General features: G+C 46.7%; 44 protein-coding genes and 1 rRNA gene. 23 read left to right on the top strand and 22 right to left on the bottom strand.

Annotated elements, in window-relative coordinates; all coding sequences use genetic code 11:
- Nucleotides 1-254: 254 nt before the first annotated feature.
- Entirely contained in the window at nt 255-2,135 is a 1,881-nt protein-coding gene (locus QUA02_RS25810) for a DUF1565 domain-containing protein (protein WP_333031967.1), read from the bottom strand.
- Between the two features lie 218 nt (nt 2,136-2,353).
- Between QUA02_RS25810 and QUA02_RS25805 the strand changes: the two genes are divergently transcribed.
- Together QUA02_RS25805 and thiS are read left to right on the top strand one after the other, a co-directional pair.
- Complete coding sequence (locus tag QUA02_RS25805) at nt 2,354-3,436, top strand: thiamine phosphate synthase (RefSeq protein ID WP_333031966.1); 1,083 nt, start codon at nt 2,354-2,356, stop codon at nt 3,434-3,436.
- Between the two features lie 133 nt (nt 3,437-3,569).
- Complete coding sequence (gene thiS, locus QUA02_RS25800) at nt 3,570-3,782, top strand: sulfur carrier protein ThiS (RefSeq protein ID WP_332980304.1); 213 nt, start codon at nt 3,570-3,572, stop codon at nt 3,780-3,782.
- 301 nt (nt 3,783-4,083) lie between these two features.
- On the opposite strand, the gene rpmA is transcribed toward thiS, so the two are convergent.
- Complete coding sequence (gene rpmA / locus QUA02_RS25795; protein ID WP_333031965.1) at nt 4,084-4,371, bottom strand: 50S ribosomal protein L27; 288 nt, start codon at nt 4,369-4,371, stop codon at nt 4,084-4,086.
- Between the two features lie 27 nt (nt 4,372-4,398).
- On the bottom strand, nt 4,399-4,791 hold the full coding sequence (gene rplU, locus QUA02_RS25790) for a 50S ribosomal protein L21 (RefSeq protein ID WP_333031963.1): 393 nt from the start codon (nt 4,789-4,791) through the stop codon (nt 4,399-4,401).
- 297 nt (nt 4,792-5,088) lie between these two features.
- Here rplU and QUA02_RS25785 point away from each other — a divergent pair, with 297 nt between their 5' ends.
- The 3 genes from QUA02_RS25785 (at nt 5,089) to QUA02_RS25775 (ending at nt 9,069) form a co-directional block, all read left to right on the top strand.
- Complete coding sequence (locus QUA02_RS25785; RefSeq protein ID WP_333031961.1) at nt 5,089-8,124, top strand: pentapeptide repeat-containing protein; 3,036 nt, start codon at nt 5,089-5,091, stop codon at nt 8,122-8,124.
- A 74-nt stretch (nt 8,125-8,198) separates the two neighbouring features.
- Nucleotides 8,199-8,390, top strand: coding sequence for a glutathione S-transferase family protein (locus QUA02_RS25780; RefSeq protein ID WP_333031959.1), 192 nt, complete (start codon nt 8,199-8,201; stop codon nt 8,388-8,390).
- 49 nt (nt 8,391-8,439) lie between these two features.
- Nucleotides 8,440-9,069 (top strand): pyridoxamine 5'-phosphate oxidase family protein, encoded by a 630-nt coding sequence (locus QUA02_RS25775; protein WP_333031957.1) that lies wholly within the window; start codon nt 8,440-8,442, stop codon nt 9,067-9,069.
- A 175-nt stretch (nt 9,070-9,244) separates the two neighbouring features.
- Here the strand turns inward: QUA02_RS25775 and QUA02_RS25770 are convergent, their stop codons facing one another.
- From QUA02_RS25770 to glpK, 4 genes are all read right to left on the bottom strand, one after another.
- Nucleotides 9,245-9,460 carry a hypothetical protein gene (locus QUA02_RS25770; RefSeq protein ID WP_333031954.1) on the bottom strand — a complete coding sequence of 72 codons (216 nt, stop codon included), beginning with the start codon at nt 9,458-9,460 and terminating at the stop codon, nt 9,245-9,247.
- 325 nt (nt 9,461-9,785) lie between these two features.
- Nucleotides 9,786-10,286, bottom strand: a complete 501-nt coding sequence (locus tag QUA02_RS25765) for a DUF3122 domain-containing protein (protein ID WP_333031951.1) — start codon at nt 10,284-10,286, stop codon at nt 9,786-9,788.
- Between the two features lie 389 nt (nt 10,287-10,675).
- Complete coding sequence (locus QUA02_RS25760) at nt 10,676-11,047, bottom strand: c-type cytochrome (RefSeq protein ID WP_333031949.1); 372 nt, start codon at nt 11,045-11,047, stop codon at nt 10,676-10,678.
- 72 nt (nt 11,048-11,119) lie between these two features.
- Nucleotides 11,120-12,607 (bottom strand): glycerol kinase GlpK, encoded by a 1,488-nt coding sequence (gene glpK, locus QUA02_RS25755; RefSeq protein WP_333031947.1) that lies wholly within the window; start codon nt 12,605-12,607, stop codon nt 11,120-11,122.
- A gap of 100 nt (nt 12,608-12,707) precedes the next feature.
- Here glpK and QUA02_RS25750 point away from each other — a divergent pair, with 100 nt between their 5' ends.
- Nucleotides 12,708-13,292 (top strand): endonuclease dU, encoded by a 585-nt coding sequence (locus QUA02_RS25750; protein WP_333031946.1) that lies wholly within the window; start codon nt 12,708-12,710, stop codon nt 13,290-13,292.
- Between the two features lie 132 nt (nt 13,293-13,424).
- Here QUA02_RS25750 and QUA02_RS25745 read toward each other — a convergent pair whose 3' ends face one another.
- Nucleotides 13,425-14,627 carry a hypothetical protein gene (locus QUA02_RS25745; protein WP_333031944.1) on the bottom strand — a complete coding sequence of 401 codons (1,203 nt, stop codon included), beginning with the start codon at nt 14,625-14,627 and terminating at the stop codon, nt 13,425-13,427.
- Between the two features lie 29 nt (nt 14,628-14,656).
- Between QUA02_RS25745 and QUA02_RS25740 the strand changes: the two genes are divergently transcribed.
- The 3 genes from QUA02_RS25740 (at nt 14,657) to apcB (ending at nt 16,614) form a co-directional block, all read left to right on the top strand.
- A complete protein-coding gene (locus QUA02_RS25740) occupies nt 14,657-15,037 on the top strand; it encodes a hypothetical protein (protein ID WP_333031943.1) in 381 nt (126 codons plus the stop codon).
- Between the two features lie 429 nt (nt 15,038-15,466).
- Nucleotides 15,467-15,952 (top strand): allophycocyanin subunit alpha, encoded by a 486-nt coding sequence (gene apcA / locus QUA02_RS25735; RefSeq protein ID WP_333031942.1) that lies wholly within the window; start codon nt 15,467-15,469, stop codon nt 15,950-15,952.
- 176 nt (nt 15,953-16,128) lie between these two features.
- Nucleotides 16,129-16,614 carry an allophycocyanin subunit beta gene (gene apcB / locus QUA02_RS25730; protein ID WP_096829559.1) on the top strand — a complete coding sequence of 162 codons (486 nt, stop codon included), beginning with the start codon at nt 16,129-16,131 and terminating at the stop codon, nt 16,612-16,614.
- Nucleotides 16,615-16,617: 3 nt separating this feature from the next.
- Here the strand turns inward: apcB and QUA02_RS25725 are convergent, their stop codons facing one another.
- Nucleotides 16,618-16,839: a hypothetical protein gene (locus QUA02_RS25725; protein ID WP_333031941.1), complete on the bottom strand. Its 222-nt coding sequence runs from the start codon at nt 16,837-16,839 to the stop codon at nt 16,618-16,620.
- A 37-nt stretch (nt 16,840-16,876) separates the two neighbouring features.
- Here QUA02_RS25725 and QUA02_RS25720 point away from each other — a divergent pair, with 37 nt between their 5' ends.
- Nucleotides 16,877-17,080: a phycobilisome linker polypeptide gene (locus tag QUA02_RS25720; RefSeq protein ID WP_006634929.1), complete on the top strand. Its 204-nt coding sequence runs from the start codon at nt 16,877-16,879 to the stop codon at nt 17,078-17,080.
- A 173-nt stretch (nt 17,081-17,253) separates the two neighbouring features.
- Here the strand turns inward: QUA02_RS25720 and QUA02_RS25715 are convergent, their stop codons facing one another.
- Complete coding sequence (locus QUA02_RS25715) at nt 17,254-17,676, bottom strand: EamA family transporter (protein ID WP_333031940.1); 423 nt, start codon at nt 17,674-17,676, stop codon at nt 17,254-17,256.
- 36 nt (nt 17,677-17,712) lie between these two features.
- Here QUA02_RS25715 and QUA02_RS25710 point away from each other — a divergent pair, with 36 nt between their 5' ends.
- The 3 genes from QUA02_RS25710 to QUA02_RS25700 all read left to right on the top strand — a co-directional run bounded on the left by QUA02_RS25710 (nt 17,713) and on the right by QUA02_RS25700 (nt 22,370).
- Nucleotides 17,713-18,933, top strand: coding sequence for an FtsW/RodA/SpoVE family cell cycle protein (locus QUA02_RS25710; protein ID WP_333031937.1), 1,221 nt, complete (start codon nt 17,713-17,715; stop codon nt 18,931-18,933).
- 445 nt (nt 18,934-19,378) lie between these two features.
- Complete coding sequence (locus QUA02_RS33715) at nt 19,379-19,687, top strand: hypothetical protein (RefSeq protein ID WP_445305208.1); 309 nt, start codon at nt 19,379-19,381, stop codon at nt 19,685-19,687.
- A complete protein-coding gene (locus tag QUA02_RS25700; protein WP_333031935.1) occupies nt 19,632-22,370 on the top strand; it encodes a CHAT domain-containing protein in 2,739 nt (912 codons plus the stop codon). Before QUA02_RS33715 ends, QUA02_RS25700 begins: the two co-directional genes overlap by 56 nt.
- 18 nt (nt 22,371-22,388) lie before the next feature.
- On the opposite strand, the gene QUA02_RS25695 is transcribed toward QUA02_RS25700, so the two are convergent.
- The gene (locus QUA02_RS25695; RefSeq protein WP_333031932.1) at nt 22,389-23,042 is read right to left on the bottom strand and encodes a Crp/Fnr family transcriptional regulator; all 654 of its coding nucleotides are present in this window, start codon (nt 23,040-23,042) and stop codon (nt 22,389-22,391) included.
- 701 nt (nt 23,043-23,743) lie between these two features.
- On the opposite strand from QUA02_RS25695, the gene hslO reads away from it, so the two are divergent.
- Together hslO and QUA02_RS25685 are read left to right on the top strand one after the other, a co-directional pair.
- Nucleotides 23,744-24,643 carry an Hsp33 family molecular chaperone HslO gene (hslO, locus tag QUA02_RS25690; RefSeq protein WP_333031931.1) on the top strand — a complete coding sequence of 300 codons (900 nt, stop codon included), beginning with the start codon at nt 23,744-23,746 and terminating at the stop codon, nt 24,641-24,643.
- Nucleotides 24,644-24,893: 250 nt separating this feature from the next.
- Nucleotides 24,894-26,957: a hypothetical protein gene (locus QUA02_RS25685; RefSeq protein ID WP_333031929.1), complete on the top strand. Its 2,064-nt coding sequence runs from the start codon at nt 24,894-24,896 to the stop codon at nt 26,955-26,957.
- A 122-nt stretch (nt 26,958-27,079) separates the two neighbouring features.
- On the opposite strand, the gene QUA02_RS25680 is transcribed toward QUA02_RS25685, so the two are convergent.
- The 4 genes from QUA02_RS25680 to QUA02_RS25665 form a co-directional block, all read right to left on the bottom strand.
- Nucleotides 27,080-27,835, bottom strand: a complete 756-nt coding sequence (locus tag QUA02_RS25680; RefSeq protein WP_333031926.1) for a tRNA(His) guanylyltransferase Thg1 family protein — start codon at nt 27,833-27,835, stop codon at nt 27,080-27,082.
- Nucleotides 27,816-28,301, bottom strand: a complete 486-nt coding sequence (locus QUA02_RS25675) for an AAA family ATPase (protein WP_333031925.1) — start codon at nt 28,299-28,301, stop codon at nt 27,816-27,818. Before QUA02_RS25675 ends, QUA02_RS25680 begins: the two co-directional genes overlap by 20 nt.
- Nucleotides 28,302-28,307: 6 nt before the next feature.
- A complete protein-coding gene (locus tag QUA02_RS25670; RefSeq protein WP_333031924.1) occupies nt 28,308-28,781 on the bottom strand; it encodes a TspO/MBR family protein in 474 nt (157 codons plus the stop codon).
- 233 nt (nt 28,782-29,014) lie between these two features.
- Entirely contained in the window at nt 29,015-29,596 is a 582-nt protein-coding gene (locus QUA02_RS25665) for a hypothetical protein (RefSeq protein WP_333031921.1), read from the bottom strand.
- Nucleotides 29,597-29,668: 72 nt separating this feature from the next.
- Between QUA02_RS25665 and QUA02_RS25660 the strand changes: the two genes are divergently transcribed.
- Together QUA02_RS25660 and QUA02_RS25655 are read left to right on the top strand one after the other, a co-directional pair.
- Entirely contained in the window at nt 29,669-29,821 is a 153-nt protein-coding gene (locus QUA02_RS25660) for a hypothetical protein (RefSeq protein ID WP_333031918.1), read from the top strand.
- Between the two features lie 102 nt (nt 29,822-29,923).
- Entirely contained in the window at nt 29,924-30,280 is a 357-nt protein-coding gene (locus QUA02_RS25655; RefSeq protein WP_333031917.1) for an FmdB family zinc ribbon protein, read from the top strand.
- A 163-nt stretch (nt 30,281-30,443) separates the two neighbouring features.
- On the opposite strand, the gene QUA02_RS25650 is transcribed toward QUA02_RS25655, so the two are convergent.
- Nucleotides 30,444-31,295, bottom strand: coding sequence for a DUF1232 domain-containing protein (locus QUA02_RS25650; RefSeq protein ID WP_333031914.1), 852 nt, complete (start codon nt 31,293-31,295; stop codon nt 30,444-30,446).
- Between the two features lie 112 nt (nt 31,296-31,407).
- On the opposite strand from QUA02_RS25650, the gene QUA02_RS25645 reads away from it, so the two are divergent.
- A complete protein-coding gene (locus QUA02_RS25645) occupies nt 31,408-32,232 on the top strand; it encodes an NAD-dependent epimerase/dehydratase family protein (protein WP_333031912.1) in 825 nt (274 codons plus the stop codon).
- A 101-nt stretch (nt 32,233-32,333) separates the two neighbouring features.
- Here the strand turns inward: QUA02_RS25645 and QUA02_RS25640 are convergent, their stop codons facing one another.
- From QUA02_RS25640 to sufB, 5 genes are all read right to left on the bottom strand, one after another.
- A complete protein-coding gene (locus QUA02_RS25640) occupies nt 32,334-32,762 on the bottom strand; it encodes an Imm1 family immunity protein (RefSeq protein WP_333031910.1) in 429 nt (142 codons plus the stop codon).
- 134 nt (nt 32,763-32,896) lie between these two features.
- Nucleotides 32,897-34,159 (bottom strand): SufS family cysteine desulfurase, encoded by a 1,263-nt coding sequence (locus QUA02_RS25635; RefSeq protein ID WP_333031908.1) that lies wholly within the window; start codon nt 34,157-34,159, stop codon nt 32,897-32,899.
- A 233-nt stretch (nt 34,160-34,392) separates the two neighbouring features.
- Nucleotides 34,393-35,778: a Fe-S cluster assembly protein SufD gene (gene sufD, locus QUA02_RS25630; RefSeq protein ID WP_333031907.1), complete on the bottom strand. Its 1,386-nt coding sequence runs from the start codon at nt 35,776-35,778 to the stop codon at nt 34,393-34,395.
- Entirely contained in the window at nt 35,775-36,566 is a 792-nt protein-coding gene (gene sufC / locus QUA02_RS25625; RefSeq protein ID WP_333031905.1) for a Fe-S cluster assembly ATPase SufC, read from the bottom strand. The genes sufD and sufC overlap by 4 nt, the downstream gene beginning before the upstream one ends.
- A 324-nt stretch (nt 36,567-36,890) precedes the next feature.
- Nucleotides 36,891-38,333, bottom strand: coding sequence for a Fe-S cluster assembly protein SufB (sufB, locus tag QUA02_RS25620; protein WP_333031904.1), 1,443 nt, complete (start codon nt 38,331-38,333; stop codon nt 36,891-36,893).
- Between the two features lie 188 nt (nt 38,334-38,521).
- Between sufB and sufR the strand changes: the two genes are divergently transcribed.
- The 5 genes from sufR to QUA02_RS25595 all read left to right on the top strand — a co-directional run bounded on the left by sufR (nt 38,522) and on the right by QUA02_RS25595 (nt 40,658).
- Entirely contained in the window at nt 38,522-39,220 is a 699-nt protein-coding gene (gene sufR / locus QUA02_RS25615; RefSeq protein WP_333031901.1) for an iron-sulfur cluster biosynthesis transcriptional regulator SufR, read from the top strand.
- A 116-nt stretch (nt 39,221-39,336) separates the two neighbouring features.
- Nucleotides 39,337-39,744 (top strand): NDH complex assembly factor CRR9, encoded by a 408-nt coding sequence (locus tag QUA02_RS25610; RefSeq protein WP_333031898.1) that lies wholly within the window; start codon nt 39,337-39,339, stop codon nt 39,742-39,744.
- Nucleotides 39,745-39,940: 196 nt separating this feature from the next.
- Nucleotides 39,941-40,057, top strand: a 5S ribosomal RNA gene (gene rrf / locus QUA02_RS25605).
- A gap of 116 nt (nt 40,058-40,173) precedes the next feature.
- Nucleotides 40,174-40,428, top strand: a complete 255-nt coding sequence (locus tag QUA02_RS25600; protein WP_333031894.1) for a DUF4258 domain-containing protein — start codon at nt 40,174-40,176, stop codon at nt 40,426-40,428.
- Between the two features lie 11 nt (nt 40,429-40,439).
- Nucleotides 40,440-40,658 (top strand): DUF2283 domain-containing protein, encoded by a 219-nt coding sequence (locus tag QUA02_RS25595; protein ID WP_333031893.1) that lies wholly within the window; start codon nt 40,440-40,442, stop codon nt 40,656-40,658.
- Nucleotides 40,659-40,752: 94 nt separating this feature from the next.
- On the opposite strand, the gene QUA02_RS25590 is transcribed toward QUA02_RS25595, so the two are convergent.
- On the bottom strand, nt 40,753-41,139 hold the full coding sequence (locus QUA02_RS25590; protein WP_333031891.1) for a hypothetical protein: 387 nt from the start codon (nt 41,137-41,139) through the stop codon (nt 40,753-40,755).
- Between the last annotated feature and the right edge of the window lie 175 nt (nt 41,140-41,314).

Genomic DNA, 41,314 nt, shown 5'->3' with positions numbered 1-41,314 from the left:
TACAATTGATCGCGGTAGGGAAACGGCACTGCCGTGTCCTCCGTTTATATCATTCCGATGAAGAGCGGAATTGATATTATTGGTTATTGGTTATTGATTATTGGTTATTGGTTATTTGCGCTCGGTTATTGGTTAACAGTGCGAGCTTCTAGCTCGCACTTCACACTCATTATCGGTGATTAGCCGGAAAGGATATTCCCAATGCCCAATGCCCAATGCCCAATTCCCAATTCCCAATGCCCAATTTCCAATAACTATTTAATGTCCTCAATTCGAGCATTCAAACCGTTAGCGCTGAGCATTTGTACCAATTCCTCAGCTTTTTCGCGCTCCCGAAAAGCACCGGCTTGCATCACCGATCGCCCGCTGGCAAAAGTGCGAAAAGCACCGGGAACGAGAGATTTCATTTTTTGTCGATCGCCCGAACTGTTGGCATCCACCACAACTCGATAGCGCAAACCCAAAGCGGACGCTCGATCGAATGACGGCGCATTCTCTCGGGAATCGGGCAAAGAATTCCCCCCTAAACCAGCAGGTACATAGCCGCCCCTTCCTAGAGGAATGTTGCGGCCCGGAACCGGCAATCTACCCTCGGAAGAAACCGAAGTCGAACTATCAAAATTGGGAGGAATAATTGGTTGCTGTACCGAACTTTCCGTTCCCGATCGAGAATCGGGATCGGGAACGGGAATTGCGATCGCCCCCGGGACTGCGGGTGAAGGTTCGGCATTCCTCGGAGAAAGCTCTTGCCGCAACTGAGGGCTTCGCGGTGCGGGTCGATTTTGCACCGGTCGCCTAGAAATCGGCGCAGGTGGCGAAATTGGCGCTCTTTCAACTCTGGGACTTAGCGGCCCGGGAGTGTAAGCAGGGAGAGAAGTTTCTGGGCCGCCGGTGGTGGATGGTCGATCGACAGTTAGCTGCAAAGCACTTCCCCCAATTGGCGCAGGCGGGCTAAAAGTTCCCGCCACATCAACCGATCCTGTCGTCCGGTTGCTCAGCAATTGATTGCCGTAAGCTGGGATTACTTGACCTTTCGCCGCATTGTTCACATCGTACTGACCGTTGTTGCGAATGACGTTACCCCCCGGTTCGGCCGAAGTTCCCAAATCCGGCAGAGCTCTGGCGATCGCCACAATTCCGTCCCGCTGGTTGCTCTCGATATAATTGTTACGCAGCACCGGTCTAGCATCAGCTTGCACCACCACGCCATCCTTATTGCGAGTAATTTTGTTGCCGATCAGCAGAGGCGAAGCGTTCTGCGCTACATTCACCCCAAATCCCGTGTTTTCAAACACGTTATCTCGAACTTCCGGCTGGGAACTTCCAAAAATCGTGATGCCGTTAGCTCCATTTTTCGAGAAAAAATTCCCGCCAATTGTCGGCCTTCCAGTACCCACTACCGAAATGCCGTCGTGAGTGCTCCCCGAAAAAGTATTGTTGACAACGATCGGAGAACTCGATTCGATCCACAAAGCGTAACCGCGATAGTTGGTATTCGTCACCGTCACCCCGCTGAGTCCCGCCCCGTCTGCGGCTAAAATCGCGATATTTTGACCCGCCGAAGTCGGACTGATAAAATATCCTCCGCCTTTGATGACAATATTCTGACCGCGAGTGTTGGGATTTCCCTGAACTGTCACGCTGGGCCTGAGCATTAATGGAAATTGTTCGCCGGTTTGCTCGCTGTAAGTACCGGGCGCTAGCAAAATCGCTGTCTTGGGCGGAGCCACGCTTAAGGCGTAGGTAAGGGTTTTGAACGGAGATCGATCGCTCCCGTTGCCCCCCGTGTCGCTACCCCCGATCGAACTGACGTAGAGTATGTTAATGTCGCTCTGCAGGGTCTGAGAAAGTAGCTGCACTCCCGGTACTCCGGCAGCGATAACTGACGGTTGAGGGCTGCAAAAGGCGGTCATCGCAAAGACGAGCAGAAGGCAAGAACTCAGACAAGATTTTTGCGATCGATTTTCTTTGCACCAGGTCTGTTGTGAGTAAATCAGCATAAAAAAACGCAACTTATCTGTAAGCCGAGTTTCGCCTCCGGTGTTTCGTGTCGGGTTTTCGCGATCGAAGTTTAAATACGCCCGCCTGTTTGGGTTGTTCTCCCTTAATCTTTGGTGTTGTTCTGCTAACCTCACGGCTCTCCTCCCAAGTGTGGTATGCAGCTTAACGATTTCACTCTCATCAAGTTTGATCTATTATGCTTCGTTTTTCTCAAATTCAATAAAACTTAAAAATTTGTCTAATTTAAATCGGTTGAGGTAAAAATTAGGCCGATCGCTTTGCTACGATCTTCACGGCGTGGGAGAATATAGCGGGTTGATTGGTAAGATTAATTATAATTAGGGTGGTTCTGATGACCGACAAACAAAACAGAACTTTACCGGCACAGCCAGCCCTCTGCCGGATCTTAGATGCAAATTTAGATCGATCGCGCGAAGGGTTGAGAATTATTGAAGAATGGTGCAGGTTTGGTCTCAACAGCGCCGATTTGGCTGGCGAGTGCAAGCAACTGCGTCAAGAATTGGCTGCTTGGCACGTCGCAGAATTGCGAAGTGCTAGGGATACGCCGGCCGATCCGGGGACGGAGTTGACTCACCCGCAGGAAGAGCAGCGTTCGAGCATCCAGCAGCTACTGGAGGCGAATTTCTGTCGGGTGGAAGAAGCTCTGCGGGTACTCGAAGAGTATGGCAAAATTTACGATCGGAATATGGGCGCGGCTTTTAAGCAGATGCGCTATCGGGTTTATACTCTCGAAAGCAATTTGCTGGCTTACCGGCGCTACCAGCAGTTACTTCGATCGCAGTTATACCTTGTAACTTCGCCCAGAGACAACTTGATGGGAGTTGTGGAAGCTGCTTTGCAAGGCGGACTGACTTTGGTACAGTACCGCGACAAAACCTCAGACGACGGCGCAAAGCTGGCTAACGCGCGCAAGCTTTGCGAACTTTGTCACCGCTACGATGCTTTGCTGATTGTGAACGATCGCGTGGATTTGGCGATCGCAGCCGATGCCGACGGCGTACACTTAGGACAGGGAGATTGGCCTGTGGCGGAAGCGCGCAAGTTGCTCGGCCCGGGACGCATTATCGGTTGTTCGACTACGAATGGCGAGGAAATGCAGCGAGCCGTTGATGCGGGAGCAGATTATATTGGAGTTGGGCCGGTTTACTCCACTCCGACTAAACCTGATAAGCAGGCGGCGGGTTTGGACTATGTGCGATATGCTGCTGATAAGTCGCCGATTCCGTGGTTTGCGATCGGCGGAATTGATATCAACAACGTCGATGAAATATTGAATGCTGGAGCTCAAAGAGTTGCGATAGTACGCGCAATTATGGAAGCAGAACAACCTACTTTAGCCACGCAGTTTTTCATCTCGCAGTTGATTCGGATGCAGAATCTGAAAGCTCAGAAAGCTTTGCAGGGGAAAACCTAGTAACCGAGGACACCGCACCGTGCCGTTTCCCTACCCGGATATAATTGTAGGGAAACGGCACTGCCGTGTCCTGACTGTGGGTAATATTAATACCGATGCCGCCGGATTTGATATAACTAATAACTAATAACTAATGATAAATCAAATTGCGCTGCAAGTTAACGGAGAAACCCGCAATTGTGCGATCGACACACCGTTACCAGAATTACTAAAACAATTGGGATTAAACCCGCGCTTGGTGGCTGTGGAGTACAACGGGGAAATTCTGCACAAACAATTTTGGGAAACCACACACATCAAAGAGGGCGACATCTTAGAAGTTGTCACAATTGTCGGAGGAGGCTAGCCACAAATTGGTGACAAATTAAACCTTAAATTGTCACCAATTGCAGAACCTAGGAATGTCGCTTGCAGTCAAGTCTCGATCCCCCTAAATCCCCCTTAATAAGGGGGACTTTGAGAAGAATCTTGTCCCCTAAATCCCGTTAATTAACAGGGACTTTGAGAAGAATCTTGTCCCCCTAAATCCCGTTAATTAAGAGGGACTTTGAGAAAAATCTTGTCCCCCCCTTATTAAGCGGGGCTAGGGGGGATCGAGACTTTGAGACAAACAAAAGAGACTTAAGGAACGCCACAAAATATCGCAATTAAACTGCTACAGGCTCAGCCACAGGTGCTGCTACAACAGGATAAATGCTGACTTTCTTGCGAGTTTTGCCTTTTCTTTCAAAAGTCACCACACCGTCAATCATGGCAAACAAAGTATCATCTCTGCCGATACCAACATTGTTACCGGGGTGAACTTTAGTGCCGCGTTGGCGGATCAAAATGTTGCCAGCTTTGACAACTTGACCGCCGTACTTTTTGACACCCAGACGCTGGGAATTAGAGTCGCGTCCGTTACGTGTACTGCCTGTACCTTTCTTGTGGGCCATAATATCCTCAACTGTATTTACTATGTTTTATTCTGAATCAGTTTCGGCGGTTTGGGGAGTTTCCACAACTGCTTCAGTTAAGTCTCTGGCGGCTAAGACTGTACCGTTGACGCTAATGGAGTCAATCATAAAGCGAGTTGTTTCTTGACGGTGCCCTTTTTTCTTCCGAGTTTTCTTTTTCGGCTTCATCTTGTAGACGAGGACTTTGCGGCCCCGGAAATGCCGCAGAACCGTTCCTTCTACACTGGCATTTTCTAGTAGAGGCTGGCCGATATGAACCTCGCCTTCGTGCTGGATCAGAAATACTTTGTCTATGGTGACTTTGGATTCCGCTTCGACGTGAAGCAGTTCGATGTCGTAGAAGCGGCCTGGTTCTACCCGAAATTGTTTGCCGCCGGTTTCAATGATTGCGTAAGTCATGGGATGGTGGTTGAAATTGCCGTACAGGTAGCTGATGAGTCATTGGTCATTGGTCGTTGTGGACTTTTGACGGCTGACTGCTCTCCAGCTTTTGGAATGTCTTAACCTGATCCGAGCCGGATTTAGACAGACAATCTACTATTATTGCGGATTGTTGTAGTTTTGTCAAGGTAAAAGGTATTTAATCTTTTCTAATTGTTAGTTTGAGAACAGATTTGTGGCGACGAACTACGGAATGCTTACAGAGTTAAATGTAGATTTTCTCAGATTCTCTCTTGTGAAACAGGGCAGGTAAAAATGGCAAATCGCATCTGGAAATTCTTAAATACTGATATCAAAGAACTGTGTTCCGCCGAAGCAGCGGAGGGAATCGGAGAAGCTGGGAAAACAGCCGCCGAATTGGCAAAAATGTTCAAAGAACAAGGGCTGGACAATAGCAACTTGCTGCTAGAGGTTTTGAACTCTCCCTTAGCTCAAGTTGTGGGAACTGGATTGCCATTTGTCGGGATGGCGGCGAAACTGCTGGTGTTTTTTATGGAAAAAACTCAACAGCAGCCGACTTTAGCTGAGTGCATTTTCCTCGTCAGTCAAGCGGCTTATCTGGAAAGTTTTAAGGAGTTTCTTGAACAAGACGATAGTCTGTTAAATCGCATCGGGCAAACTCCGGTTTCCGATAAAGTCAAGCAGTTGCTTAAAAAACTGGCAGATTTAGAATTTAACGATAAAGCAGCCAAAGACACTGTTATTTGCTTCCGGGATTCGATGTTAGCCACGGAATTCAACCTAGTGCTGTCAGAGCGGCTGCAACAAGCCGGACTCAATGCCGATGAAGCTCAAATTTTGACAAAGAGAGTTGCTGCTAATACTCACCGCTATTTAATCGAAGCTTGGGCAGTTTCCGGCGAAGCAATGAAACATCTTGGACAGCCTTCTATCAGCGAATGGCGGGAGGAACAGGAGAAATATCACAGCATTGACACCTACCTGCAAAAACAAATTGCCTCTCTACCGCTACAACCCGTATTTGCAGAAAATTTCTCATTCAAGGATATCTACGTGCCTCTGAAGGCAAAGCCCATTGATAAAAATGGCAAGCTCATAAATGATGCAGAAGCTTTTGATTTAGAAACTTGGGCAAAGCAATTGCTTGAGGATGAAAATAAACAAAATCGGGTAATGTTTGTCGAAGCTGGGCCCGGACGCGGTAAGAGCGTTTCTTGTCGGATGTTTGCTGACTGGGTGCGGCAACATTTGCATCCAGTTTGGACGCCCGTGTTAATTCGACTGCGAGATATTCCCACATTGCAAAAGAGCTTTCGAGAAACGCTGAAAAATGCAGTTAATGCGAGTTTTGCTAGCGACGACGGCTGGTTGATGGATCGAAACACGCGATATTTGTTTTTCTTGGATGGCTTTGACGAGTTGCTGATGGAAGGGAGAAAAAGCGGCGGTTTAGAGCAATTTCTCAAGCAAGTAGGGCAATTTCAGCAGGATTGCAATAAGAATTCGGAAATGGGGCATCGGGTTTTGATTACTGGCAGAACTTTAGCTTTGCAAGGGATTGAAAGGCAAATGCCCGATAACTTGGATCGAGTCGAAATTCAGGTGATGGATGACGGGATACAGCAACAGTGGTTGAGCAAATGGGAAGCCCTATTCGGGGTGGAAAACACCTCTTCTTTTCAGCAGTTTTTGCAAGATGAATGCTGTCCAGAAAATGTAAAATTAGAACTGTCGCGAGAGCCACTATTGCTTTATCTGTTAGCGGCGATGCACCGGGACAAAATCTTGAAAGTTGAGGATTTTCAAAGAACTAACAGCACTCAAGCAAAAATTTTGATTTACAACCAAACTGTGAATTGGGTACTCACAAAACAGCGGTCTGAAAAGCTCAATCGCGATTTAACAGAATTGGAAACAGAGGATTTGCGGCGCATCCTTACAGAAGCAGGGTTGTGCGTGGTGCAGTCGGGAGGGGAATGCGCTCCTGTAGCGATGATTGAGGAACGATTGAGAGAAAACAACTCGGTTAAAGCATTACTTGAAGAAGCACAAAAACGGATTGGTGATAATCCTCTGAGAAATGCTTTGGCGGTTTTTTATCTTCAGCAAGGCAGTAAAGAAGGTTCTGTGGAGTTTGTACACAAGAGTTTTGGTGAATTTTTGTGTGCGGAACGATTGAAACAAAGTCTGGAAGAGTGGACGGAACCGGGAAAGAAAGGTAGAGGATTTAATACTCAAGACTCTCAGATGGACTGGGAAATTTATGATTTGTTGGGTTATGGACCGCTGACGGAAGAAATTGTGGAATATTTGATGGGGTTGTTAACAACTCCGGCGGCTCCTGGCGAGGAAAATCTGTTTCGCCCTGTGGAGTTATTCCAGCGCCTGGAATATTTTTATCAGCGGTGGTGCGATGGGGAATTTATTGATATGCTGCCGGAAAGTTTGCCTCAGAAGAAGATGCGCCTACTGCCAGATCAATTGAAAACTCAAAAATTGGGGCAGCGACAAATAGATGTTTATGCTGGTTTGAATGTGATGATTTTGCTGTTGGAGTTGCACCGTTACGGTCAGGAGAGAGATGAATTTAAAGACAAAATGGTGTTTTATCCTTGTGGGAAACCTAATGCTGAAGGTAAACTTGACGATGCAAGTCGGTTGTTGCGTCTTATCGGTTATAGCTGTTGTGTTGGGTATTTTGACTTTCTCCACGCAGTTGGGAGATTCCTCAGTGGCGCAAACCTCAGCGGCGCAAACCTTGGCGGCGCAGAACTCTGTGGTGCAGAGCTCGGCGGCGCAAAGCTTAGTGGCGCAAACCTCAACGGCGCAGAACTCAGCGACGCACACCTCTGGGACGCAGACCTCAGTGGCGCACACCTCAGCCGCGCATACCTCAGCCGCGCATACCTCAACGACGCAGACCTCAGCGGCGCAGACCTCAGCGGCGCAGAACTCAGTGGCGCAGACCTCGACGGCGCAGAACTCAGTGGCGCAGACCTCAGCGGCGCAGACCTCAGCCACGCAGACCTCAGCTACGCAAACCTCAGCGGCGCAAACCTCAGCTACGCAAACCTCAGCCACGCAGACCTCGGGGACGCAGACCTCAGCGGCGCAAACCTCAGTGGCGCAGACCTCAGCGGCGCAGGCCTCATCGGCGCAAACCTCAGCCACGCAAGCCTCAGCGGCGCATACCTCGGCGGCGCATACCTCGGCGATCGCACTTTTGGCGATGTCAAATGGGATGAAAACACAAACTGGGAGAATGTTCGAGGTTTGGATACAGCCGTTGATGTTCCAGAAGCGTTAAGGCAACAGCTAGGAATGCAGTAAAAACATTTTTCCAGGCTGGGCGTATCATTTTTATGAACAGGCTTTCCGGCCTGTTCCACAAAGAGTGAATTTTCTTGTGGGGTGGGTGCCAGAGTCCGCGCACTTGGCTAGAGTTTGAGCATCCCACGATCGCAGATGCGGCCATCGATCCCTATATCGCTTTAGCGAGAGATGGCAAGATTGAACTCGATGCTTATCCCAATGTTTTGAATTGGATCGATCGGGTGAAGCAACTCTCTGGTTATATTCCCATGTTGGGAATCTAGGCATTTTGAAGATCGCCGAGTTAAATAAGTAGACAAGGAGTTAGATTTTATGCCTCGTCAATTTGGTAAGATCGCTTTTACTCCCGCAGTGAAAGCCATGCAAGAAAAAATGGGTTCCCGCGAGAACTATGAACGCTTTGTGGCTAAAGGTGCAGATAATAATTCCATCAATCCCGATCTAGAGCAATTTATTTCCAGTATGGAAGGATTTTATCTAGGCACTGTGAGTTCTAATGGCTATCCCTACATTCAGTTTCGCGGCGGGAAAGCGGGATTTTTAAAGATTCTCGATCCGAGAACTTTGGGATTTGCGGATTTTCGTGGCAATGTGCAATATATCTCTGTGGGAAATCTTGCTGAAAATGATAAAGCATTTTTGTTCCTAATGGATTACCGTCATCGCCGGCGCCTCAAGATTCTCGGTCGCGCCCGCGTTGTGGAAGACGATCCAGTAATACTTGCCCGAGTTCGGGATACAGACTATGATGCAACTGTGGAAAGAGCGATCGTATTTGAAATTGATGGCTGGGATTGGAACTGTCCGCAGCATATTCCGATTCGCTATTCTGAAACGGAAGTAGAAGCAATGCAGACCAGAATTAGAGAGTTGGAGAAACTTTTAGCAGCTAAAAACCCTAATAACGTAAATACTCCCGATCCACCGGCGCCCATCAATTAACAAGCAAGAACAGCATTGAATAAGTAGCCGATACTGATCCTCTCCCAAAGTGCGATCGACCCTGTGGTTTACTGTGTGGTTTGTAGTCAGGACGAAGAGTCCTCATCAATAAGGAGTAAAGTCCTGACTGCCAACGATCGCCCTTAATTTATCCAAAAGGGCGATCGAACTGGATTCATGCAGCCACAGAACATTTGCGCGATCGCAACAATTCCAAAGCTTGCTGTTTCACCCGACCTTCCATCACCTCTTTTTGCAAATTAATAAAAGCCTCAAAATCTTCTAAACCGTACTTAGTCATCTGCAACTGCTGTCGCAACTGTTCTTCGGCCTCAACCGTTAAGTAACCTGTTGCCAAAGCTTTTCGGACAATTTTACTGATTAAAGTCATAGTAGCTTCACCCTGAATACACGTACGTTAAAACACTGAAGTTTTGTCAACCGACTAACTCAGCTTTTAGTTTGTTTCATAATTACCCTTCAAATAGGTTAAATCTACCTTAAGGTCTATGTAAATAAAGTTATTTTTGATACATCGATGAAACTGTAGCGATTTTAAATGTAGAGTGCGATTAAATTGATCTATTTAGTTTTTGTTAGGTCACATTATTCTTCAATTACGTTAAATCTATCTTAAGGCATAATTTAAACATAGCGATTTGTGACATTGGAAATTGTATGGATTTTAAATGTAGAGTGCGCTTAAATTGGTATATTTAGTTTCCGTCTAACAACAGCCGCCATTCTCTGACAGCAAAAGGAGGAACCTGCAATTCTGTTTCTTGTTGATTTTTCACGGGGAAATTCAACCGCAAAGGTCTATTACTTTCCAATTTGGTAATTATTGATTTGAAGTCGTATTCTCCGACATTAATTGGCAAATTCGACTCGATCCAAATATCATTAGCCTTGCCAATTTCCCGACTTCCCGCCGCAACTTTCAGCGGAATAGGATGCTGCAATTCTGTTCCGGGAAATCCTACTAATCTCAGATTTAAAGACTTTACTACTCCCGACTTTACCCGCTTGTACAAAACAACTTGCCACGCTTTATCCTCTGTATCACGCAGGCTTTGTACGGATCGGAACATTACTGTCTCAGCAGTTTCTGGATATTTGTGAATCGAAGCCAAAGCGGGCGGGTTAACCGCTAAGATTAGATACAAGCACAAGCTAATGACAGTTAAAGTTCTACGCCAACAATAATGTTTTTTCAACTTGCAATACCTCCGATAATTTACACTTTTTTACAATAAAAAATGACAGGTTTTGTATTGAGATTATTAAGGGATGAACAATAGAAAAGAAAAAGCAGGCAGGTTTTGTATAAAGATTATTTATGGATGACAAAGTTAACCGCGAAAGGGAGCATCCCAATTTGGTAAAAAGCCGTTTTTTAGGAGTGCGAGCGTCTCGCTCGCGATCTAGCCGCGAGCGAGACGCTCGCACGCTATATCATCGAAATATATTATTCTGATGCAACCGTCCATGATATGAAAGCAAAAATGGGATGCTCCCCCGCGAAACCTGGCTACATTATACCTCGGCTTGGTTGGTTTCCTGAAGTTAAGCGCTAAACCTGCTCTGACAATCTACATAGTCTGGTTTATTTCCAATCGGTTTCGGCTTGGGATAGCACGTAAGCTGAAACATCGATAATTTGTTGTTCCGACAAACGATCTTTGTAGGCGGGCATAATACCTTTGCCGTTGGTTACTAAGTTAGAAATGTTGGCGATAGAATCCATGCCGTATTTTTTTAAGGCTTTTTGTTTCAAGTTTTTGCCGCGCCTGATAATGTTGCTACCGTTGATGTGACAACCTGCACAGTTGGCGCTGAAGACTTCGGCTGTGGTTGTGGGATTTGTAGGTGTATCTGCCAGGGCAATTTGGGAATTAGTGGCGATTTCTACAAAAGCCAGTGTCAGTATTAATAGAAAGGCGGTGAAGATTTTTTTTAAGTGAATTAGCGAAACCATTTATTTGCAGCTTGAAAATAGTGCTGATTTGATGATATCATTAAATAGGGATTTTTGGATGAACTAAGCGATTCATTCTTCCCAATCGAATGTGCGGGAAACTGCTTTTTTCCAAAAGCGATATTTTTGGTCGCGAAGTGCGATCGGCATTTTCGGTTCCCAAGTACAATCCACCGCCCAATTGTCCCGCAATTCGGCTAGCTGGCTCCAAAAACCCACCGCCAAACCGGCCGCATAAGCCGCACCGAGTGCAGTAGTTTCTGCTACCACAGGCCGCACCACAGGCACTCCCAAAACATCGCTCTGAAACTGCATCAACGTGTGATTTACCACCATTCCTCCGTCTACTTTCAAAGACAAAAGCTGCACAGCAGAATCCTGATTCATCGCATCCAATACTTCTCGGGTTTGCCATGCTGTCGCTTCCAATGCGGCGCGGGCAATGTGTGCCTTAGTCACGTAGCGAGTTAAACCTGCAATTACTCCCCGCGCGCTGTCTTTCCAATAGGGTGCGTAGAGTCCAGAAAATGCCGGGACAACGTAAACTCCTGCGCTATCTTCGACTGTATTTGCTAAGGTTTCTACTTCCGCAGATGTGTTGATGATGCCCAAATTGTCCCGCAGCCACTGCACTAAAGCTCCGGCGATCGCAATACTGCCTTCCAAAGCATACACAGCGGGCGATTCTCCCATCTTGTAGGCGACTGTTGTTAGCAATCCTTGCTTTGAAGGGACGATCGCCTCACCCGTATTCATCAGCATAAAACAGCCCGTACCGTAAGTATTTTTCGCCTCCCCGGGACTGAAACAAGTTTGCCCGACGAGGGCGGCTTGCTGATCGCCCAAAGCAGCAGCAATCGGAACACCTGCAAGCAATCCTTTTGCAGTTCCAAAAACGTGACTCGAAGGGCGAATTTCTGGCAGCATCTGGCGGGGAATTGCCATTATTTCCAAAGTTTCGGCATCCCAATCAAGGGTTTGCAAATCCATCAGCATCGTGCGACTGGCGTTGGTAACATCGGTAATGTGCGCGCCGCCAGTCAGGTGCCAAATTAGGAAAGTATCGACATTGCCAAAAATCGCATCCCCTCGAATTGCAGCTTCCCGCAATCCTGAAATATTGTCCAACATCCACTTAATTTTCGGCCCGCTGAAATAAGTTGCCAGCGGCAAACCGCATCGTTTTTGAAATCGATCTTTGCCCTCAACTTCAGCTAATTTTTCGCAAATTTGGTGAGTGCGGGTATCTTGCCAAACAATCGCATTGCCGTAAGGTTTGCCAGTGTTTTTGTTCCAAACAATTGCAGTTTCTCGCTGGTTGGCAATACCGAGTGCAGCAATATTTTTCGGGTCGATATTGCCGATTTCGAGTGCATTTTCAATGACACTTTGGGTGCACTGCCAAATTTCATCGCAATCGTGTTCAACCCATCCCGGTTGCGGATAGATTTGCTGGTGTTCTTGTTGGTTGCTGCAAATTATCTGTCCCCGGCGATCGAATACGATAAATCGGGTGCTGGTTGTTCCTTGGTCGATCGCTGCTACGTATTTTTTTGCCAATTGTCTAAAATATTTTTAGTAATGAGGTCTTTAACGTATATGATACTATATCGAGAAGTCAAATTAATGTCAAAAACTTTAGCTTAGGAAACTCCACAAGTTGAAACTGGCAGATTTGCTGAGGCTCGATCGCACAATTAAGGTTATTGGCTTTGACGACGCTCCTTTTTCTCGGACAAGCGGCAGTCTGGTGTCGATCGCAGGAGTAGTCTGCGGGGGGACTCGATTTGAAGGAATGGTGTGGGGACAAGTCCTCCCAGACGGATTAGATGCCACGGATGCTATTTCTGGGCTACTCCTCGGAGGCAAATTTCTGCCGCAATTGCATCTCGTTTTGCTAGACGGAATTGCTTTCGGCGGCTTCAATATTATTGACCTTCCCGAGTTAGCATCGCGGCTGCAAATTCCGTGCGTTTCTGTCATGCGCCGCCAACCAAATTTAGCTGCTGTTGAAAAAGCCCTCGGCCATTTACCCGACTTGGAATACCGTTTAGAGTTGTTGCGCCGCGCTGGTAAAATTTACGCTTTTGAACCTTTCTTTTTTCAAGTGTGCGGCGAACAACCCGAAGTAATTGCGCTGGTGCTCCCGCGTTTGACAGACACTGGTAAGGTTCCTGAAGCTTTGCGTTTGGCTCATTTGATTGGTGCGGCTGTAATGACTGGTGTTAGCGGCAGTTCTGCTTGAATAAGAGTGAATAGAACGGGCAAGATGCCCGTCCCACAAAGAGGAATTTTTTTGGTGGGTTGGCATCCTTCCAGCCCATGAAAAGCTTATTGTAAATGATTTTATTCGATGAGTTTGTACCTACCTACTTACTTACACAATTTCGCCGTCTAATTCACCGAATTCGATTTTAGTTCCCAATGCCAAAGTTAAGGTACTTTCAGGTTCTACCATTTTTAGATCGCCTTGAATGTCTGTGGCCCACCAAGCGCGATCGCACAAATTGGTCAATCCTAACGAAAGCTCGTTTCTCGATCGAGAAGTGACTATAGCTACAAGACCGTTAGATGCTGCGGCTGTTAAACTCGGTATGTCAGAGGTGAATAGTTGAGTTCCCGCACTCAGAGGAATAATTCGACTTCCTAATTTCAAGGAAAATTGGCTGCTGGTAAAAGAATTTATTGCGGGCTGAGCTGATATAATACTAGGCGGAACATTGGCCGGTGTTGGGGCTGGCAAGTCAGAGTTTCCTACTGTAATTGTACAGTTGCCGATTCTCTTTTGGTCGCCCGATCGCAAATAACTCACCGCCCCACTATCAAAATTTTCGCAAACAATTTGCCCCGCCTCCAATTGAAAGCGCATAGCCAGGGGCGAAACATTCGGAATACAGATAATAGACAAGTTATCATCGCTACCAAAAGTCACCGGTTCCGCACCAATAGTAAGAGTGCGATTGACTCCACTATCGTAACTAATTACTAGCCAAGCTTTGTTAAACAAAGTTTCAGCCACAACTAGCATAATTCCAATCCAAAAACCGATCGCAGCACAGCCAGCTAAACGGCCCGCCGTACCGGATAAAGTATAAGCAAACAGAATAAATAAACAGCCGCCCAAAACGCCTCCAACGCCGCCGCCTCCCGCGCCGCGAAGCGCTCCTAAATTGGGAATCGGTTTGGAAAGTCCAAGTCCTAGCAAACTGCCAGCTATTCCCCAGCAAATCACTCGCAATATTTCGTTTTCGCCGTCGCCAATCCCGCTAAAAATACCTTCAGCGATCGCCCCAGAAATTGCCCCCGCGATTAAACCAAACAATCCCCCATTTTTTAAAGCCTGTTTAATTTGGGGCTTGCCTTTGATATAGTAATAATAGCCGAACACGATCGCAGTAGCAATGCCGCCGCCTACCAATCCAAACCAGCGAGCTGTAGACAATACACTGTCAAAAACAGATTCCGAACCAGTGAGCCCCTGCATGAAAGGTTCGGTGATGAGATTGCCGGCGAAACCCCCGACAGCACCGCTAATCCCAAACTGCAAAGCTTTTTTAAGGGCTGATAGATTTCTTTTCACGGCGCACCTGGTTAAAAGTCAAAGTCAAATTGAGCTACAAGCTCGAAAGTCACGATTTCCGACGATCTGATATCTTGCACTATTATCAAGAACAGGCCAGACGGCCTGTTCCACAAACACAAAAAGTGAGTTTTCTTGTGGGGTGGGCAGGAGAACCCGCCCGTCCAAGACTTATTGAGAATGCTGCAAGATGTGCGATCGTCTCACATCTCCCCCCTGTCTCCCGCCTGTCTCCCCCCATCTTCGGCTTGTCCCCCTCTCAGGGAAAAGTCTTTGAGCTTCGCGCCGTCGCCCGCCACAAATCCCTCTCAGGGTTCGATCGCCTGCAACCCTTGCTGCGAGATAATTATAGCGATTTTTTTATCTGTGAAATTTTAACAGAGAAGACCCAAGCGAGGGCCCAAATATGAAAAGGAATATTACAAACTATTACAGTAACACTCAGAATGTGAACATAATGCCTCAAAATACTTGCGAGAGGTAGTTGTGTCAGAGGAGCAATAATATCCTTACTAACTGCCCGACAGTCACTCGATCGCCACTAAGTGGCCTGCTGCAATCTCGATCGTAGATTAAAGATCGCATCAGTCATTTGTGGTATTGTAAGCGACAGGCTTAGTGCGAGCACTCACAACCGCACCGGCGTGAAGAACCAGCGCCGTCAAGCACCGAAGGCAGTCACCCGCCAACAACTTCAACCGTTGCTGGCTGTGGAAAGTCCAGCCTTCCCCGTCAAAGCTCTTGCTTGAGCATGAAAGGTAAGGGATGCAAGCGCCCGCCGTCGCTAGCTCAGCGCAGAGCAGTTCGCAATTGCAAAATATCCAGCGGGTACACACAAGATGAGTATCGTCACCAAATCAATCGTCAACGCAGACGCCGAAGCTCGCTACTTGAGCCCAGGTGAATTAGATCGGATCAAGAGCTTCGTCACCTCTGGTGAACGCCGCGTCCGCATCGCCCAAATTTTGAGCGAATCCCGCGAACGCATCGTCAAGCAAGCAGGCGACCAACTTTTCCAAAAGCGCCCTGATGTTGTTTCTCCCGGCGGCAACGCTTACGGCGAAGAAATGACCGCAACTTGCTTGCGCGACTTAGATTACTACCTGCGTTTGATCACCTACGGAATCGTAGCTGGCGACATTACTCCGATCGAAGAAATCGGTATTGTCGGCGTCCGCGAAATGTACAGATCTCTCGGCACCCCGATTGAAGGCGTCGCCGAAGGCGTTCGCGCTATGAAAAATGCAGCCAGTTCGCTGCTGTCTGGAGAAGACGCTTCCGAAGCTGCCTCTTACTTCGACTACGTTATCGGTGCGATGCAGTAAGGAATTTCGATTTTAGATTATAGATTTTAGATTGAATAATTGGGGGTTGCTGGTAACAAGCTAAAAGCTTTTGCAGATAACCGACCACTTGAAAATCTCAAATCCCAAATCCCAAGTCCCAAATTCTAGCTCCAAAATTGGACTGACTCAGCCACTTTCAAGGAAACAAGACAACCATGCAAGACGCAATTACCGCCGTTATCAATTCCTCTGACGTTCAAGGTAAGTACCTCGACATCAGCGCTCTAGACAAGCTCAAGAACTACTTTGCTTCTGGCGAACTGCGCGTCCGCGCCGCTACAGCCATCAGCGCCAATGCAGCCACAATCGTCAAAGAAGCAGTTGCTAAGTCTCTGCTGTACTCTGACGTAACTCGTCCCGGTGGCAATATGTACACCACCCGTCGCTATGCAGCTTGCATCCGCGACTTGGACTACTACCTCCGCTACGCCACCTACGCCATGCTAGCTGGCGACCCTTCCATCCTCGACGAGCGCGTGCTCAACGGTTTGAAAGAAACCTACAACTCCTTGGGCGTGCCCATCGGTTCTACCGTACAAGCAATCCAAGCAATGAAAGAAGTCACCGCCGGTTTGGTCGGTTCTGACGCTGGTAAAGAAATGGGCGTCTATTTCGACTACATCTCCTCTGGCTTGAGCTAAGACTCAGGAAGAAGGAAGAAGGAAAAAGGAAGAAAGAAGGAAGAAAGAAAAATATTTATTTCTTGCCTCTTTTAACTTTGGACTTGTTACCTTTGGCTTTGAAAAGAGGTCAGGGAAGTTGAGAGTGATTGCTAGACCGTCAAAGGCTTGTCGAGAAAGCCCGACGAGTTTTAACGAGCTAGTTTTGACTCCTAACTCCCTGCCTTCAATCTTTAAAAAATCCATCTAATAATCTGTAAACCTACTCAGGAGTTAGTTTCCCATGAGAATGTTTAAGGTGACTGCTTGCGTCCCCAGCCAAACACGCATCCGCACTCAGCGCGAATTGCAAAATACCTATTTTACTAAGCTGGTTCCCTACGATAACTGGTTCCGGGAACAGCAAAGAATTATGAAAATGGGCGGCAGAATTATTAAAGTGCAACTGGCTACCGGTAAGCCCGGAGCTAATACTGGTCTACTTTAAGATCCGAAGCTGGATTAGTAGAGGGGTAAGAGGTCGAGCGCGACCTCTTTTTTGTTGTTATAGCACAAGGAAGAAGGCTTTAGTTATCCTTATATACTTCCAGTGATATCAATTCCGGCTGCGCCGGAATGAGAGAGAGGACACGGCAGTGCCGTTTCCCTACGCCCATAATTTCAATAAGCCGAAAGTATCACTGCAATTATCGCTAACAAAACAGCAAGCATTTGCGGTAACGTAATAGCCTCTTTCAGGAATAAAGCCGATAACACTATAGTAATCAGCGGGTAAATAGACGTAACACTGACTACATTAGCAACTTCACCTTTACCAAGGGCAATAAAAAATACTAATGACGCCACAGTGCCGCAAATGCCAACTAATACGGCAAACAAAATTCCCCTCACATCTCCCTCAAAACTAAAACTCTTAGTTTGGATAAGGATAAATAAAGTCATTAAAATAGCGCCAATTGCTTCATAAACAAAAGCAGTTTTGTAGTCAATATATTTAGTCGCTAAATTGCCAAAAAATCCCCACAAACCATATAATAGCGAACAGATTAATGCGTAAATTAACCAATCTGGTATTTTAGCCATGTTTGTTAGAGTTTATTGAGATCATTTTAAAATCCTATGGCTGCTGACATTCGACGCTTCATTCCATTTTTTGACCCCAGCGCGTCTCAATGGGCTGCTGAGGCCCGCTGGCTGAGGTGGCTGACTTTTCTGTGGCTGTTTGTCGGGCTGACAGCATTGTTTTCGGCTTCCTATCCGATCGCAAATTCAGAATTTGGAGACGGCCTTTATTATTTTAAACGGCAGCTAATCGCAGTGGCGATCGGGCTGGCCGGTTTTAACTTGATGGTATACTCCCCCCTGCGCTACCTGCTGAAAACATCTCAGTTGGGCGTTTTATTGCTGCTGGGAGTGCTGTGGTTGACCTTAGTTCCGGGAGTGGGAACCACCATTAACGGCGCGACTCGCTGGATATCTCTGGGCCCGGTTCCGATTATTCAACCTTCTGAGTTGATCAAGCCGTTTTTGGTTCTCCAAAGCGCCCGCATTTTCGGCAACTGGCCCCGGTTGACCAATAAAGTTCGGCTGACTTGGCTGGGCATTTTCGGGGCGATGCTGTTGGGAATTTTATTGCAGCCCAATTTGAGCACCACGGCTTTGTGCGGCATGACTTTGTGGTTGGTGGCTTTGGCGGCGGGCTTGCCTTACTTGCAGTTGGGCGCAACGGCGATCGGCGGAATGCTGTTGGCGGTTTTAAGTATTAGTTTTCGGGAATATCAGCGCCGCCGGATTATGTCTTTTCTGAATCCTTGGGCCGATCCGATGCAGGATGGCTATCAGTTGATTCAAAGTCTGCTGGCTGTGGGTTCTGGGGGCATTTGGGGTGTTGGTTTGGGGATGTCGCAGCAAAAGTTATTTTATTTGCCGATTCAGTACAGCGATTTTATTTTTGCTGTGTTTGCTGAGGAGTTTGGTTTGGTGGGAGGTTTCTCACTGTTGCTGATGTTGGCGGCTTACGGTACGGTGGCTTTGAGGGTGGCGATGAAGGCCAGGAATATTGAGTCTCAGTTGGTGGCTATTGGGGTGATGGTGGTGATGGTGGGACAGTCGCTGCTGAATATTGGGGTGGCGACGGGGGTTTTGCCGACTACGGGTTTGCCGCTGCCGTTTTTTAGTTACGGCGGTTCTTCGATGGTGGCGAGTTTGCTGTTGTCGGGGTTGCTGATTCGGGTGGCGAGGGAGAGTTCTGAGGCTGAGGTGGTTTCTTTGGATGGCCTCCGACAGATGCCCGGAAAGCAGAAGTTACGATCGAACAACGGCAATACACAAGTTGAGTAATTTGTCAATAGTAAACAAACCCGATTTTTGGAAAAAACCGGGTTTGTTTATTTCCTCCCGAACTACTGGCAGAATACCAATTTATAGCAACCGCTATCTTCGCGAAGAACACGGATGTTGAGAAAAGAAGAAATAGGCGATATTAAGGCGGTTCGGGAGCTATATCGTGAGAGAGAAGGTCGATCGACTATTTCCCTCGCCCGTCACCTTTATTTGGCGGTTCTTCTTGTTGTTCTTGAGGTTTAGCTGTGATGTTAGCTAATTCTTTTTTGTCGGGTTTTGGTGTTTCTGGAGTTGAGTTAGCCATTGAATTTTTTCCTAAATAGATGCACCGCTTAATGATATCTTTTCTGGCTACAAATGTATTGCTGTAGATAGGGGGAGGAAAATCAAGACAGACAATTCGATTTGGGCTTTAATATTAGACAGCATTATGTAGATGCAAATGGCTGTAGCTTGCTATACTGCTGGAGGGTTGCAGCCAAACAAATCGGAGGCGGACGCAAAAACACCTTTGTTAAGAATTAAATGCCGAGATGGCGATCTCGAACGATTAACCCTTGCTGCTGCAATTTTCCCAGCATTCGCGTTACTGTTACCAAAAAGAATTGGTTTAAAGCCCCAAGCCCGATCGGGAGAAATTAAAAGAAGACTATTTATTAGTCCAATCCTCTTCCTTCCAGTTAGAGGTCGCTATCTTGCAGTCAACAGTCAACAGTCAACAGTCAACAGTCAACAGTCAACAGTCAACTGAACCGCGTCGTGCAAATCGCATTAGCAATATCTTGATGTGTCAAGCGGATGCTCAAAACAGAGGCCTCTCAAAAGTTATGAAACTGCAAAAAATTGGATTGTCGGGACTCATCTCAATCTTAGCGGTGCTGACTGTAGGCGAGTTTCGGTTTATCCCTAATTCTCAATTTAAAATCATCAATTCTCAGGCCTTGGCTCAAACCCAAGCTGAGCGGAAAGCGGAAGCAGATCGACTTTTAAAGGAAGGGATTCAGCAGTATGATATTAGTCAATTTCAAGCTGCATTGCAGTCTTGGCAACAGGCACTAATAATTTATCTAGAAATTAAAGACCGCCCAGGCGAAGGGTGGGCTCTGGGAAGTCTGGGAATTGCTTACGATTCCCTCGGCGACTACGCCAAAGCGATCGATTACGCTCAGCAGTCGTTGGCGATCGCCCGAGAAATTAAAGACCGCCAAAGCGAGGGGTGGGCTCTGGGAAGTCTGGGAATTGCTTACGATTCCCTCGGCGACTACGCCAAAGCGATCGAGTACGCTCAGCAGTCGTTGGCGATCGCCCGAGAAATTAAAGACCGCCAAAGCGAGGGGACAGCTCTGGGAAATCTGGGAAATGCTTACCGTAACCTCGGCGACTACGCCAAAGCCATCGAGTACGCTCAGCAGCAGTTGGCGATCGCCCGAGAAATTAAAGACCGCTACAGCGAGGGGACAGCTCTGGGAAATCTGGGAAATGCTTACCGCAACCTCGGCGACTACGCCAAAGCCATCGAGTACGCTCAGCAGTGGTTGGCGATCGCCCGAGAAATTAAAGACCGCCGAAGCGAGGGGGGGGCTCTGGGAAATCTGGGACTTGCTTACTTTTCCCTCGGCGACTACGCCAAAGTCATCGAGTACGCTCACCAGCAGTTGGCGATCGCCCGAGAAATTAAAGATCGCCAAAGCGAGGGGGCTGCTCTGGGAATTCTGGGAATTGCTTACGATTCCCTCGGCGACTACGCCAAAGCCATCGAGTACCAACAGCAGTCGTTGGCGATCGCGCGAGAAATTAAAGACCGCGAAAGCGAGGGGAAAGCTCTCGGAAGTCTTGGAATTGCTTACCTTTCCCTCGGCGACTACGCCAAAGCGATCGACTACGCTCAGCAGTGGTTGGCGATCGCCCGAGAAATTAAAGACCGCCAAAGCGAGGGGACGGCTCTCAACAATCTAGGATTCGCTCTCTCCAAATCTGGCAATCTCCCAGCAGCAGAGAAAACCCTACTTGATAGTATTAAAGTTTCGGAATCTCTCCGTGCTGGATTAGGCGATGTCAATAAAGTGTCAATCTTTGAAACTCAAACTAACCCCTACCTCACTTTACAAGAAGTCTTCATTGCTCAGAAAAAAACTAATGACGCTTTAGAAATTGCCGAACGGGGTAGGGCCCGAGCTTTTGTGGAGTTATTGGCATCTCGCCAAGCCCCATCTGCATCTGTCCCAACTACTATCAACCCCCCCAATATCCAGCAAATTCAACAAATCGCTAAAGAGCAAAACGCTACCCTCGTCGAGTATTCCATTATTAGGAATGAAGCCCTCTATATTTGGGTCATCAAGCCGACTGGTGAAATTACCTTTCGCTCCGTTGACCTCAAATCTCTCGACATCAATCTACCCGAAGCCAGCGAAGAGACAAGAGTATCTGCTGCTACCGGGAGGAGAGGATTAAACGAGCAAGATACCGCCTTAGCTGAGATGATTCGCGGCACTCGCGATGCTCTCGGTGTATTGGGGGACACTGCCAATACACAAACAGCTAATTCCCCTACTTCTACCACTGCTAATTCTCGGATAATCTACCCCAAATTACAGCAAAGTTATCAACTACTCATTCAACCCATTGCCGATCTTTTACCTACTGACCCGAATGCTCCTGTCATCTTCATTCCCCATCAATCCCTGTTTTTAGTTCCCTTTGTCGCCTTACAATATCCGACAGGTCAATATTTGATTGAAAAACATACCATCCTCACTGCTCCCGCCATTCAAATTTTGCAGTTCACCCGCCAATCACGGCAAAAAAACCGACAACTTTCTCTCCAAAATAACCTCGTCGTCGGCAATCCAATTATGCCCAAAATAGGCACCCCGCCGCGCCAATTAGATCCCTTACCGGGCAGCGAACGGGAAGCAATTACAATTGCCCAACTTCTGAATACTAAACCGATTACAGGCTCTCAAGCGACTAAAGCATCGATTACTCAACAGATGCTAAAAGCCCGGATTATTCATCTGGCAACTCACGGATTACTCAATGAAGTGAAGAGCCGAGATTTACCGGGAGCGATCGCCCTAGCTCCATCAGGAAATGATGACGGATTGCTGACTTCGAGCGAAATTTTGGATTTAAAATTAAATGCTGAATTAGTGGTATTAAGTGCTTGCAATACTGGCAGAGGAAAAGTGACAGGCGATGGCGTGGTTGGATTATCTCGTGCTTTAATTAGTGCTGGTGTTTCCAGTATTATCGTTTCTCTGTGGTTTGTGCCCGACGATCCGACAGCGCAATTAATGGCAGAATTCTATCGCCAATTACAGAAAAACCCGAATAAAGCTCAAGCTTTGCGGCAAGCGATGCTGATGACAATGAATATGCACCCAAATCCTCAAGATTGGGGGGCGTTTACGCTGATTGGCGAAGCAGAATAAGATTTTTTTCGGCGCTTGCTACACTGCTTGAGGGTTGCAGCCAAACAAATCAGACGATGTGGCAAAAACATCTTTGTTAAGTATTAAATGCCGATCGGCATCTCGACTAACTAACCCTTGCTGCTGCAATTTTCCCAGCATTCGAGTTACTGTTACCCGAGTCGTGCAAATCGCATTAGCAATATCTTGATGTGTCAAGCGGATGTTCAAACGAGTCCCCTCAACCACAGGCTGGCCGAAGTCTTGTTGCAATAATAACAGTAGCTGATACAAACGGTCATCTACTCGCCGCTGTCCGGCGATCGCTAAAATTGATTCCATTTGCCGCAGTCGCCGTACCATTTGAGGCAGCAACTCGTGAGCCAATTGAGGAGAAGCTTCGATTTCCACCATAGAATACCACATCAAATAAACATCTGATGTCGCCGTAGCTCGGTAAGTCTGCAAGCTTGTCAACCACAAACCGAAGCACATTGAAGGCCCCACCCAACCCAAAAGTCCTTCTTCCCCGGTTGGATAAAGCGTGCTCAGTTGTGCTAGACCTTGACAGACTCGCCAAAGGCCTTGCGACATCAAAGGAATGGTTTCGCCCTTGGCATAAAAATGCAAGTTCCGAGTCGCTCCCGTGTTATGCTGGATTTCCGCTAAAAGTGCTTTGGATGTTGGTGGCATATCCGTTATTTCCAGCTAAAAAACACTGGTCTGAGACCTACGGCTCTCACTCTAGCTTACAAAGGTAAAGGTTTGGTAATCGTCAGGTTAGCGGCAAGATAAGCTTTAGTTATTAGTTGTTCGTCATTAGTTTAGGACTTACGTGCGGGTAGCCAGAAACCGGGTTTTTTAGCTTAAATACACGGCTTAAAACCCTCAATTTCGGTTAAAAAACCCGGTTTATTTGTGGGCGAATGCGTCCGGGATTATAGTTGTCAGTCATTGATTGTGAGTTGTTATAATACCAATTCTCCAAAGTTTTGCAACAATGAGTGTGGGTTTGTTTGCTGAAATATTGTGTAAGGTGCGTCGCTCAAAGATTGTGGATATTATTTAAGATTTTTGATGGCGACGCACCCTACAGATACTGTTGTATGAGTTTTGATAATTAATATAACATGACAGAGGGTACGCTGGCTTTGGAAAAATAAATGCACTCGTTATTCTGGGTTTTGCAAAAAAATATTTATGTTCAAAAATCAAGCAGATTATTTGTTAATAAATAGTCGGTTAATGAAGGTTTTATAGAAAAAATAGGGGAGTTGTGAAGTTCGATCGCACTCCCAGGCCTGCGGAGTCAACTGCGGCTATCTGCTGCCACAATTTTCAAGAACTTCTAAAATAGTTCAAGAAGGTATCAAAAGAAAAAAGCAAGGTTTTTCATGGCCGATCAATTAATTCGCGCTACAGCCGCAGAGGGCGGAATTCGCGCTGTAGGCGTCATTACCACCCGCCTCACCGAAGAAGCAAGACGGCGGCACAAGCTCTCCTACGTGGCTACAGCCGCCCTCGGCCGCACGATGTCGGCGGGGCTGTTACTCGCCTCCAGCATGAAACGCCCCGAATCGAGAGTCAACATTCGCATCAAAGGAGATGGGCCGCTGGGCGGACTTCTAATTGATGCGGGACTGGATGGAACGGTTCGAGGTTATGCGGACAATCCCGGAGTGGAACTGCCGCCCAATGCGATCGGCAAACTCGATGTCGGCGGGGCAATAGGCAACGGTTATTTGTACGTGGTGCGGGATGTTGGATACGGCTTCCCTTACTCAAGTACGGTAGAATTGGTTTCCGGCGAAATTGGCGACGATCTGACTCACTATTTGGCAACCTCGGAGCAGACGCCTTCGGCTTTGGTTTTGGGGGTATTTGTGGGGGCTGGGGGGGTGCAAGCGTCTGGGGGCGTGCTGTTGCAGGTTCTGCCGAAGGCGGCAACGGACGAAAAATTGGTGCAAACTCTAGAATCTAGAGTTGCTGCACTGTCGGGCTTTACGCCGCTGCTGCGATCGGGCAAAACGCTGCACGAGATTCTGGAAGAGTTACTGGGAGATATGGGGCTGGAAATTTTCTCGGAAACTCAGATGGTGCGCTTTCACTGCGGCTGTTCGTTCGATCGAGTTTTGGGAGCTTTGAAAATGTTGGGCGAAGCGGAACTCCAAGACATGATTGAAAAAGATGGCGGGGCTGAGGCTACGTGCCATTTCTGCAACGAGGTTTACAAAGCTAACAGCGCTCAGCTTACGGAACTGATCGGCGATTTGCGATCGAACTCCGGTTCTTGAGACGATAACGTGTAATTGGCTCTATTGAGTGCGAGTTAGGGATCGGGGCCTTGACCAATTGCCAATTACGCATTATCAATTACCTAATTGCGAAATTTTGATTTGGGCGGCGCAGGCGATCGGCTCTTGCAGTCTTGGGCCGGCGGGAGTATGTAAAAGTGATGAATACATTTTATAGAGCAGTTGATAGCAGCGTTCTCCGTTTTGAAATAACTAACACAGGCTGGTTGCTGTTTGTGGTAAGCACGATATGAGTCAAGATCGCAAAATACCAGGCCCTTGGTCTGCATCAGAATCATTGGAGTCAACAAAGGATACTTCATCGCTGGTGCCACTTCCAGCAAGGAAAAACCGGGCTGAGCGACTTAAAGAGCTCCGAGAGCTTGTTACTTCGGGAAAACTGCCGGGAGGGCATCTGGAACTACCGCCGAATTTGTCTGGGGAAAACTCGCAGCCGCTGGGGAGACACAATCAGTTGTGGCGGAACTGGTCGAATAAGTGGCAGTTTTGGCTGGCGGTGAGTTTGATGCTGTCGGTGGGTATGGGGTTTGTGGCAATTGCGTCTTTGCTCAACCTGACCTCGCAGTCGAATTGCTCAAAGATTTTTTGGCCGACGGCTTCTGCTAACGATCGCTTTTTTTGCGCTCAAGAAGCAGCTAGCAAGCGGACGGTGGATGATTTGCTTTTGGCGATCGAATTAGTGAATGCTTTGCCACAGGATCACCCGATGCGGCCCAGAATTAACGGTCAAATCGATCGGTGGTCGGAGGATATTCTCAGGTTGGGAAATGCTAGCTTCCAAGAAGGGAATCTGGAGGAGGCGATTGCGATAGCGAACAAGGTTCCTCAAAACGTTCCCGCTTACCCGACGGTGGAAAAGCAGATTGAAAAGTGGCAGTCGATATGGAGCGATTCAGAGAAAATTTACCGCACGGCCGAAGACCACTTGCGTCAGGAAGAGTGGGCGCTGGCTTTCCGCGAAGCTACTCTGCTGTTGGATTCGGGAAATACTTTCTGGGAATCTGCTAAGTACGAGGAATTGACGAAGGCAATTCAGGCGACTCGGGCTGAGGGCAATAATTTGGTAAAAGCCAGGAATAAAGCCTCGGAGGGAGGGTTCGACAATCTGTTGACGGGGATTAAGCTGGCTCAGGGAATTGGTCAAAACAGTTATTTGTATCAAGCTGCCAATAAGCTGATCGCGGAATTTAGCAAGAAAATGATGGATATCGCCCAAAAACGCTTGCAAGCAGGCGATTGGCAGCAGGCGACCGCGATGGCTAACAAGATTCCAGAGTCGGCAAATTTAAAGGAACAAGTTCAGGATTTTAACGAGTTGGCTAATGCTACTTCTCAGGCTTTGACTGGCTCTGTTGATGGTTTGTCTAAGGCGATCGAGTCCGCTCAAAAGTTGAATTCGGGCCGCCCTTTGTACAAACAAGCTCAAGATTTAGTCGGCCGCTGGCAGCAAGAAATCGCTGATGTGAAAGTTTTGGATTTGGCAAGCAGGCTGGCGGCGCCGGGAGGGGTAAATGATTTGAGGGCTGCGATCGCACAATTGCAAACAGTCCCGCAATCAAATCCTCGCTCTGAGCAAGCTCTCCGTCAAATTAGCCGCTTGAGCCGTCAAATCGAACTGCTCGAAGACAGTCCGTATTTGCAAAGAGCGAACGATTTGGCGAGTACGGGCGATCCGAATTCTCTGGAGGCCGCCGTTGCTCAAGCTTCTCGGATCGCTAGAGGTAGGGCGCTTTACGGGGAAGCTCAGGGCAAAATTCAAGCTTGGATCGAGAGGAGACAGCGGCTTGTTGACCAGCCGTTTTTGGACAGAGCTCAGCAGCTAGCGGCGGGCGGCAATTTGGCGGGGGCAATTGAGATGGCCCGCCGGATTCGATCGGGACGGGTGCTTTACGAGCAAGCTCGATCGAACATTCGGACTTGGGAGGCTCAATTTCAGGGCGAGCAAGGTTTGCAGAGCGCCCGTCAGGCCGCCCGAGCGGGGACTGCTGACGCTTTGCAAACGGCAATTTCCCTGGCAAGTCAGGTGCCGCAGTCGAGTTCGCTCCGGTGGCAGGCGAGTGAGGCGATTGATGAGTGGAGCCAGCGGATTTTGGCGCTTGGTGTGGAACAGTCGTCGTCGGATCTGGCTGGGGCGATCGCGACTTTGAAGAAAATTCCCTCGGGCACTCGGGCTTTTGAGCAAGCTCGATCGCAAATCGAAGTTTGGGAGGAGTCGCTGAATCCTCCTGATGCTGAATCTCCCCCTCCCGAACCCCCGGAAACCGAGCCTCCGAGCAGCTCTCCGAGTCGCTAGGTTAACTCGCTTGCCAGACGTTGGGCGGGGGGGTTTAAACCCCCGTCTCACAGCTTGCATTCGGTTAAAACCGACTAAGAATTCATCAATTGCCACCGGATTTGAAAAGATATCCTTAATGGTTAATCGCCAACATTTAAAAATTGGTAAATAAATTCTTTGTATTCCTCTTTCACGGGCAGCTCTTCATCGACTTTGAGTCGCCGCCGCACTGCCACAACTTCTTTGCCTTCGATCGGGTTATAACCTGGTTTATCGTATTTTTCCCAATACAATCCCGTTCCCCGGCGCTGCCAAGCCGGCAGTTCGTTAAAGTTAATTCCGTTTTGAAACAGCAATTCGTTTTTGAAAGCCACCGATTGTTTGTCTAATATAACTGCTGCATTTTCACCCGTTTCGCCATTTTTTCGCAGCATCCAATAACTCCAGCCATTCAAAGCGCAGCGCGCTGCATCTGCTTGGCGCCATAGAAAATAATCTACTACTTGCGATTTGTTGGCTGCGGAACAAATGCGGCTGTCAAAATTGACTGCTGTTTGGGCGGCGCGAGTGAAAGTTGCACTGGCAATACTGGCAGAAATAGAGACAATTTTTTCTAAGCTGCGGTCAAATAAATCCCAATCTGGAGGAAACAAAACTGAGATTTCGTCACTTTCGGTATAAGCGTAAAGGCCGTCTAGTTCTGACAGGAGTGCTTTGGCAGTTTCCACCATTAATTCGTGGAATTTTAAGTCGAAAGGCTTATCAAAACTTGAGGAAGTAAATTTGGAAAAACTGCGACCGTCGGCGCGAATTACTGTGTGAGTTCCCGGCAATAAACGCAGGCTGTGAAAATATTCAAGATCGCGCATTTTTTTTTCAAATGTCTGATTGTCCATGAATAACTTCCTCTGCGGGCCAGGTTTTTACTTCAAAGGTAAATTTTTCTGCTATGCGGGCGGAAAACAGCCGTTCAAACCCTTCGGCGTAACTGGGCAATACCATTTTTTTTAGAGTAGCATAAATTGCTATGTCTGGAATTTTAGATTTGCCCGATCGCTTTTGATTTCGAGCTAAACAGTCGCTGACTGTTGATTCAAAGTAGTAACCGATGATTTGGGCATTATAGGTGCGACCGATATCAATCAGCGGTCTGCGATCGAGAACTTCGGGATTGGTGTTGTCAACCGCGACTGAATCACCTGCTTGCAGTGCATTTTCAATTAATTGAATTTGTCGGCGCGATTTATTTCTATTGTTTCGCATTAAATCTTTGCTGACTAAAACGTGCGTGGCAGCTAAATAGTCGCGGAAAAATGTGCTTTTTCCCGATGCTTGCAATCCCATTAAAATGACTAATTCCATGAGAGGCTAAACATCCGCCGCGTTCAAGTGCATCATTGCCCAAGTGGTGTAAGTGCCGATCGGACTCCAAAGTATGTAAGGCAGCAATAACAGGGCGGCAGACTCCGAAACTTGCAAGACGCTTAAAGCTAGCAGCACGCTTAAAATAGCGCCCGTTCCGCCGATAATTGTCCCGACTTTCAGGCTACGCAATTTGCACATAACGGGCGTGTAAGAAATAGTCACTATTTCTAAAAGCAGGTACAAACCCATTCTCAGCCAAGTTTCCTGAGTACCGGGTTCTTTTTCCCAAACAATCACTGCTGACCAAGCTGCACAAATAAAAATTACTGTCCAAATTACGGGAATTGCTTTTTCAATTACTAGCCATCTCGGACGCTGCAAGCGGTTGAACCATTGGATGTCGCTGGGCGCGATTATGTTAGCGGCTAAAGCTACTACAAAGGCGACTCCTCCAATTACCATCCAGGATTTAATCATTTCTCTACCTTTGGCTAGATTTACGGTTTAGATTAAATATACATTTTAGGTAATTCCGACGGAAAATACATCTGCATCCAGTCTTAAATTTATAATTCACAGGTAACTTAGACTTATTGAAAACTGTAAATTTATTGCCTTCACAGTCCTGGACGCAGAACTTAATTATGTAGGGTGCGCACTGCGCACCTTACCGCTATAAGTAGCGCTTAATCTTTCAACGAAATTGGCGGCTAGCCGAGTCGGTGATGCTGTTCTAATTCTAAACTAGAGTCATCATCTTTTTTGGGAACCAGAAGCGTATTTTCGCTGCTCGGTTGCAACACGGCTTTAATCACTTGGAGAAAACGGTTAGGCTTTTTAGTTTGACCGTTGAGACTGCGGCGGTCTTGCACTTTTTGAGAAAGGTGCCGCATTACAGATAAATCGAGTTCATCGATGAAATGGTCTGCGATACGTTCTCCCATTAAATCAATAGCTTCAGCATACTGATCGGTCAGCGTTTCTATGGCATCGTATGCTTCGTCAGCAACTTGACTTGCTACTGTTTTATTTTGGTCGCCTGATGTCTGGGAATGGCTGCGGCGCCGATCTAAAAGACTTTGGTACTCAGCAATGCTCATTCCCAAATTGTAAAGATGGTGGTGAGCGTGATCCATCAAATCTACTTCACTGGGATAGAAGAAACCGCGAGTGCTGTTGATGCCGTGCAGTTTGGCCCAACGCCGCAGATTTGTCTCATCTTGCAGTTGGTATCGCTCCAACATTTGAGCTGTGTTCAGCTCTACTTCTGGCGTAACTTTGAAATCGCTCATCGGTAAATCCTCGCTGGTGAGTAAATAAATAAAATTGAAACTTAGAATCTGTGATTTGGGTGCAGTCTGAAAATGACGATCGATCCTTTGATGGCATTCACGGAAGTCTTGCGGGCATTTGCTAGCCGTCGATCGTGCGATCGTGCGATCGAGTCCGAGGATTTCAGGGTAGCGTACTTTTGGGCTTTGTCTCGATCGCATCCGGGAGCGAGTGCATTGGGTTAATAATATAGCTGATTTAGTGTTTCAACAACCGTTAAAAATAGTAAAGTTTGATTTTTTGCCTTGAATTGTTAGTAATGTTGAGCTATAATAGTCTAAACAACAGTGCAATTAGTAATTTTAGTAGTTGCCAACGAGATTCTTAGTATGCCTGTATACGATTATTTTTGTCCCAAAAACAACCAGCAGTTAGAAGTTTCGCACAGCATGAACCTGGAAGTTTCGACTTGGGGCCAACTGTGCGAGTTGGCTAAGTGCGAACCCGGGGACACTCCCGCAGATGCTCCGGTACGCCGGCTGCTGAGCGCTCCGAGGTTGATGAAGCCGACATCCGACACCGATTATAAAAATTCGGGTTTCAGCAAGTACGTGAAGCGGGATGAAGGGGTTTATGAAAATGTTACGGCTAAGGACGGTGAAAGCCGTATTGTCAATCGAGATGGCAAGCCCCTTAAAGACTGAAGATCCACAATAATCAAGTTTTCAGTTGGGTGAATTACAGATATTGGGTAGGGACATGGCACTGCCGTGTCGTGCCTTTTATCCGATTGAAAAGTGCTATATTATTCAGATCGTATTATGCCGATGCAGAGGGAAACAATACCAGCGACCGGACATAATATTATTAGCCAAACCAATCTTTCATTTTTTGTTTGGCTTGTTCTTTAGTATCAGCATTAATGTATACTGAAACAGTAGCTATTGCCGCCAGCAATACTCCCAAATCGTCTGTAAATCCGATGCCGACTAATATATCGGGAATGGCATCGACAGGAGATATAAAATAGGTTAAAGCTCCAACTACAACTCCTTTTGCCCAAGCAGGCACGTTTGGGTTCTGAGCCGTATAGTAGAGAATCAAAGCTTTTTCAACTACTTCTCTTCCTGCGGTTAAAGCAAAGTTTTTAAGTTTAGTCCAAAAACTTTCATCTGAATAGTTAATTTGGGGGTTGCTGAGGTTTGTTGTGGTTCCTTTTCGGTCGATCGCATCGAGAGGAATGCCCTTAGTTTTAAGCTGGGAAACAGCAGAATTGAAGGATGCTGATGCCTGATTTTTATTAGGGGCTGCCTCCCGTATTTGTTTCATGTCTGCGATGAATTCCTGCATGGCTTGGATTTGCAAGTCGGAAACCGCCAGCAGTTTTTTTGCGGATTGGATCGCCTCGCTTTCTGCGGGATGCAGCGTCTTATTTGCCCCAGCAATGTTAATTAAAAAATACATGACTCCCAAACGCAGCGGTTCTTCTGAGTGGCTGAGTGTTTGCAAACAGTCGCTGAGTGAAGGGGGACTGGCTGTGTAGGATTGGATTTGAGTCTTTGCAGAGTCAGAAAATTTGTCTAAATTTATGGTTTTAAACAACAAATCTAGTTCGTCAATATCAACGGAACCATCGGCGGCTGCGATCGCAAACAAAGAACCATAAAAAGCTAAAAGTTCGCTTTCTGAGGATGTGGCAAAAATATCTCTCTCGGACATGATGGTACTTCGATCGATCGCGACGCTTTGTATTTTATCACAAAACTCAGCGCGCCATGATTTCAGAAATCGGCAATAATTTGAGAGAGGATGACACAATGGAGAATTTTTTATGAAAGTTGCGATCGTCGGCTGCGGCTATGTGGGTACTGCGACAGCTAAAAATTTACGCAGCAAATCTGATTGTACCGTGACGGCGACAACTACGACGGCGAGCCGAGTAGTTGAATTGGAGGGAGTCGCGCAGCGGGTAGCCGTGCTCAAGGGAAATGACAAAGAGGCAATGACGGCTGTATTGCAAGAACAAGATGGTGTTATGCTGTGCGTCGGTGCTCCAAATTCTCAGGCTTATCGGGAGAGTTATTTAGAGACTGCGACAACTTTAGTATCGGTTTTACAGCAGATACCGACAGTAAAGCAGGTTATTTATACGGGTACTTATTCTGTGTATGGCGATCGCCAAGGTGAATTGGTAAATGAAGAATCACCCGTCGCGCCTGCTAATGCAAACAGTGAAATTCTCGCAGAAACAGAACGGGTTTTATTAGCAGCATCTAGTCCCAATCTTCATGTCTGCATTCTCCGTTTGGGAGGAATTTATGGGCCTGGGCGAGAATTAGTTAAAATCTTTGGAGGCGGGGCTGGTAGCACTCGTCCCGGTAGGGGGGAAGATGCTACTAATTGGGTGCATCGAGATGATATTGTTGGGGGGTTAACTTTTGCTTTGGAAAATCGATTGCAGGGAATTTACAATTTAGTCGGGGATGTGTCACTATCCAGTGGTGAATTGCTCGATCGCATTTTTGAAACTCACAATCTGCCTAAAGTTTCTTGGGATGGAAGTCCTAGCGTGCGGCCTTATAATGCGAGGGTGTCGAATCAAAAGATTAAGGCGGCTGGTTATCAGTTTGTTCATCCTGAGATTAGGGAGTTTTAGTTAGTTGGGCGATCGCTCTTTTTCTTTACCGCAGATGCAGGCGGATAGACGCGGATGAACGCGGATGCATGAAAGAGCGATCGGACTTCACTTAGGTTGTGTTAAATCTTATTTGATGACACCGCTAATTCTTTCTCTTCTTCCCAAGACAGTGATATTTGAAGTTGTCCTGATACTGTAAATGTTTGAGCTGCCAACAGTGCCGTCTCTAAATTTACACACATCCGGGCGGAATAATTACCTTCTTGTCCGCCGATAACTAGCTTTTCTATTGCATCTGGTTTTGATGGATCTACTAAATTATGGAAGCTAACGTTATCAAAAGTTACGTTAACAATATATTTGCCGGATTCGCCGCCACCAATGCTCATATAACACTCGTCATCTGCACCCAAGGTAACTAAAGTTTTAGTTTTCCCATTTAACTCGCGGATGGCTTGTTCTATTTGACTCCAAGTAGGACTTTCTATTAAATCACCTTCATCCTGGTTGCCAACCCAATTTTCTGCTGATAGGTTTAACACAAACATTATCGCCTGATTATATTTGGGGTGCGATCGCTCTCTTCTTCATCCGCGTTCATCCGTGTTCATCTGCCTTCATCTGCGGTCAAAAAAAGGGCGATCGCTTCTCAATTTCTACCCGCGCACCATCACCCACCAAATTATCCCATAATCCCAGCAAAAAAGTCGATCGTCTCTTTCAACGCTTTCACAAACACATCAATCTCCTCGCGAGTATTGTAAAAATACAAACTCGCTCTGGCAGTAGATGAAATATTCAAATAGCGGTGCAAAGCTTGCGTGCAGTGATGCCCGGAACGAATCGCGACTCCCTCCTGATCTAACAAGGTAGACAAGTCTTGAGGGTGAATTTCTCCCGCAGTAAATGCCGCCAAAGCTGCCCTACCTTCGCCGTTGCTGTCTGGCTGCGGCCCGTAAATTTTGATTTCGGGAATTTGCCGCAATTGTTGGAACATATAAGCAGTCAATTCTGCTTCGCAAGCGTGAATCTTATCCATGCCAATGTTACTAAGATAATCGATTGCTGCACCGAGGGCGATCGCCTCTCCGATTGCAGGCGTGCCGGCCTCAAATTTGTGCGGCAAATCGGCATAAGTTGAATATTCTAAAAACACGTCAGCAATCATCTCGCCGCCGCCGAAAAACGGAGGCATTTCTCTCAGCAAGTCCAGTTTACCGTACAGAAAACCGATGCCAGTCGGAGCGCACATTTTGTGACCGGAAGCAACCAGCCAATCGCAATCAATTGCTTGCACGTCTACTATCATGTGCGGCACGCTTTGGCAAGCATCTATTAAAACTTTCGCGCCGAAACTGTGGGCAATTTCGCAGATTTCTTTGACTGGACTGATGCAGCCCAAAGTATTAGAAACGTGAACGATTGAAACCAACTTAGTTTTATTAGAAATCAGCGTTTTAAACTGTGCTAAATCAAACTCCTGAGTCTCCGTCAACTCAACAAACTTCAGCACCGCGCCAGTTTTTTGAGCAATCATTTGCCAAGGCACCAGATTGCTGTGGTGTTCCATTACCGACAGGATAATTTCATCTCCGGCTTGCAGATTGCTCAAGCCCCAAGAATAAGCAACCAAATTAATCGCTTCGGTGGCGTTGCGAGTGTAAACAATTTCTTGCCGCGACGCGGCATTTACAAACGCCGCAACTTTGTCTCTCGCACCTTCGTAAGCATCAGTTGCTTTGGCGCTGAGAGTGTGAGCGCCGCGGTGCACGTTTGCATTGTATTGTTCGTAGTAGTCGCGCCAAGCGTTGAGCACAGCTAGGGGTTTTTGAGAAGTAGCTGCATTGTCTAAATAAACTAGCGGTTTGCCGTTGACTTTTTGAGTCAAAATTGGGAAGTCGCCGCGAACTTTTGATGCAAGTGTTTTTTCTTGAATAAGTGTCATAATTTTTGAAGTTAGTATTGTTGTGGAACTCGCTTATAGGGCCTATTCTGAAACCCGGAGATCCCCCCTAACCCCCCTTAATAAGGGGGGGGACAAGAGTATTCTCAAAGTCCCTCTTATCCAGGGAGGGACAAGAGTATTCTCAAAGTCCCCCTTCTTAAGGGGGATTTAGGGGGATCTCCGGCTTTGATTGCAAAGGTAATAAAACACCCCCCAGTCTGTTGCTAATTCCTTTATCCTTGGATAGCCACGCAGGTAGAAAGCATTTTTGCCACACCTACAATTGGCAACTGATTGAGAATTTCTGCTGCAAAAGCATCGATTAGCAAATAGCGGCTTCTTTCTAAATCCAAACCGCGACTTTGCAAGTAGAAAAGTTCATCGTCTTCTAATTGGCTGACAGTTGCACCGTGGGAACATTTAACGTTGTCGGCGACAATTTCCAACTGCGGTTTGGTATCTACGCGAGCTCTCGGCGACAGCAACAAATTTCGGCTCAATTGTCCGGCATCTGTCAATTGTGCGGCTTTGCGAACGAAAACTTTGCCGTTAAATACAGCACGAGCTTTGTTGCCGATAATGCACTTGTGCAATTGGCGGCTTGTACCGTGAGGGTGATTGAAATCGATTAAACTGTGAGTGTCAGATAACTGTTCGCCAAAGGCTACGGTTAAACCGTTTAGAGTTGTTTCAGTGGCTTCGCCACGCTGAAATACTTCTAAATTGTGCCGCGATATTTTGCCTCCCAAACTGATAGCATGACAAGTATAACGGCTATTGCGAGATTGCTCGATCGCACTTTTGCCGATATGAACGACTTCCCCACCTTCCCGCTGAAGCCGAACGTGATTCACAGTCGCGTTTTCGCCGACAACAACATCCGTTACAGCATTAGTAAATGCAGCGACATTACCGATAGTTGCGTAATCCTCAATCAGCGTGATGCTGCTTCCAGGCTCAGCTATGACCAAGCAGTGCGGCTGGGACATCGTGGGAGATGAACCTGGTGCTGTCAGGAACAGCAAGTGAATCGGAAGGTCGATCGACATATTAGCCGGCACGAACACCACCGCAGAATCCGCTAAACCCGCCATATTCAGCGCGGTAAACACCTCAGTTTGCTGCCTGTACTTGCTCAAAACATCGGCGATCCGTCCTTGATATTTTTCGGGTACATTAGATAGATTACCTGCGTAAAAGTCGATCCTCTTCGTTGGCGTAGCCCCCGTAGGGGCGGGCTCCGCTAACGGCAAATCCGGCAAAACCGACGACTCCACCGTTGACAAATCCGGTGCATAAAAACCGTTGACAAATACCAATCTTAATGGTAAATCATCCCGATTTTTCACTGGCATAATGATATCAGCCAGCTTAACTTTTGACTGATTGCTCTGGGGTATATGAAAAGGAATTTGCAACACCGGCGACAAATCAGTAAAGCGCCATTCCTCATCCTTCACCGTCGGAAAACTCGAAGCAAGCACGTATTCCGTCGCCGCATCCCGCAAATCCTGCAACCCGTAAGCCGCACTTTTACTATTAGCAGCCTCCAACTTGCTGCACTGATTCACCAAATCAGCCAAAAACATTTCCCTACTAGCAACTTGCGTATTTATCATCGCGCGCCCACTCCTGCTGCTTCCTCTTCCACAACCCAGTCATAACCGCGCTCTTCCAACTCCAGCGCCAACTCTTTCGGACCAGTCAAGATAATTCTGCCGGCTTCCATCACGTGAATAAAATCAGGAATAATGTAATTCAGCAACCGCTGATAGTGAGTAATCACCAACATCGAATTTTCAGCAGTTGACAACTGATTCACACCGCCGGCAACAATCTTGAGAGCATCGATATCCAAACCCGAATCAGTCTCGTCCAAAATAGCTAATTTCGGTTCCAAAAGCGCCATTTGCAAAATTTCATTCCGCTTTTTCTCGCCACCGGAAAAACCCTCATTAACGCTGCGGCCTAAAAAAGAATCATTCATCTTGACAATATCCAGCTTTTCCTCGATTAAATCTTGGAAATCAAAAGCATCCAATTCTTCCAAGCCGCGATGTTTGCGGTGAGAATTGTAAGCCACGCGCAAGAAATCCAGATTGCTAACGCCCGGAATTTCCAAAGGATATTGGAACGCTAGGAAAACGCCAGCCAAAGAACGTTCTTCCGGCGGTAATTCCAGCAAATTTTGACCTAGAAAAGTAACTTCTCCGCCCGTTACCGTATAAGCAGGATGACCGGCTAATATCTTGGATAAAGTGCTTTTCCCCGAACCGTTCGGGCCCATAATCGCGTGAATTTCACCCGCTTTAATTTCCAGATTCAAACCCTTAAGGATTTGAGTATCTTCCACATTCGCAGTTAAATCGCGGACGGATAGCACCACTTGACTATTTTCAACAATCATCTCTTTTTGTCCTTTGCCTCAATGCACTTTACAGTTTTTTTTCATTTCTAGGCTGTGCCGATTGCTGACAACTTAACGTAAAACCTAGCGTCTCTTTTGTTTGTATCGAAGTTTCGATCCCCCCTAACCCCCCTTAATAAGGGGGGGACAAGAGTGTTTTCAAAGTCCCCATTATTAAGGAAGAATAATAGTGTTCTCAAAGTCCCCCTTCTTAAGGGGGATTTAGGGGGATCTAGACTCGAATAAAAGCGACATTTATTATGGGTTGCAATCTTAAGTTGTCACCAATCGACTCGGCCTGGAAGGGTTTCTCGCTCGCGAAAATTATCCGACACTTCCTTCCAGTTTCAGACTCAACAACTTGTCAGCTTCCGCCGCAAATTCCATCGGCAACTGATTGAAAACATCTTTACAGAAACCGCTAATCATCATAGAAATAGCATTTTCTGCGGAAATTCCCCGCTGTGCGAAGAAGAACAATTGCTCTTCTCCAATCTTAGAAGTAGAAGCTTCGTGTTCCACTTTAGCAGTGTGGTTCTGCACTTGAATATAAGGGAAAGTATTCGCTTGAGCGTTATCCCCAATCAGCATCGAATCGCATTGAGAGTAATTGCGAGAGCCTTTAGCATTAGGCCCCATTTTCACTAAGCCGCGATAGCTGTTGGATGAATTTCCCGCAGAAATTCCCTTAGAAATAATCGTGCTGCGAGTGTTTTTACCGACGTGGATCATTTTGGTGCCGGTGTCAGCTTGCTGTTTGTTATTTGTCAGCGCTACCGAGTAGAATTCGCCCACCGAGTTGTCGCCGACTAACACGCAACTGGGATATTTCCAAGTAATCGCGGAACCGGTTTCTACTTGTGTCCAAGAAATCTTAGAATTTACTCCTTGACACAAACCCCGTTTCGTCACGAAGTTGTAAATGCCGCCTTTGCCGTTGGCGTCGCCAGCGTACCAGTTTTGCACTGTGGAGTATTTGATGTCGGCATTGTCCATTGTTACCAATTCCACGACGGCGGCGTGCAGTTGATTGGTGTCAAACATCGGCGCGGTGCAGCCTTCTAGGTAAGACACAGAACTGTTTTCTTCTGCGACAATTAGGGTGCGCTCGAACTGGCCGGAATCTCCGTTGTTGATGCGGAAATAGGTTGACAGTTCCATCGGGCATTTTACGCCTTTGGGAATGTAAACAAAGGAACCGTCGCTGAATACAGCGGAGTTGAGGGCTGCGAAAAAGTTGTCGCCGACTGGTACGACGCTGCCGAGATATTTTTCTATTAGTTCGGGATAATCTTTGACAGCTTCTGAGATGGAACAGAATATTACGCCGTCTTTGGCTAGCTTTTCTCTAAATGTTGTGGCAATTGAAACGCTGTCGAAAACAGCGTCAACTGCAACATTTCCGAGTCGCCTTTGTTCGGAGAGGGGAATACCGAGTTTCTCGAAGGTTTCTAGCAGTGTCGGGTCAACTTCGTCCAAACTGTTGAGCTTTTTGGGCTTTTGTTTGGGCGCGGAATAGTAGATAATTTGTTGGTAGTCGATCGCGGGATAGTTGACGTGAGGCCAGGTGGGCTCGGTCATTGTCAGCCACTTGCGGTATGCTTTGAGGCGGAATTGCAGCATGAATTCCGGTTCGTTTTTCTTGGCGGAAATCAGGCGGACTACATCTTCGCTCAAGCCGCGGGGGATGGTGTCTGACTCGATGTCGGTGACGAAACCGTATTTGTAGGGCTGGTTGACTAAGGTTTTGACTGTGGTAGAACTCATTATTTTGCGTGTTCAGTGTTCTAGATAATGCTCTCTGGATGGCAGACGGGGCAATGCCTGTCTGGGCTTGAGCGAGTTCTGCTGGACTGCTCGGTTGAGTTAAACAACAAGTTTGTTGCTTTACTATATTTTAAGCTACATTAACAATAGTGATATTGTCAAAGTCAAATTAATAATTTTTTGTGAAGATGATGGAGACTACTCAGCAGACTTCCACGAAACAAGACATCCTGCAATATTTGCTTAAGGGGGATAAAGGGACGGCTCTTGAGTTGGCGGAGTCTTTGGATATCAGCCCGCAGGCGATTCGCCGTCACTTGAAGGATTTGGAAGTGGAGGGGTTGATTCAGTATCAGTCGGTTCAGGCTGGGATGGGGCGGCCGCAGCACATTTATGAGCTTACCAGTTTGGGGCGCGATCGCTTCCCGAACCGTTACGGCGATTTTGCAGTCTCTTTCTTGGATACGTTGGCGGAAACCGTCGGCCGCGAGCAAGTGATTAGTATCCTGCGAAAACAGTGGCAGCGCAAGGCTACGGACTATCGGCGGCTGGTGGGTGCGGGTTCGCTGCAAGAGAGGGTGACTAAGTTGGTGGAACTCCGCAGGGCTGAAGGTTATATGGCTGAGTGTTATCCTGTAGAATCTGTAGAGGTGGGGATGTGCGATCGCGCTGGTTTGGGCGATCGATTTGTGTTGATGGAACACAACTGCGCGATTTCTAATGTTGCTGAAACTTTTCCGAGTGTGTGCGGCAATGAGTTGGAAATGTTTGCAGCGGTTTTGCCGGACTGTACTGTGGAGCGGACTCACTGGATTATTAATGGGGAACACCGCTGCGGTTATTTGATTGCAAGAAGGAAGGAAGAAGTTCGGCAACGGATTTTGTAACGGATTTAACGGATGTCACGGATGAAAGTTCGGCAACGGATGAGTGTAACGGATGTCACGGATGTCAGGGATTACCAATTACCGATTACCGATTAGCAATTACCAATTTTTAATATATGGAACCGCTAGCAGATTTTTTAAAGCCGGAAGAGTGTGCGGAAGTTGATATGGCGCTGCTGTCGTCGAAGGAAAAGTTTTCGGCGCGGGTGGCAATTTATGCTTTGAGGGTGCTCAAGCAAATTGCTGGGGAGACTGGTTTGCCGGTGGCTGAGGTGACTAATGGGCAGGTGATGGATTGGATTAAGAATGATGAGAGTATTAAAGGGTCGATCGAACTTGATGCTAGTTTTGAAAACTTTTTTACGAATTTGGTAATTGCGTCTTTGCGGCCTTTGAGGCAAATTGCGACAGAAGCTGAAAGTGCGATCGAACAATTAACAGTTAAGCAGGTTGTGGCGTGGTTTGTGAAGGATGGGAAGATTCGCAGAGAGCAGGGTGTCGATGCGGCTTTTTTGGACTTGTGAGTTAAAGGTCGATCGGCAACACTGGCAAATAATACGTCAAACTCGGCGATTGGGGGCTGTTTCGGGCGATCGAAAAAAAGTTTTGACAAAGGGGTTGACAGACAAAGGAAAACTTGATAAGGTAATTAAGTCGAGCGAAAGAGATGCAGCGCATCAAACTTAACGCAGACACAGGATTTAAAGTTTTCAAAGCTTTCCTGGTGCTTATGATGTAATGGAACCACTCCGATCCATCCCGAACTCGGTTGTTAAACGTTGCTATGGCGAAGATACTCGGCGGGTCACTGCCCGGTAAAATAGCTCAGTGCCAGGTTAATAATAAATTAAAGCTCTTTTCCCGCAACAACGGAAAAGGGCTTTAGTTTTTGGGGGAGTTGTTAGTCATTGTGAATCAGCAATTTAAACTTTTAATTTATTGAGCCATAAAAAGTGAAACCTATTAGATTAACTAATCATGCTCAGGAACAGGCGATTGAAAGAGGTACAAATGAAGCAGAAATTATTGATACCATTATTACAGGTAATCGACAACCTGCTAAAAATGGTAGGTACAAATATCAAGCTACTTTTCAGTATAATAATGAGTGGCAGGATAAGTTCTACTCTCTCAAGAAAGTAGTACCGGTTGTTGCTGAGACTGATACTGAGTTAGTCGTTATCACAGTATATACTTTTTATTTTTGAGGTGAAAATTTATGAAGATTAGTTATGATTCCGAAATTGATGCTCTCTACATTAGACTTGTAGAAGGTAATCATCAGTGTCGCACTTTACAGTTAACTGACGAAATTGCTTTAAATATTGGGGAAAATGAGTTATTGGTAGGGATAGAAGTTTTAGATGCTAAACAGGTTTTAGGTAGTGGAAATGTACCTAATGTAGTGCTAGAAAATATAGCTTTTACCGTAGCTTAAATAGGGAAAGCGATCGCCCTTAATTTTAGCAGTCAATAGTGGGCGATCGCCTTCCGCCTTCCTCATAGCCAGAATCGCGGGCAAAAGTTGCTGCCTAAACTGTGCTATATTTTTGGCTAATTTGTCGAAGCAATTTAGTGAAATTGTCCTTGTCTGATTCATTTTGAAACCTATCTACTACCTCTTTTAACCTAGACAAGTCATTGGTATAGTTCTCCTCAGATAGCTGTGACACTAATTGCGACGAGAAAAATTTTCCTAAATCAGGTTCATTAGATAAGACGTCTACAACATCTTTCAACTTAGACAAGTTCTGACTGTACTTCTCGTCTGATAAAATAGCTACTGCATTTTTTAATTGTGGCAACTTGTTTTTATACTTCTCATTAGAAACCAGATCCGATAAGTTTTTGTCACTCCCCACTATAGTTACTAACTCTTGCAACTTAGATAAATTGGTAGAGTATTTCTCGTCTGACAAAATATCTACTACCGTTTTCAACTTAGGAATGAAAATTTAATAACTTGAGCGTCTGCTAAATAGTCGGAACTGCACGATAATTCCATTTGGGTAGGTACTCATCAAAAATAATTTTCATTGTTTCTTTAAATCCCTTAGCTACTTTTCGACCAGTTTCATAAATTTTATCGCTCAC

This window comes from Microcoleus pseudofavosus SVA1_A4, assembly GCF_036700565.1.
Classification (GTDB): domain Bacteria; phylum Cyanobacteriota; class Cyanobacteriia; order Cyanobacteriales; family Microcoleaceae; genus Microcoleus.
Note: the sequence above shows the minus strand (reverse complement) of the source record. Positions and strands in the feature narration are given on the sequence as shown.

Bases quoted from the DNA above. Each gene is read 5' to 3' on its own strand.
- QUA02_RS25685 (WP_333031929.1), top strand. From the start codon at position 24,894: ATGAGTCAAGATCGCAAAATACCAGGCCCTTGGTCTGCATCAGAATCA.
- QUA02_RS25805 (WP_333031966.1), top strand. From the start codon at position 2,354: ATGACCGACAAACAAAACAGAACTTTACCGGCACAGCCAGCCCTCTGC.
- QUA02_RS25680 (WP_333031926.1), bottom strand. From the start codon at position 27,835: ATGGACAATCAGACATTTGAAAAAAAAATGCGCGATCTTGAATATTTT.
- apcB (WP_096829559.1), top strand. From the start codon at position 16,129: ATGCAAGACGCAATTACCGCCGTTATCAATTCCTCTGACGTTCAAGGT.
- sufC (WP_333031905.1), bottom strand. From the start codon at position 36,566: ATGATTGTTGAAAATAGTCAAGTGGTGCTATCCGTCCGCGATTTAACT.
- QUA02_RS25640 (WP_333031910.1), bottom strand. From the start codon at position 32,762: ATGTTTGTGTTAAACCTATCAGCAGAAAATTGGGTTGGCAACCAGGAT.
- QUA02_RS25760 (WP_333031949.1), bottom strand. From the start codon at position 11,047: ATGGTTTCGCTAATTCACTTAAAAAAAATCTTCACCGCCTTTCTATTA.
- hslO (WP_333031931.1), top strand. From the start codon at position 23,744: ATGGCCGATCAATTAATTCGCGCTACAGCCGCAGAGGGCGGAATTCGC.
- sufR (WP_333031901.1), top strand. From the start codon at position 38,522: ATGATGGAGACTACTCAGCAGACTTCCACGAAACAAGACATCCTGCAA.
- QUA02_RS25695 (WP_333031932.1), bottom strand. From the start codon at position 23,042: ATGCCACCAACATCCAAAGCACTTTTAGCGGAAATCCAGCATAACACG.
- QUA02_RS25715 (WP_333031940.1), bottom strand. From the start codon at position 17,676: ATGGCTAAAATACCAGATTGGTTAATTTACGCATTAATCTGTTCGCTA.
- QUA02_RS25595 (WP_333031893.1), top strand. From the start codon at position 40,440: ATGAAGATTAGTTATGATTCCGAAATTGATGCTCTCTACATTAGACTT.
- QUA02_RS25675 (WP_333031925.1), bottom strand. From the start codon at position 28,301: ATGGAATTAGTCATTTTAATGGGATTGCAAGCATCGGGAAAAAGCACA.
- QUA02_RS25645 (WP_333031912.1), top strand. From the start codon at position 31,408: ATGAAAGTTGCGATCGTCGGCTGCGGCTATGTGGGTACTGCGACAGCT.
- QUA02_RS25610 (WP_333031898.1), top strand. From the start codon at position 39,337: ATGGAACCGCTAGCAGATTTTTTAAAGCCGGAAGAGTGTGCGGAAGTT.
- QUA02_RS25635 (WP_333031908.1), bottom strand. From the start codon at position 34,159: ATGACACTTATTCAAGAAAAAACACTTGCATCAAAAGTTCGCGGCGAC.
- rplU (WP_333031963.1), bottom strand. From the start codon at position 4,791: ATGACTTACGCAATCATTGAAACCGGCGGCAAACAATTTCGGGTAGAA.
- thiS (WP_332980304.1), top strand. From the start codon at position 3,570: ATGATAAATCAAATTGCGCTGCAAGTTAACGGAGAAACCCGCAATTGT.
- QUA02_RS25670 (WP_333031924.1), bottom strand. From the start codon at position 28,781: ATGATTAAATCCTGGATGGTAATTGGAGGAGTCGCCTTTGTAGTAGCT.
- QUA02_RS25710 (WP_333031937.1), top strand. From the start codon at position 17,713: ATGGCTGCTGACATTCGACGCTTCATTCCATTTTTTGACCCCAGCGCG.
- QUA02_RS25720 (WP_006634929.1), top strand. From the start codon at position 16,877: ATGAGAATGTTTAAGGTGACTGCTTGCGTCCCCAGCCAAACACGCATC.
- QUA02_RS25775 (WP_333031957.1), top strand. From the start codon at position 8,440: ATGCCTCGTCAATTTGGTAAGATCGCTTTTACTCCCGCAGTGAAAGCC.
- sufD (WP_333031907.1), bottom strand. From the start codon at position 35,778: ATGATAAATACGCAAGTTGCTAGTAGGGAAATGTTTTTGGCTGATTTG.
- QUA02_RS25660 (WP_333031918.1), top strand. From the start codon at position 29,669: ATGACGATCGATCCTTTGATGGCATTCACGGAAGTCTTGCGGGCATTT.
- QUA02_RS33715 (WP_445305208.1), top strand. From the start codon at position 19,379: ATGGCTGTAGCTTGCTATACTGCTGGAGGGTTGCAGCCAAACAAATCG.
- sufB (WP_333031904.1), bottom strand. From the start codon at position 38,333: ATGAGTTCTACCACAGTCAAAACCTTAGTCAACCAGCCCTACAAATAC.
- QUA02_RS25725 (WP_333031941.1), bottom strand. From the start codon at position 16,839: ATGGATTTTTTAAAGATTGAAGGCAGGGAGTTAGGAGTCAAAACTAGC.
- QUA02_RS25770 (WP_333031954.1), bottom strand. From the start codon at position 9,460: ATGACTTTAATCAGTAAAATTGTCCGAAAAGCTTTGGCAACAGGTTAC.
- QUA02_RS25665 (WP_333031921.1), bottom strand. From the start codon at position 29,596: ATGAGCGATTTCAAAGTTACGCCAGAAGTAGAGCTGAACACAGCTCAA.
- QUA02_RS25785 (WP_333031961.1), top strand. From the start codon at position 5,089: ATGGCAAATCGCATCTGGAAATTCTTAAATACTGATATCAAAGAACTG.
- QUA02_RS25650 (WP_333031914.1), bottom strand. From the start codon at position 31,295: ATGTCCGAGAGAGATATTTTTGCCACATCCTCAGAAAGCGAACTTTTA.
- rpmA (WP_333031965.1), bottom strand. From the start codon at position 4,371: ATGGCCCACAAGAAAGGTACAGGCAGTACACGTAACGGACGCGACTCT.
- apcA (WP_333031942.1), top strand. From the start codon at position 15,467: ATGAGTATCGTCACCAAATCAATCGTCAACGCAGACGCCGAAGCTCGC.